Annotated in this window: 47 protein-coding genes (1 of these 47 running past the window's edge); 30 read left to right on the plus strand and 17 right to left on the minus strand. The window is 70.0% G+C overall.

What is annotated here, in order from left to right; translation table 11 throughout:
• Positions 1 to 104: 104 nt before the first annotated feature.
• Positions 105 to 1,544 (minus strand): NADP-dependent phosphogluconate dehydrogenase, encoded by a 1,440-nt coding sequence (gene gndA / locus AB0N66_RS21910; RefSeq protein ID WP_365437559.1) that lies wholly within the window; start codon positions 1,542 to 1,544, stop codon positions 105 to 107.
• 248 nt (positions 1,545 to 1,792) lie between these two features.
• Here gndA and AB0N66_RS21915 point away from each other — a divergent pair, with 248 nt between their 5' ends.
• Positions 1,793 to 3,022, plus strand: a complete 1,230-nt coding sequence (locus tag AB0N66_RS21915) for a transglycosylase family protein (RefSeq protein WP_365437562.1) — start codon at positions 1,793 to 1,795, stop codon at positions 3,020 to 3,022.
• Here AB0N66_RS21915 and AB0N66_RS21920 read toward each other — a convergent pair.
• Complete coding sequence (locus AB0N66_RS21920) at positions 3,012 to 4,190, minus strand: DMT family transporter (protein WP_365437565.1); 1,179 nt, start codon at positions 4,188 to 4,190, stop codon at positions 3,012 to 3,014. The genes AB0N66_RS21915 and AB0N66_RS21920 overlap by 11 nt on opposite strands.
• Before the next feature lie 210 nt (positions 4,191 to 4,400).
• Here AB0N66_RS21920 and AB0N66_RS21925 point away from each other — a divergent pair, with 210 nt between their 5' ends.
• From AB0N66_RS21925 to AB0N66_RS21950, 6 genes are all read left to right on the plus strand, one after another.
• Positions 4,401 to 5,135, plus strand: coding sequence for a (2Fe-2S)-binding protein (locus AB0N66_RS21925; RefSeq protein WP_365437568.1), 735 nt, complete (start codon positions 4,401 to 4,403; stop codon positions 5,133 to 5,135).
• Between the two features lie 119 nt (positions 5,136 to 5,254).
• Positions 5,255 to 6,406 carry a glycogen synthase gene (gene glgA / locus AB0N66_RS21930; protein WP_365437571.1) on the plus strand — a complete coding sequence of 384 codons (1,152 nt, stop codon included), beginning with the start codon at positions 5,255 to 5,257 and terminating at the stop codon, positions 6,404 to 6,406.
• An 80-nt stretch (positions 6,407 to 6,486) separates the two neighbouring features.
• Positions 6,487 to 7,707 carry a glucose-1-phosphate adenylyltransferase gene (gene glgC, locus AB0N66_RS21935; protein ID WP_365437574.1) on the plus strand — a complete coding sequence of 407 codons (1,221 nt, stop codon included), beginning with the start codon at positions 6,487 to 6,489 and terminating at the stop codon, positions 7,705 to 7,707.
• Between the two features lie 161 nt (positions 7,708 to 7,868).
• Entirely contained in the window at positions 7,869 to 10,469 is a 2,601-nt protein-coding gene (locus AB0N66_RS21940; protein ID WP_365437577.1) for a PA14 domain-containing protein, read from the plus strand.
• Positions 10,470 to 10,623: 154 nt separating this feature from the next.
• On the plus strand, positions 10,624 to 11,955 hold the full coding sequence (locus tag AB0N66_RS21945; protein WP_365437580.1) for a wax ester/triacylglycerol synthase family O-acyltransferase: 1,332 nt from the start codon (positions 10,624 to 10,626) through the stop codon (positions 11,953 to 11,955).
• A gap of 135 nt (positions 11,956 to 12,090) precedes the next feature.
• Positions 12,091 to 13,587 (plus strand): SDR family NAD(P)-dependent oxidoreductase, encoded by a 1,497-nt coding sequence (locus tag AB0N66_RS21950; protein WP_365437583.1) that lies wholly within the window; start codon positions 12,091 to 12,093, stop codon positions 13,585 to 13,587.
• Between the two features lie 13 nt (positions 13,588 to 13,600).
• On the opposite strand, the gene AB0N66_RS21955 is transcribed toward AB0N66_RS21950, so the two are convergent.
• From AB0N66_RS21955 to AB0N66_RS21965, 3 genes are all read right to left on the minus strand, one after another.
• Positions 13,601 to 15,202: a serine hydrolase gene (locus AB0N66_RS21955; RefSeq protein WP_365437586.1), complete on the minus strand. Its 1,602-nt coding sequence runs from the start codon at positions 15,200 to 15,202 to the stop codon at positions 13,601 to 13,603.
• Positions 15,203 to 15,268: 66 nt separating this feature from the next.
• Positions 15,269 to 16,075, minus strand: coding sequence for an SDR family oxidoreductase (locus AB0N66_RS21960; protein WP_365437589.1), 807 nt, complete (start codon positions 16,073 to 16,075; stop codon positions 15,269 to 15,271).
• Positions 16,076 to 16,184: 109 nt separating this feature from the next.
• Positions 16,185 to 16,766, minus strand: a complete 582-nt coding sequence (locus AB0N66_RS21965; RefSeq protein ID WP_365437591.1) for an HD domain-containing protein — start codon at positions 16,764 to 16,766, stop codon at positions 16,185 to 16,187.
• Positions 16,767 to 17,255: 489 nt separating this feature from the next.
• Between AB0N66_RS21965 and AB0N66_RS21970 the strand changes: the two genes are divergently transcribed.
• A complete protein-coding gene (locus AB0N66_RS21970; RefSeq protein WP_365437594.1) occupies positions 17,256 to 17,429 on the plus strand; it encodes a hypothetical protein in 174 nt (57 codons plus the stop codon).
• Positions 17,430 to 17,508: 79 nt separating this feature from the next.
• Positions 17,509 to 18,003, plus strand: a complete 495-nt coding sequence (locus AB0N66_RS21975; RefSeq protein ID WP_365437596.1) for an N-acetyltransferase — start codon at positions 17,509 to 17,511, stop codon at positions 18,001 to 18,003.
• A 1-nt stretch (position 18,004) separates the two neighbouring features.
• On the opposite strand, the gene AB0N66_RS21980 is transcribed toward AB0N66_RS21975, so the two are convergent.
• Positions 18,005 to 19,345 (minus strand): amidase family protein, encoded by a 1,341-nt coding sequence (locus tag AB0N66_RS21980; protein ID WP_365437599.1) that lies wholly within the window; start codon positions 19,343 to 19,345, stop codon positions 18,005 to 18,007.
• A 249-nt stretch (positions 19,346 to 19,594) separates the two neighbouring features.
• Here AB0N66_RS21980 and AB0N66_RS21985 point away from each other — a divergent pair, with 249 nt between their 5' ends.
• Positions 19,595 to 21,988 carry an alpha-L-fucosidase gene (locus AB0N66_RS21985; RefSeq protein WP_365437602.1) on the plus strand — a complete coding sequence of 798 codons (2,394 nt, stop codon included), beginning with the start codon at positions 19,595 to 19,597 and terminating at the stop codon, positions 21,986 to 21,988.
• Positions 21,989 to 22,025: 37 nt separating this feature from the next.
• Here AB0N66_RS21985 and AB0N66_RS21990 read toward each other — a convergent pair whose 3' ends face one another.
• A complete protein-coding gene (locus AB0N66_RS21990; protein WP_365437605.1) occupies positions 22,026 to 23,069 on the minus strand; it encodes a LacI family DNA-binding transcriptional regulator in 1,044 nt (347 codons plus the stop codon).
• A 248-nt stretch (positions 23,070 to 23,317) separates the two neighbouring features.
• Between AB0N66_RS21990 and AB0N66_RS21995 the strand changes: the two genes are divergently transcribed.
• From AB0N66_RS21995 to AB0N66_RS22020, 6 genes are read left to right on the plus strand one after another with little or no spacing between them, the layout of a single operon-like run.
• The gene (locus AB0N66_RS21995; protein WP_365437608.1) at positions 23,318 to 24,607 is read left to right on the plus strand and encodes an extracellular solute-binding protein; all 1,290 of its coding nucleotides are present in this window, start codon (positions 23,318 to 23,320) and stop codon (positions 24,605 to 24,607) included.
• Positions 24,608 to 24,613: 6 nt separating this feature from the next.
• Positions 24,614 to 25,549: a sugar ABC transporter permease gene (locus AB0N66_RS22000; RefSeq protein ID WP_365437611.1), complete on the plus strand. Its 936-nt coding sequence runs from the start codon at positions 24,614 to 24,616 to the stop codon at positions 25,547 to 25,549.
• On the plus strand, positions 25,546 to 26,457 hold the full coding sequence (locus AB0N66_RS22005; protein WP_365437613.1) for a carbohydrate ABC transporter permease: 912 nt from the start codon (positions 25,546 to 25,548) through the stop codon (positions 26,455 to 26,457). Before AB0N66_RS22000 ends, AB0N66_RS22005 begins: the two co-directional genes overlap by 4 nt.
• Positions 26,458 to 26,500: 43 nt before the next feature.
• The gene (locus AB0N66_RS22010) at positions 26,501 to 27,736 is read left to right on the plus strand and encodes a glycosyl hydrolase (protein ID WP_365437616.1); all 1,236 of its coding nucleotides are present in this window, start codon (positions 26,501 to 26,503) and stop codon (positions 27,734 to 27,736) included.
• A gap of 26 nt (positions 27,737 to 27,762) precedes the next feature.
• Positions 27,763 to 29,763: an endo-beta-N-acetylglucosaminidase gene (locus tag AB0N66_RS22015; RefSeq protein ID WP_365437619.1), complete on the plus strand. Its 2,001-nt coding sequence runs from the start codon at positions 27,763 to 27,765 to the stop codon at positions 29,761 to 29,763.
• A gap of 33 nt (positions 29,764 to 29,796) precedes the next feature.
• Positions 29,797 to 32,814: a glycoside hydrolase family 38 C-terminal domain-containing protein gene (locus AB0N66_RS22020; RefSeq protein WP_365437622.1), complete on the plus strand. Its 3,018-nt coding sequence runs from the start codon at positions 29,797 to 29,799 to the stop codon at positions 32,812 to 32,814.
• Between the two features lie 448 nt (positions 32,815 to 33,262).
• Here the strand turns inward: AB0N66_RS22020 and AB0N66_RS22025 are convergent, their stop codons facing one another.
• Positions 33,263 to 33,997, minus strand: a complete 735-nt coding sequence (locus AB0N66_RS22025) for a FadR/GntR family transcriptional regulator (protein WP_365437625.1) — start codon at positions 33,995 to 33,997, stop codon at positions 33,263 to 33,265.
• 198 nt (positions 33,998 to 34,195) lie between these two features.
• Between AB0N66_RS22025 and AB0N66_RS22030 the strand changes: the two genes are divergently transcribed.
• From AB0N66_RS22030 to AB0N66_RS22060, 7 genes are read left to right on the plus strand one after another with little or no spacing between them, the layout of a single operon-like run.
• Entirely contained in the window at positions 34,196 to 35,269 is a 1,074-nt protein-coding gene (locus tag AB0N66_RS22030; protein WP_365437628.1) for a sugar ABC transporter substrate-binding protein, read from the plus strand.
• A complete protein-coding gene (locus AB0N66_RS22035) occupies positions 35,269 to 36,762 on the plus strand; it encodes a sugar ABC transporter ATP-binding protein (RefSeq protein WP_365437631.1) in 1,494 nt (497 codons plus the stop codon). The genes AB0N66_RS22030 and AB0N66_RS22035 overlap by 1 nt, the downstream gene beginning before the upstream one ends.
• Entirely contained in the window at positions 36,755 to 37,792 is a 1,038-nt protein-coding gene (locus AB0N66_RS22040) for an ABC transporter permease (RefSeq protein ID WP_365437634.1), read from the plus strand. The genes AB0N66_RS22035 and AB0N66_RS22040 overlap by 8 nt, the downstream gene beginning before the upstream one ends.
• A gap of 56 nt (positions 37,793 to 37,848) precedes the next feature.
• Positions 37,849 to 39,204 carry an L-fuconate dehydratase gene (locus tag AB0N66_RS22045; RefSeq protein ID WP_365437637.1) on the plus strand — a complete coding sequence of 452 codons (1,356 nt, stop codon included), beginning with the start codon at positions 37,849 to 37,851 and terminating at the stop codon, positions 39,202 to 39,204.
• Positions 39,201 to 39,956, plus strand: coding sequence for an SDR family oxidoreductase (locus AB0N66_RS22050; protein WP_365437640.1), 756 nt, complete (start codon positions 39,201 to 39,203; stop codon positions 39,954 to 39,956). The genes AB0N66_RS22045 and AB0N66_RS22050 overlap by 4 nt, the downstream gene beginning before the upstream one ends.
• A complete protein-coding gene (locus tag AB0N66_RS22055; protein WP_365437643.1) occupies positions 39,953 to 40,945 on the plus strand; it encodes an aldo/keto reductase in 993 nt (330 codons plus the stop codon). Before AB0N66_RS22050 ends, AB0N66_RS22055 begins: the two co-directional genes overlap by 4 nt.
• A gap of 22 nt (positions 40,946 to 40,967) precedes the next feature.
• Complete coding sequence (locus tag AB0N66_RS22060) at positions 40,968 to 41,810, plus strand: amidohydrolase family protein (RefSeq protein ID WP_365437646.1); 843 nt, start codon at positions 40,968 to 40,970, stop codon at positions 41,808 to 41,810.
• Here AB0N66_RS22060 and AB0N66_RS22065 read toward each other — a convergent pair.
• Positions 41,798 to 43,219: a lipase maturation factor family protein gene (locus AB0N66_RS22065; RefSeq protein WP_365437649.1), complete on the minus strand. Its 1,422-nt coding sequence runs from the start codon at positions 43,217 to 43,219 to the stop codon at positions 41,798 to 41,800. The two genes, AB0N66_RS22060 and AB0N66_RS22065, sit on opposite strands and share 13 nt — an antisense overlap.
• Before the next feature lie 118 nt (positions 43,220 to 43,337).
• On the opposite strand from AB0N66_RS22065, the gene AB0N66_RS22070 reads away from it, so the two are divergent.
• From AB0N66_RS22070 to AB0N66_RS22080, 3 genes are all read left to right on the plus strand, one after another.
• The gene (locus AB0N66_RS22070) at positions 43,338 to 44,660 is read left to right on the plus strand and encodes a DUF6777 domain-containing protein (RefSeq protein WP_365437652.1); all 1,323 of its coding nucleotides are present in this window, start codon (positions 43,338 to 43,340) and stop codon (positions 44,658 to 44,660) included.
• 87 nt (positions 44,661 to 44,747) lie between these two features.
• A complete protein-coding gene (locus AB0N66_RS22075) occupies positions 44,748 to 46,823 on the plus strand; it encodes a SpoIIE family protein phosphatase (RefSeq protein WP_365437655.1) in 2,076 nt (691 codons plus the stop codon).
• 47 nt (positions 46,824 to 46,870) lie between these two features.
• The gene (locus AB0N66_RS22080; protein ID WP_365437658.1) at positions 46,871 to 47,731 is read left to right on the plus strand and encodes a DNA-formamidopyrimidine glycosylase family protein; all 861 of its coding nucleotides are present in this window, start codon (positions 46,871 to 46,873) and stop codon (positions 47,729 to 47,731) included.
• Between the two features lie 23 nt (positions 47,732 to 47,754).
• Here the strand turns inward: AB0N66_RS22080 and AB0N66_RS22085 are convergent, their stop codons facing one another.
• The 3 genes from AB0N66_RS22085 to AB0N66_RS22095 form a co-directional block, all read right to left on the minus strand.
• Positions 47,755 to 48,414: a zf-HC2 domain-containing protein gene (locus AB0N66_RS22085; protein ID WP_365437661.1), complete on the minus strand. Its 660-nt coding sequence runs from the start codon at positions 48,412 to 48,414 to the stop codon at positions 47,755 to 47,757.
• Positions 48,415 to 48,604: 190 nt separating this feature from the next.
• Complete coding sequence (locus AB0N66_RS22090) at positions 48,605 to 49,120, minus strand: hypothetical protein (protein WP_365437664.1); 516 nt, start codon at positions 49,118 to 49,120, stop codon at positions 48,605 to 48,607.
• Between the two features lie 134 nt (positions 49,121 to 49,254).
• Entirely contained in the window at positions 49,255 to 49,803 is a 549-nt protein-coding gene (locus tag AB0N66_RS22095; RefSeq protein ID WP_365437667.1) for a sigma-70 family RNA polymerase sigma factor, read from the minus strand.
• Positions 49,804 to 50,082: 279 nt separating this feature from the next.
• Between AB0N66_RS22095 and AB0N66_RS22100 the strand changes: the two genes are divergently transcribed.
• Positions 50,083 to 51,231 carry a CapA family protein gene (locus AB0N66_RS22100; protein ID WP_365437669.1) on the plus strand — a complete coding sequence of 383 codons (1,149 nt, stop codon included), beginning with the start codon at positions 50,083 to 50,085 and terminating at the stop codon, positions 51,229 to 51,231.
• A gap of 35 nt (positions 51,232 to 51,266) precedes the next feature.
• On the opposite strand, the gene AB0N66_RS22105 is transcribed toward AB0N66_RS22100, so the two are convergent.
• On the minus strand, positions 51,267 to 51,731 hold the full coding sequence (locus AB0N66_RS22105; RefSeq protein ID WP_365437672.1) for a universal stress protein: 465 nt from the start codon (positions 51,729 to 51,731) through the stop codon (positions 51,267 to 51,269).
• A 183-nt stretch (positions 51,732 to 51,914) separates the two neighbouring features.
• Here AB0N66_RS22105 and AB0N66_RS22110 point away from each other — a divergent pair, with 183 nt between their 5' ends.
• Positions 51,915 to 52,760, plus strand: a complete 846-nt coding sequence (locus AB0N66_RS22110; RefSeq protein ID WP_365437675.1) for a polysaccharide deacetylase family protein — start codon at positions 51,915 to 51,917, stop codon at positions 52,758 to 52,760.
• A 40-nt stretch (positions 52,761 to 52,800) separates the two neighbouring features.
• Here AB0N66_RS22110 and AB0N66_RS22115 read toward each other — a convergent pair whose 3' ends face one another.
• Positions 52,801 to 53,469, minus strand: coding sequence for a class F sortase (locus AB0N66_RS22115; RefSeq protein WP_365437678.1), 669 nt, complete (start codon positions 53,467 to 53,469; stop codon positions 52,801 to 52,803).
• Positions 53,470 to 53,801: 332 nt separating this feature from the next.
• On the opposite strand from AB0N66_RS22115, the gene AB0N66_RS22120 reads away from it, so the two are divergent.
• Complete coding sequence (locus AB0N66_RS22120; protein ID WP_365437681.1) at positions 53,802 to 54,290, plus strand: hypothetical protein; 489 nt, start codon at positions 53,802 to 53,804, stop codon at positions 54,288 to 54,290.
• A gap of 88 nt (positions 54,291 to 54,378) precedes the next feature.
• Here the strand turns inward: AB0N66_RS22120 and AB0N66_RS22125 are convergent, their stop codons facing one another.
• The 3 genes from AB0N66_RS22125 to AB0N66_RS22135 all read right to left on the minus strand — a co-directional run bounded on the left by AB0N66_RS22125 (position 54,379) and on the right by AB0N66_RS22135 (position 56,059).
• Positions 54,379 to 54,912, minus strand: a complete 534-nt coding sequence (locus AB0N66_RS22125; RefSeq protein ID WP_365437684.1) for a hypothetical protein — start codon at positions 54,910 to 54,912, stop codon at positions 54,379 to 54,381.
• Between the two features lie 238 nt (positions 54,913 to 55,150).
• Entirely contained in the window at positions 55,151 to 55,915 is a 765-nt protein-coding gene (locus AB0N66_RS22130; protein ID WP_365437687.1) for a hypothetical protein, read from the minus strand.
• A gap of 15 nt (positions 55,916 to 55,930) precedes the next feature.
• Positions 55,931 to 56,059 (minus strand): hypothetical protein, encoded by a 129-nt coding sequence (locus tag AB0N66_RS22135; protein WP_365437690.1) that lies wholly within the window; start codon positions 56,057 to 56,059, stop codon positions 55,931 to 55,933.
• A 740-nt stretch (positions 56,060 to 56,799) separates the two neighbouring features.
• On the opposite strand from AB0N66_RS22135, the gene AB0N66_RS22140 reads away from it, so the two are divergent.
• Positions 56,800 to 57,671, plus strand: partial view of an SCO0930 family lipoprotein gene (locus AB0N66_RS22140; protein ID WP_365437693.1) — the 5' portion only. 61 nt of this gene lie beyond the right edge of the window; the window shows 872 of its 933 coding nt (coding positions 1-872); it begins with the start codon at positions 56,800 to 56,802; the stop codon falls past the right edge of the window.

Consider the following 57,671-nt stretch of genomic DNA (forward strand, 5'->3'; position numbering starts at 1 on the left):
CCCACCCCCCGCTCTTCCTATCTCTCCCCGGGTTCGGACAACCGCCGGGGGCCCCGGTGCGGAACCTCCGCACCGGGCCACCGGTCTGTAGTACCGGACCCGGCTCAGCCGGCCACCTCGGACCGGTCCCCGCCCCACAGCGTGTGGAACGAGCCCTCACGGTCCGTGCGCCGGTAGGTGTGCGCACCGAAGAAGTCCCGCTGTCCCTGGGTGAGCGCGGCTGGCAGGCGCTCGGCGCGCAGGGCGTCGTAGTAGGCGAGAGCCGCCCCGAAGCCGGGCGTCGGCACTCCCTGGCGGGTCGCGGCGACCAGTACCTCGCGCCAGTCGTCCTGCGCCGCGGCGATCTCCTGCGCGAACGTCTCGTCGGACAGCAGGCTCGGCAGGTCGGGGCGGGTGCCGTAGGCGGCCCGGATACGGTCCAGGAAGGCCGCGCGGATGATGCAGCCGCCGCGCCAGATCGCGGAGACCGCGCCGAGGTCGATGTTCCAGTCGTACTCGTCGCTGCCCGCGGCGATCTCGTGGAAGCCCTGCGTGTACGACACGATCTTCGACGCGTACAGCGCCTGCTCCACCCGGTCCGCGAACGCCGCGGCCTCCGCCTCGCCCAGCGGGGAGGCCGTGGGCCCGGCGAGCCCGCGGGACGCGTCCCGCAGCGCCGCGTGGCCCGAGATCGAGCGGGCGAAGACCGCCTCCGCGATACCGGACACCGGAACGCCCAGGTCCAGCGCGATCTGCACGGTCCAGCGGCCGGTGCCTTTCTGCTCCGCCTGGTCCACCACCACGTCGACGAAGGGCTTGCCCGTCGCCGCGTCCACGTGCGACAGGACCTCGGCCGTGATCTCGATCAGATAGGAGTCGAGCCGTCCGGTGTTCCAGGTGCGGAAGATGTCGGCGATCTGCGCGGGGGAGTAACCGGCCACATCACGCAGCAGTTGGTACGCCTCGCCGATCAGCTGCATGTCCGCGTACTCGATGCCGTTGTGCACCATCTTCACGAAGTGCCCGGCGCCGTCAGGGCCCACGTGCGTCACACAGGGCGCCCCGTCCTTGGCCTTCGCGGAGATCTTCTCCAGCATCGGACCGAGGGAGTCGTACGACTCGACAGGACCGCCCGGCATGATGCTCGGCCCGTTCAGCGCGCCCTCCTCGCCGCCCGAGACGCCCATGCCGACGAAGTGGATGCCCTGCTCGCGCAGGTCGGCCTCCCGGCGCCGGGTGTCCGCGAAGTGGGCGTTGCCGCCGTCGATGATCATGTCGCCGGGCTCCAGGAGCGGGGCGAACTCCTGGATCACCGCGTCGGTCGGCTCGCCCGCCTTCACCATGATCACCAGGCGGCGGGGACGCTCCAGCGCCTCCACGAACTCCTTCGCGGTCTCGGCCGCCACGAAATCGCCCTCGTGACCGAACTCCTCCACCAGCGCGTTCGTCCGTGCCACGGTGCGGTTGTGCAACGCGACGGCATAGCCGTTGCGTGCGAAGTTGCGGGCGAGATTGCGCCCCATGACCGCGAGACCCGTGACGCCGATCTGGGCTGAAGTGCTCATACCGTTGACTCCCATAGCTGCTGTAAGTCGGTAGTGCCGTGCTGCCAGCCAGTATTGCGCCGCCGTGGCTGTGTCACCTGACTTGGCGGTGTTCTGTACGCAGCGGAGGCCCCACTCGCCTCAGTGGTCGCGTAACCATGGTGGATTCCGGGTCACTTGAGGCGATGGGTCGGCTGATTGCCCTCTTGTCATGGCCTGTTCGCAGCGTTTACTTTTGCCGCTCCTGAGCATGTCGAGGGGGCTCCTTCATGGCCATACGAGGCCGGCACCGCCGGTATCAGCCGAACAGGATCAACCGCGCCTCCCTCACCGTCACGGCAGGCGGCGCGGGTATCGCGCTCCCGCTCGTCGGAACCAGTGTCGCCCACGCGGCCGACGTGAGCACCTGGAACAAGGTGGCGGCCTGCGAGTCCAGCGGCGACTGGAACATCAACACCGACAATGGCTATTACGGTGGGTTGCAGTTCAGCCAGTCCACCTGGGAGGCGTACGGCGGCAACGTCTACGCACAGCGTGCGGATCAGGCCACCAAGGACCAGCAGATAGCCATCGCGGAGAAGGTGCTCAAGGGCCAGGGGCCCGGCGCCTGGCCGGTGTGCTCCGCCCGCGCCGGTCTGACCCGGGGCGGCGACACCCCCGACATCAGCCCTGCCCCGGCCACTTCCCAGAGCACCAAGAGCCCCCAGAGCGCCAAGCGCACCGTGCAGGACGTGCAGCCGCAGACCACGCCCCAGTCGCGGGCGGGCACCGCCGAGATGTACACCGTCATCCACGGCGACACACTCTCCGGTATCGCCGACTCCCGGGACGTCCAGGGCGGCTGGCAGCAGCTCTACACCGCGAACCGCACGACCGTGGGCTCCGACCCGGATCTGATCCTCCCGGGGCAGCGGCTGAGCCTGCGCGACACGGCTTCCGGAACGGGCACCGGCGGCGCCTCCGCCTCGACGTCCACCACGCCCAAGAAGCCCGCGACGAAACCGAAGTCGACAGCGACGACTCCGAAGCCGAAGACGACCCCGAAGCCCAAGACGACCTCGAAGTCCACGACGGATACGGCCGACAAGAAGACGTCCACCCTCGTCGCCCCCGTGGACGCCGCCACCGGCACGGCTTACCACGCCACCGGATCCTCCTGGTCGAAGGGCTACCACACGGGCGTCGACTTCCCCGTGCCCACCGGCACGTCCGTGAAGTCGGTCGCGGCCGGCAGTGTCGTCAGCGCCGGCTGGGGTGGCTCCTTCGGCTATCAGGTGGTCGTCCGGCACGCCGACGGCCGGTACACGCAGTACGCCCATCTGTCCGCGATCTCCGTGAAGGCCGGGCAGAGCGTGGCGGGCGGCCAGCGCATCGGGCGCTCCGGGTCCACCGGCAACAGCACGGGCCCGCATCTGCACTTCGAGGTGCGGACGGGGCCCGGCTTCGGTTCTGACGTCGACCCGGTCGCCTACCTGAGGTCGGGCGGCGTCAGGATCTGACTCGGGTGCGGTGGTGGTTGATGAACGGCAGGGGTACGTAGGGCGCGCCGTACAGAGCGGTGTAGTAGGGCAGTTGGTCCGGCGGCTCCGCGTCCTCGGGCGTGCTCTCCGACGCGGGCGCCGGTAGGGGACCCGGTACGAAAATGTCCTCGCGGGCCGCGCCGACCGGGCCGACGGGCTGCTCGGGAAGCGCCGAGAGCAGCCCCTCGACCGCCGACTCGGCATGGGACTCGCCGGCCGGTTCGGCAACCGTCAGTGCGGCGGATGGAACCGGGATCGACTCAATCGGTACAGCAGCCGAGCTGTCCGCGAGCTCGGCTGATACCGGCGCGCGCCGTGTGCCGCCGATCCGCTCTGTCGTGAGCAGGATCAGGCCACCCGCCGCGACGACCCCGCAGCCCAGTGCGAGAACGGTGCCCGTCGTGCCGTAGCGGAAGGTTTCTCCGAACATCGTGATGCCGACGGCGGCCGCCATGACGGGGTTCACGACCGTCAGCGTGGCCAGCGGCGCGGCGAGACCGGCGCCTTTGTACGAGGCCTGCGACAGCAGCATTCCGGCCGTCGCGAAGACACCGATCACGGCGAGGCTGGGGAGGTCGGCCAGCGAGACCTGGTTCGTCCAGTCCACCGCGACCGTCTTCGTGAACACCGAGGACATACCGAAGGCGATGCCCGCCGCGACCGCGAGCAGCACACTGCGCACGGCCGGATGCCGGTGCGCGGCGCGTCCCGCCACCATGAGCGCCACCACGGCGCCGCCGGTCACCACGGCCAGCACCACGCGCTGGGTGCTGCCCAGGGAGTGTGAGTCCGTGGAGCCGACCAGCGACAGCAGGCCCGCGAGGCCCACCGTGGCCATGATCGCGCCGCGCCAGGCGGTCGCCCCGGCCTTGCGGCCGACGAACAGGGCCGCCATGGGAAGGGCGAACACGATGGTCAGCGCGCCCAGCGGCTGCACCAGGCTCAGCGGGCCGTAGGCGAGCGCCACCACGTGCAGCAGCCCGCCGAGGCCGTTCAGCGCCACCGCGGCCCACCAGATCGGCCTGCGCAGCGGCGCGTACGTCTGCTCCGGGGAGGTCACCGCGACCTGCTCCTGCACGATCGCTCCGCCGGCGTACGCGACGGCGGAGACGAACGAGAGCAACACGGACAAAGCGAGGGCGCTCATGAGTCCCTCCTCTGCGTACGGCGGGGGCGCGGTGCCCGGCGCCACGAACGGTCGGCTTCCATGGTGACTACGATGCCCCGCGAAACTGTTCGCGTCGTCGTACCTGAGCAGTCATTGGGTCCTACTGCCGATGGAGTACGAATCGCCATCTGTCATACCCAAGGTGGGCGACAGAGGAGGCGGGCCCACTGGTGGGACCCCCTAGGGGACTTGGTACTACTGCTCTTCGTGGACCTCGACCCCCAGCTCGCGGCGCTCGGCCCGCTCGGCGGCTTCTTCGTACTACGCACCGGCGTACCGCCGCGCGGCCCGCTGCCCACGCTCGCGCAGGCGTACACGGCACCACGACTCGACACCGGCCACGATGTTTACGCGGATCCGATAACTTTCCGGATTCATAAGGTCGCGCAGAGTATCCAGGCGCCCGAACCGCGGATCGCCGTCTCGGTGGCGCACCAGGCCCTCGCCGCCCGCCTGTGGTCCGTCGCGCTGGGCACCGCCGCGCTGTACGGGCGGCTGCCCGACCTCGACCCCCGCCTGCTGCACTGGGATCCGGCCGGCAGTGCCCTGGACGACCTGTGGCTGTCCGAGGTGCGCCCCCTGCCCGTGGAAGCGATCGGCGAGGTCGTACGTGGCGGTCACCTCGTGCCGCTGGCGGCGGCCCTGCGCTCCCGCTGCCACATCTCCGCAGGCCTGTTGTGGGGTAACGCGGGATCGGCCCTGGCCGGCGCCGTGCGGCAACTCGACCGCTGGGCGCAGGCCAACGGCCGTGCGGAAGTGAGTGGCCGGGCCCGTACGCTCGCCGCCGAACTCTTCGCCCACTCCGACCTCTCCGGCACTCTCGACCCCGCCACGCTCCGCCGTCGCAGCTGCTGCCTCTACTACCGACTCCCCGGAGGGGGACTCTGCGGCGACTGCTGCTTCACCCGACCGCCAAAGCATTGACGGCGGCCGTGTTCATGAAACCCCTGAGCGGGAAAGCCTCGTGGGGGAAGCCGAGCTCTTCCCCATCCGCCCCAGGTGAGTGACCATGAGGGCACCAGTCGCTACGACGGGGGTTCTGAGTGCGAGTCGGACTGCTGACCAGGGAGTACCCGCCGGACGTGTACGGCGGTGCGGGCGTCCATGTCGAGTTCCTTGCCCGGGAGCTGCGGGCCCTCACCGACCTGGACGTGCACTGCTGGGGCGAAGGCGTCGCGAACGGAGTCGTACGCCACCGTCCCTGGCCCGCGCTCGACGGCGCCAACGACGCCCTGCGCACCTTCTCCGTGGACCTCTCCATGGCGGCCGCCCTCGAAGGCCGCGAACTCGTCCACTCGCACACCTGGTACGCCAACCTCGCGGGCCACTTCGCCAAGCTCCTGTACGGCATACCGCATGTCATGACCGCCCACTCGCTGGAGCCGCTGCGCCCCTGGAAGGCCGAGCAGCTCGGCGGCGGCTACGCCCTCTCCAGCTGGGCCGAGCGCACCGCCGTCGAGGCCGCGGACGCCGTCATCGCCGTCTCCGGCGCCATGCGCGAGGACATCCTCACCTGCTATCCCGCCCTGGACCCGGCCAAGGTGCGCGTCGTGCACAACGGCATCGACACCGCCCTCTACCAGCCGGACCACGGCACGGACGTCCTCGACCGCATCGGCATCGACACCGGCCGCCCGTACATCCTCTTCGTCGGCCGCATCACGCGCCAGAAGGGCGTGCCCCACCTCCTGCGCGCGGTACGGGACATCGACCCGGCCGTGCAGGTGGTGCTGTGCGCGGGCGCACCGGACACCCCGGAGATCGACCGCGAGTTCCGCGACCTCTTCCAGGAGCTGAGCGGGGTACGCGAAGGAGTGCACTGGATCCCTCAGATGCTGCCGCGCCCGGAGGTGATCCAACTCCTCACGCATGCCGCCGTTTTCGTCTGCCCTTCGGTGTACGAGCCGCTCGGCATCGTCAACCTGGAGGCGATGGCCTGTGGAACGGCCGTCGTGGCCTCGCGGGTCGGCGGGATTCCCGAGGTGGTCGAGGACGGGGTGACGGGCGTCCTGGTGCAGGTCGAGGGGGACTTCGAAGCCAATCTGGCGATCGCTCTCGACTCGGTGCTCGCCGACCCCGAGGCCGCCAGGCGGATGGGACAGGCCGGACGGGAGCGCGCGGTGCGGGAGTTCGGCTGGGACGCGGTCGCCCGGCGCACCGTCCAGTTGTACGAAGAAGTCCTCAAACCGGGGTAACCATCGGACAGGCAGTTCAGCAACAGGGGCCAGGCTCCGCGAGGAGAGTTTGGCCCGACCGTGTTCAGAGGGGCGGCGGCATGCGGCGCGGTGGACCTTCGGTGTTGGGAATCGTACTTGCGGGTGGAGAGGGCAAACGGCTCATGCCCCTCACCGCGGACCGCGCGAAACCCGCGGTCACCTTCGGAGGCACGTACCGCCTCGTGGACTTCGTCCTGTCCAACCTCGTCAACGCCGACGTCCTGCGCATCTGCGTCCTGACGCAGTACAAGTCGCACTCGCTGGACCGGCATGTGACCACGACCTGGCGGATGTCGAGCCTGCTCGGCAACTACGTCACGCCCGTCCCCGCCCAGCAGCGGCTCGGCCCGCGCTGGTACCTGGGCAGCGCGGACGCGATCCTGCAGTCCCTGAACCTGGTGCACGATGAACGGCCGGACTACATAGCGGTGTTCGGCGCCGACCACGTCTACCGGATGGACCCGCGGCAGATGCTCGCCCAGCATATCGAGGGCGGCGCGGGCGTGACCGTGGCGGGTATACGGGTGCCGCGCGCCGAGTCCTCGTCGTTCGGGGTCATCAGTCCGGGCTCGGACGGCCAGACCGTGCAGGGCTTCCTGGAGAAGCCCGCCGACCCGCCCGGCCTGCCCGACGACCCCGACAGCGTCTTCGCCTCGATGGGCAACTACATCTTCACCACCAAGGCCCTGATCGAGGCGCTCCAGCGGGACGCCGAGGACGAGCACTCGGTGCACGACATGGGCGGCTCGATCCTGCCCATGCTCACCGACCGGGGCGAGGCACAGCTGTACGACTTCAGCGACAACCACGTGCCCGGCGAGACCACCCGGGACCAGGGCTACTGGCGCGATGTCGGCACCCTCGACGCGTACTTCGACGCCCACATGGACCTGATCGCCGAACGCCCCGCCTTCAATCTCTTCAACCGCAGCTGGCCCGTCTACACCCACTCCGGGCAGTTGTCGCCGGCGAGATTCAACGCCGGTGGCATCGCCAGTGAGTCGATCATCAGCGCCGGCTGCCTGATCCGCGGGCAGGTCACCAGGTCCGTGCTCTCGCCGGGAGTCGTCGTCGACCCCGGGGCCGTCGTCCAGGGCTCGGTGCTGCACGACAACGTCCACATAGGGCGGGGTGCCGTCGTGCGCGGCGCGGTCCTCGACAAGAACGTCGAGGTGCCGCCGGGTGCGACGATCGGCGTCAACCCGGAGCGGGATTCCGAGCTCTACACGGTCTCCAAGGGCGGGGTGATCGCGCTGGGCAAGGGCCAGCGCGTTTCGTAGAAGTGTGACAAACGGCCCTGGTGGACGGACCGCTCACCAGGGCCGTTTGTCATGTTCCTGGACAGAAAACGGTGTCTGTGTTGTCATGCCAACTGCCGTTGATGACAACGTTGTACCACCTGAGCAAGAGCCGCCACACCCGTCCTCAACGAGGAGGATCCGTGCGTATCAGACGACTCAGAGACCGACTCGCGTTACTGCTCGCCGGGGCTCTCGGCCTCGCAGGACTGACCGCCGTACCCGCGGTCGCCGACGACCCCGTGGAGACCCACGGACTGAAGGGCGAGTACTACACCCAGTCCGCCCCCGGCGCCTTCGACTTCCATGAGCTCAAGGCCACCGGCTTCGACCCGAACCTCGACTTCGGCAACCTGGAATCCCGCCTGAAGTCCGCCACGGGCCAGGACAACGATGTCAGCGTCCGCTGGACCGGCAGGATCGTGCCCGCGAAGACCGGGCCCACCACGTTCTCGATCATCGGTGACAACGGCTTCCGCCTCTGGATCGACGGCAAGCTCGCCATCGACCACTGGGTCGACGACTGGGACCGCGAACAGACCGCCGCGCCAGTCGACCTGACGGCAGGTCAGGCCTACGACTTCAAACTCGAGTACTTCGAGCACTACGGCGGCTCCAACCTCCACCTGCGCTGGACCGAGCCGGGCGGCAGCAAGGTCGCCGTCCCACAGTCCGCGTTCCGCCTGCCCGACGGCTACGGCTACGACGGCGCCATCGCCACCACGGTCCTGGGCGACGGCCGCACCTTCAAGCTCGACTTCGCGCACGCCCTCGCCGCGCCCCCGGCGACCGTCACCGACCACATCGAAGCGGTGATCGGCGGCGCCAAGTGGCCGCTGGGATCAGCCGAGTTGGACTCCGCCGACCCCAAGGCCCTTCTGGTCACGCTCAAGGAACCCGTCGTCGGCAACAAGACCGGCACCGCACCCGGCATCGCCGACGTCCGCTACGACGGTCAGGGCGGACTCGGCACCGCCGACAAGGCGATCGGTGCCTTCTGGAGCAGCGGCCCCAACCACTCCACGTACGAACTGCGCACTCCGTGGGCCGACGAGGTCGGGCCGGACAACGCGCTCCCCGAATACCCGAGGCCCCAACTGACCCGTGACGCCTGGCGGAACCTCAACGGACGCTGGCAGTTCGCCGCGGCCACGGCGGGTGAGCAGCCGCCGGTCGGCAGGACTCTCGGCGAACGGATCCTCGTCCCGTACCCGGTCGAGTCCCAGCTCTCCGGCATCGAGCGGCACGAGGACCGCATGTGGTACCGCCGCACCTTCACCGTCCCCCCTGACTGGAAGGTGGGTTCCGGCAAGCGGCTCCAGCTCAACTTCGGCGCCGTCGACTGGCAGTCCGAGGTGTACGTCAACGGCGTCAAGGTCGCCGAACACCAGGGCGGCTACGACAAGTTCAGCGCCGACATCACCGACGCGCTGAAACCCGGCCGCACCCAGGAGCTCATCGTCGGCGTGTACGACCCGACCGACTCGGCCGACGGCGAGAACCCGCCCGTCGGCAAGCAGCGCCTGGACCCCAGCGGCATCTGGTACACCCCGTCCTTCGGTATCTGGCAGACGGTGTGGATGGAGCCCGTCGCGGCCGACCACATCGACTCGCTCAAGCTCACGCCCGACGTCGCGAACGGTCAACTGGCCATAGAGGCCAAGGGCGTCCGGGACGGCCTGGCGGTCACGGCGACGGCGTACGCCGGAAAGCACAAGGTCGCCACGGTCCGCGGCCGCACCGGACAGCCACTGACCCTGAAGATCACCGATCCGCGTCTCTGGTCCCCGGACGACCCCTTCCTCTACGACCTCAAGGTGACCGTCGGCCGTGATCGTGTCGGCAGCTACTTCGGTATGCGCTCGATCGCGGTGGAGCAGGTGGACGGCACCCCGCGCACCGTCCTCAACGGTGAACCCGTCTTCATGATGGCGACCCTCGACCAGGGCTTCTGGCCCGACGGTCTGCACACGGCGCCGACGGACGAGGCCCTCGCGTACGACCTCAGGACGCACAAGGAGCTGGGCTTCAACGCCGTACGCAAGCACATCAAGGTGGAGCCCGACCGCTGGTTCTACTGGGCGGACCGGCTCGGCCTGATGGTCTGGCAGGACATGCCGGCGATGACCGCCGGGGTGAACCCGGACGCGGAGTCCCGCGCCGAGTACGAGCGCGAGATGAAGCAGATGATCGACGAGCACATCAGCAGCCCGTCGGTGGTCATGTGGGTGACCTTCAATGAGGGCTGGGGGCAGTACGACGAGGCCCGCATCGCGGACCAGGCCAAGTCCTGGGATCCGACGCGGCTGGTGAACAGCATGTCCGGCCTCAACCTGGGAGCCGACGGCGGCACCGGCGACATCATGGACGAACACGGGTATCCGAGTCCCGCGCTGCCACCCGCCCCCGACGGGAGACGGGCGCTGGTCACCGGCGAGTACGGCGGCCTCGGGCTCGCGGTACCGGGCCACGCCTGGTCGGTGCAGCAGTCGTACGTCGACGTGGACCCGGCGACCTACACGGACGACTATCTGGCCCGCCTCGACGAGGTGCGTCAGCTGGCCTGCCGAGGATCCAACGGCGCCGTCTACACACAGATCTCGGATGTCGAAGGCGAGCTCAACGGGCTCCTGACCTATGACCGCAGAGTCCTGAAGCCGGATGTGCAGCGGATGAGGGCCGCGCACGAGGCGCTGATCCGTGACGCGTCCCGGGCGACCCCGGCGGGTTGCGGGACTGCCTGACCGAAATCACACGCGTCCCGCCCCTCCCAGCGGGGCGGGACGCGTGGCTGGACTTAATCTGCTGTTAACTGAGCGTAGCTTGATCGTACTTGACCGTAATCGCCTGCCCGGGTTTGACTGCTTGTTCACCCGTCGTCGACGCGAGAGCAAGCCTTTGACCTCCGACCTGCTCGCACCACTCGACCTGGCGTTCTGGAACATCGAGTCCGCCGAGCACCCCATGCACCTCGGCGCTCTGGGGGTCTTCGCGGCCCACTCACCCACCGCGGGCGCGCACGCCGCCGAGCTGCTCGCGGCCCGCGCGGCCGGAGTCCCCGGGCTCCGCATGCGGATCCGTGACGTGTGGCAGCCGCTCACCTTCCCGCCGGCCTTCGGCGGTGCGACCCGCGAGCCCACGCCCGACTTCGAGCCGCTCGACCACGTGACGCTGCACGCGCCGACCACCGACTTCCACGCCGAGGCCGGCCGGCTCATGGAGCGCCCGCTGGAGCGCGGCCGGCCGCCGTGGGAGGCGCATGTGCTGCCCGGCGAGGACGGTGTGTCCTTCGCCGTGCTGTTCAAGTTCCACCACGCGCTCGCCGATGGCCTGCGGGCGCTGATGCTCGCGGCCGCGATCATGGACCCGATGGATCTGCCGGAGCCCCGCCCGCGCCCCGCCGAGCCGCCCCGGGGGTTCTTCCCGGACATCCGCGACCTGCCTGGCCTGATCCGCGGCGCCCTCTCCGACGTGGGCCGGGCCCTCGACATCGGCACCTCCGTCGCCCGCGCGACGCTGGACGTGCGGTCCTCACCCGCCCTCACCTCACAGCCGACCGGCACCCGCCGCATCGCGGGCGTGGTTGTCGACCTCGACGATGTGCACCGGGTCCGCAAGACCGTGGGCGGCACCGTCAACGACGTCCTGATCGCCGTCGTCGCGGGCGCCCTGCGCCGCTGGCTCGACGAGCGTGGCGACGGCAGTGAGGGCGTCGCGCCGCGTGCCCTGATCCCCGTCTCCAAGCGCCGCCCGCGCACCGCCCACCCGCAGGGCAACCAGCTCTCCGGGTACCTGATACGGCTACCGGTCGACGACCCGGACCCGCTCGGACGGCTGCGTACCGTCCGCGTGGCCATGGACCGCAACAAGGACGCCGGGCCCAACCGGGGAGCGGGCGCCGTCGCGCTGCTCGCCGAGCACGTGCCGCCGCTCGGGCACCGGATCGGCGGACCCGTCCTCGGCCAGGCGGCCCGGCTGCTCTTCGACATCCTCGTCACCAGCGTGCCGCTGCCCAGCCTCGGCCTGAAGCTCGGCGGCTGCCCGCTCAACGAGGTGTTCCCGCTCGCACCGCTCGCCCGCGGCCAGGCCCTCTCCGTGGCCATCTCGACGTACCGCGGACAGGTCCACTACGGGCTCGTGGCCGACGCGGAGGCCGTGCCGGACCTCGACGTGCTGGCCCGTGCGCTCTCCGAGGAGGTGGCGGCGCTGAACGCCGCCTGCGCCCCCTGAGGACGCCGCGGCGCCCCATGAAGAGGCCGGTGATCATCGCGGGTTTGGCGCCACGCACCATTGCTCCGTAAAATTCCGCCTTCGAAAGCGAGCGCGGTTCGAGCGCGGCGCGGAACCCTAGGAACGGCAACGGCGATGACGGTGACAGAGGACAGCCCGGCGACCCCCGCCGTGGACACGGCAGAGGTCGCGGAGGCGTCATACGGGCCCGGCATCGACCCTGAGCGGCTGGCCGTCTGCCTCGGCGTGCTCGACGAGCTGGAGAAGATCGACATCGACCACCCCGACGCAATCGCCGTCCGCCGTGCCACCGCGGGCGTCTACCGCACGGTCAAGCAGCGCCGCCGCCAGGACCGCCGGGCCGCCAAGACCGCCCACGACAAGGCGGTCACGGAGTCCACGGCCACCGGCTCCGCCCAGCGCATCGACGACGAGACGGAAGGCATCCTGCCCTCGTCCGTGACCGACGCCGGTGAGATCGCCGGGATACTCCAGCGCCCGCGCTCCTGCTACATCTGCAAGAAGCGGTACGTCGAGGTCGACTACTTCTACCACCAGCTCTGCCAGGAGTGCGCGGCCGAGAACCGGGCCCGCCGCGACGCCCGCACCGACCTCAGCGGCAAGCGCGCGCTGCTCACCGGAGGCCGCGCCAAGATCGGCATGTACATCGCGCTGCGGCTGCTCCGCGACGGCGCGCACACCACGATCACCACCCGCTTTCCGAACGACGCGATCCGCCGCTTCAAGGCCATGCCCGACAGCGACGAGTGGATCGGCCGTCTGAAGATCGTCGGCATCGACCTGCGCGACCCCGCCCAGGTCGTCGCACTCGCCGAATCCGTCGCCGCCGAGGGCCCGCTCGACATCCTGATCAACAACGCGGCCCAGACCGTACGCCGCTCGCCCGGCGCCTACAGCGAGCTGCTCGCCGCCGAGTCGGGCCCGCTGCCCGCCGGTGAGCTGCCGCCCGCCGAGGTGATCGGCACCTTCGGCTCGGGCGCCGTGGCCGCGCTCCCGGTCGCCGAGGGCGGTGCGCTGACCGCGAAGGAGGTCACCGACCTGGCGCTGGTGTCCGGCTCGGCGTCCCTGGAGCGGATCGCGGCCGGTACGGCCATCGACGCGGGCGGGCTCGTCCCCGACCTGCACGACACCAACAGCTGGATCCAGGCCGTCGAGGAGGTCACGCCGGTCGAGCTCCTGGAGGTCCAGCTCTGCAACTCCACCGCGCCGTTCATCCTGATCAGCCGTCTGCGCGCGGCGATGTCCGCGGCTGACGCCGACCGCACGTACATCGTGAACGTCTCCGCCATGGAGGGCGTCTTCAACCGCGGCTACAAGGGCGCGGGACACCCGCACACCAACATGGCCAAGGCCGCCCTGAACATGCTCACGCGCACCAGCGCCCAGGAGATGTTCGAGAAGGACCGCATCCTGATGACCGCCGTCGACACCGGCTGGATCACCGACGAGCGCCCGCACCCCGACAAGATGCGTCTCGCCGACGCGGGCTTCCACGCCCCGCTCGACCTCATCGACGGCGCGGCCCGCGTGTACGACCCGATCGTCCGCGGCGAGCAGGGCGAGGACCTGTACGGCGTGTTCATGAAGGACTACGCACCGGGCAAGTGGTGACCTGACGCCCGCTTCAGGGGCGGGTGAAGGTGCCCAGACCGTTCTCGTCGAAGGCCTCGACGGTCACCTTCCCCGCCTTCGCGCCGTCCGAGCCGCCCTTGAAGGTGACTCCGGACGGGCCGGTCGCGTTCTCGCCGACCGTCTCGAAGGAGAACGTGTCGCCGTCGAAGTGCGTGAGCCGGAACGTCATCGGCTCGGGGCCGAGGCTCATCGTCAGTTCACCGTTCTGTGCGGCGGTGACGGTGAGCGGACCGTAGAAGTCGTTGTCGTACGTGCCCGTGTACGTGTCGTCGGACCGGGCGCCGGCCGCGTTCGCCGGGGGCTTGGTGTAGTCGGTGGGGGAGCGGCCCGCATCCTCCTGCTGTTGGTACACCTGGTCGACCAGCGCGAGCCAGTCGGTCGTCGGCTTGCCGTACTGGGCGGTGTCGAAGAAGTCGAGCGCGACCGAGTCGGCGAGGCCCACGGGCGCCCCGTTGGTGAGCACCGCGATGCCGAGCTGCTCGCCCGGCAGCAAGGTCACGTTGGTGTTCGCGCCGAGCTCGAAGGCGCCGGAGTGGCTGAGGCGCAGTCGGCCCTGGTCGTCGTAGCTGACGTTCCAGCCGAGGCCGTAGAAGCCGGTGCGGCCCGCCGGGGCACGCGGCGGGCTGGTGACGATCTCAGGAAGGTGGGTGCGTTCCAGCGGGTCGGCGGGGATGATCTGCTCGCCGTCGAGCTTTCCGTTCGCGAGTTGCAGCCGCATCCAGGTGGCCATGTCGCGGGCCGTGGAACTCGCACCGCCCGCGGGCGACTGGGCGTCGGCGTCACGGACGTACTTGGCCTCCCAGGAGCCGTCCGCGTCCTTCACATGCGTGGCCGCCTTGTCCTTGGCCTTGTCGTAGTCGCTGAAGCGGGAGCTGGTGGAGTTCATGCCGGCCGGGTCGTAGAGCGTGTCCTCGGCGAGCTTCTCCCAGGTGGTGTCGTTCGCGTTCGCGACAGCCTGGCCCGCGGCGGTGACTCCGAAGTTGGTGTACGCGTAACTGGCGCGGAACGGCGAGAGCGGCTCGTACTTCAGATGCTCCAGGATGTACGTCCGGTCGAAGCCGAGGTCCTCGAGGAGGTCTCCGGAGTGGTCGGGCAGTCCGCTGCGGTGCGAGAAGAGGTCGGCGACAGTGACGTGCTCGGTGGCCCAGGGGTCCTTGAGCGCGAAGCGCGGCAGCTGCCCGGCCACGGGGTCGTCCCAGCCGATGGTCTTGTCGCCGACGGCGCCCGCGACCACGGTCGAGGCCAGCGGCTTGGACAGCGACGCCAGCTCGAAGACGGTGTCCGGGTCGACGGTTCCGGACGCCCCGACCCGACGCTCGCCGAAGCCCTTCAGATAGACGACCCGGTCCTTGTATACGACGGCCACGGCGACGCCGGGAACCCCGGTCTTCCGCATGCCGTCCTGGACGACGCGGTCGAGCGTGCCGACGGCGTCGTCCACCTTCGCCTGTGTGAGCTGCGGGGGCGGCTGAGGCGGCGGATCGGCTGCCGCGGCCGAGCCGGAGGCCGCGTAGCTCGCGGAGAGCAGGGAGGCCACAGCCGCTGCGATCAGCGCCGTCCTTCTGCGGGGTCTCGCCTGTCGCCGAACACCCATGGTCACCATTCAACGCGCGGTCGCGGCCATTGTCCTGCCGAGTTCGAGCGCTCTCCAGGACAGGTCCTAAGCGCCCGGCGCCCGTTTCCTCAGCCGCTCGTGCACCCCATGGCCGGGGGAGCCGGCGTAGGCGGCCCTGACCCGTGTCCCGCCGTCGACCAGCAGATCGGCACCGGTGATCCAGCCGGCCGCGTCCGAGGCCAGCCACGTCACCGCACGGGCGATGTCCTCGGGCTGCCCGATGCGGCCCAGGGGGAGGCCGGCGCCGAGCTCGTCCTCGGCGTCCTGCCACACGAAGCGGGCCATCTCCGTACGGACGAGTCCGGGGGAGACCGAGTTGACCCGCACCTTGGGGGCCAGCTCGCCCGCGAGCTGCTGGGTGAGGTGCAGCAGGGCGGCCTTGCTGGTGCCGTACGCGCCCACGTTGGGGCCGACGTGCCCGGCGCCCTCCGTGCAGATGTTCACGACCGTGCCGCCGTGCTCGCTCATCCACGCCCGCCAGGCGCACCGCACCAGCCGCAGCGGTGCCTCCACATTGACCGTGAACGCCTCGCGCCAGCGCTCCGGGTCGGCGTCCATGAGGGGGCCGTACGGCTCATTGGTCGCCGCGTTGTTCACCACGACGTCGATCCGCCCGAACTCCCGCAGCGTCAGCTCGGTCAGCGCCCGCAGATGTGCGGGGTCGGCGACCGAACCCGCGAGCCCGACGCCGCCGAGCCGCTCGGCGGCCAGACCCACCGCGTCCGCGTTCCGAGCGGTCAGGCACACCCGCGCCCCCGCTCCGGCGAGCGCCTCGGCGACGGCCAGGCCGATCCCGCGCGAGGCTCCGGTGACGATCGCGGCCCTGCCCTCGAGCCCGTACGGCGGCATCATCCGCGTACGGTCTCATGACGGTCCGTCAGTCAACAGCCCTCAGCGGTAAGCGCCTTCAGCCGTCGGCCGGTCGACAGCCCTCAGCGGTAAGCCCTCGGCCCTCGGCCGGTCACCAGCCCCGTGCCGTCGGCCGGTTCCCGGCCCCGAGCCGTGAGTGCTGTGTCGCCACGAGCTCCAGGACCGTACGCCAGTCCTCCATGACCCCCGCGTCGAGGCCGACGACCTTGCCCGCGTCGTCCGCCTGCCGCAGTGTGACCGCGTCCTCGGCGAACGGATCCCGCTCGAACGAGGCTGCCTCAAGGGGGGTCATCGCACCACCCTGCACGGTCAGGGTCAGTGCGCTCTGGGCCGACAGCCCGCGGCCCGGCGAGGTCGTGGCCAGATAGCGCTTCGCCGCCACGTGCAGTCGTACGAGGCGGGAGACCCGTTCGCCGAGCAGTGGCTGCAGCGCGTCGGCCGCGTGGTCGGCGTGACCGGCGTCGTCGCCCGGCCTGAGCAGGTGCCCGATGTCGTGAACCAGGCCCGCCACCTGGAGTTCCTTGTCCGCGGGATGACCACGGCGCAGCAGCGCGGCGGTCTGCAGGGCGTGATCGTGCAGATCGACCGGGTCGCCACTGCGGTCCGGGGTGTCCCAGGCCCCCCGGCAGGCGTGCAGCAGATCCATCAGCTCCTCGACGCCGCGCAGCTCCATGCGTCAGTCCTCCCGCGAGAAAAGCCGTTGCGGAGCGTCAGCAGATCATGGCCTCCTTGCGAACCGGCCAACGGGATCTGAACTGCGCCCCGTGTTCCGCGATGACTGCGACGGTCCTCGGCGCCCCGCATCCATGGTCGGTATTGAGCCGAACGGGTGGCGACGAAGAGGTCTAAATATTTCAAATCGCCGCAGACCGGGGCTGGATGGACACTGAATGACGCGAGACGGTTACCTCATGTTTTCAGCCCCATAGAGCGGGCACCCGCTCATTTGGTTACTCTGTACCGGACGGGCAGCCATACTGGGTTCCACCCACACCCACGGTCCGTCCCGGGACATGCCGGTCATCACGGCCTGCTCTCGCACGAGTTACCGGCGCCACCGCGTCCCTAACTGCCTTCGACTCATACCCGAGTGGACGTCAGGTGACCGGCAGTTGACTGGCCTTTACGTCCCGAGGGTGACCCGACACATAAGGAGTGCGCGGTGACACCGGAGAAGAATCGCGAACAGCGCCCCAGTGAAGGCACGGAGCGTGCGGGCCGTCGGCCCGAGAAGAAGCTCGGCAGCCTCGACGTGTGGGCCAGGTCGGCCCCGATCCGCCTGGCGGGTTACGAGGACGACCTCGCCGAGCCGCACATCCTGCCCAGCGTCGACTGACCCTGGCAGAACCCGTCGCGATCCCCCCGGCAGGACCCATCGCGAACCCTGACAGCATGGGCGTGTCAGACTCACGCCCATGCTGATCAGAGAGATCCGGGAAGCCACAGCCGACGACTGGCCGCGGATCTGGCCTTTCTGGCACCGGATCGTCTCCGCAGGCGAGACCTACACCTGGGACCCGGACACCTCCGAGGAAGCGGCCCGTGCCCTGTGGATGGCGCCGGGCAAGCGCGTGTACGTCGCCGAGGACCCGACGACCGGAGCCATCGTCGGCTCGGCCTTCGTCACCGCCAACTACGGCGGTCCCGCCGACCGGATCGCCAACGCCGGGTTCATGGTCGACGCCGAGTACGGCGGGCGGGGCATCGGCCGCGCCCTCGCCGAGCACGTCCTCACCGCGGCGAAGGCGGACGGCTACCGGGGCATGGTGTTCAACGCCGTCGTGGAGACCAACCCGGCCGTCAGGCTGTGGACTTCGCTCGGCTTCACCATTCTGGGTACCGTGCCGGACGCTTTCGAGCACCCCCGGCACGGACGGGTGGGGCTGCACATCATGTACCGGGCGCTTTAGCTCAATCCAGTGGTGCCGTACGCCGCCACGGGCGCAGCTCCTCCAACTGCCCTGCCAGGGCGAGGAGATCGAGCTCTGAACCCGGGCGCCCGACCAGTTGTACGGCGCACGGGGCGCCGCCCGGCAGCGTGCCGAACGGCACCGACAGCGCGGGCCAGCCGGTGAGGTTCCACGGCGGAGTCAGTGGCGAGTAGTTCGTGTTGACCAGCAGATTTCGCAGCCAGCCCCGCTCGTGCCAGGCCGCGGCGGCCGGACCCCGCCGGGCCAGCGCAGGAGTGATCAGCACGTCGTGCTCGGCGAAGAACGGTTCCAGACGCCTGCGCAGCTGTTCGCGGCGGTCACTCTTGCGGACGCTGTTGAGGAAGCGGCGTCCCACCGCGGCGTGCACGCGGGTGCGCCGGGTGAGCAGGCGCGGGTCGAGCTCCGCGGCGTCCACGGCGGTGCCCGCCGTCCAGTGCGCGAGTGAGGTCGTGCTCAGCCAGAGGGGGTACGGCGGGTCGGCGGCCCTTACCCGGTGGCCCACCGTGGCCAGCAGCTCCGCCGCCTCCCGGGCCGCGGCCCGGTACGGCCGGGTGACCCTCACGCCGACCAGGGGGCTGCGTACGGAGACGGCAACCTTGCGGGCTTCCTTACCCGACGGACGTACGGCCTCGGTGCCGGCCAGCACCGCGAACATCAGGCGCGCGTCCTCGACCGTGGTCGCCAGCGGCCCGTTCTCCGACATGCCGAACCAGTCGCCGTGACCGATTCCGGCCGGGACCGTGCCATGGCCCGGCTTCAGGCCGACCAGGCCGCAGTTGGCGGCCGGGATACGCAGCGATCCCATGCCGTCGTTGCCGAGCGCGATCGGCACCATCCCGGCGGCGACCGCGGCCGCACTGCCACCCGAGGAGCCGCCCGCCGTGCGTGAGGTGTCCCACGGGTTGCGCGCGATGCCGTGCACGCCGTCGGTGGTGCCGAAGACGCAGAGCTCGGGCACGTTCGTCAGACCCACGACTACGGCGCCCGCCGCGCGGAGTCGTTGCACGGTGGCGTGGTCGTCGTCGGCGGGCTTGTCCGGGGTGGCGGCGGAGCCGAGGCGGTTGGACTCGCCGCGTACCGGGAGGTTGTCCTTGACGGCCACGGGCACGCCCGCGAGGGGGAGTCGGTCGAGATCCCGTGTCGCCAGCTCGTCGGCCTCGGCGAGTGCCGCCTCCGCCCGCAGCGTGCGGAAAGCGCCGACGCGGCTGTCGAGCAGCTCGATCCGGGCGAGGTGTTCGGCCACCACCTCACGGGGCGTGACCCGCTTCTCCCGTACGGCTGCGGCGATCTCAGCGGCGCTCCGGCCGACCCAGACGGTCACGGGGGACTCCTTTGTGTACCGGTGAGTAGTACGAGGTGCACTCTGCCCTCGGCGCGGTGTCCCGTCGAGAGCCGGGGGCCTCCGAACTCCGGGAAGGGTTCTCCCACGGCCTTGCGCGAGGGCTGTCTCATGCCCGCACAACGCGCGAGATCATCCGATCACTTACTCAACTTCCTTCGCTGCGCACTCCATTGACAGGTTCTGGTGACAGCTCGATCATCAGACATCCGATGAATGGGAGAGCCGCCCATGAGTGCGTATCCAAGACGTCAGATACTGGGAGCCGCGGCCGGAGTCGCCGTAGCCGCCACCCTTCCCCTCGCCGCCACCGCGGAAGCGCGGTCCGCGGACGGACAGGGAGACCAGGACGGACAGGGAATCCAGGATGGACAGGGGAGCCAGGACGGACAGGGGAACCAATGGGTCCCGGTCCCCGACCCGGTGCCCGTGCCGCTCGACGCCCACCTCGACAACGACGGCATCGACACCGCCGGCGCGCCGGGCGGGAGCTTCGACGGCTCGGGCTACACGTTCCCGGGCGAGGAACTCCCGGCGGGCCCGGTCGAGGTCGACGGCATCGCCTTTGTCTTCCCGTCCGCCGAGGCGGGCGCCAAGAACAACGTGGTCGCCCTCGGCCAGCGCATCGAACTGCCCAGGGGGAGCTACCTGTCGGCCCTGTTCCTCACGGCGGGCAGCTATGGCAACGCGTCCGGCAAGGCCACCGTGCACTACGCGGACGGCTCCACGACGAGCGCAGGTCTCGGCGGCTCGGACTGGTACTCGGCGGGCGGCTCACTGTCGGCGCCGTACCGCTACCGACCGGACGGCAGCAAGGACGAGCACCGTGTCGGCATCGGCACGGCGGAGGTCTGGATCGACTCGGCGCGCGAGGCGGTCGCCCTGACACTGCCGACCACCAACCCCGCCCAGGAGAACAAGCCGTCCCTGCACGTCTTCGCCCTCTCACTCCAGCCGGCCGCCCAGGGACGGGCGTTGGCCGTGCGGGACGCGCACTCCACCTTCTCTCTCCTGGAATCGAGCGGCGCCCAGAGCGTCGAGGCCACCGTCGTCAACGCCGGCACGGTCGCCGTTTTCGCCGGTGACCGGGTGTCGGTCGACGTCGATGTGCCGGGCGCCCGCACCGTCGAGCCCGCGAGCGTGATCCGCCTCGACCCCGGCGAACAGGCGCGCGTCCGCGTCGGCATCCGCAACCGCGTGGGGACGACGCCGGGGACACTGCAGGACGGCCAGGTCGTCGTCAGCGGGCGTGGCAGACAAGTCACGACCAGCAGCAGACAGTTGACCCTCGGCGTCCCCGACTATGAGCCCACCGAAGCATCGCTGACAGGCCATCAGGCGCCCTACTGGTTCCACCGTGCCAAGTTCGGCATCTTCATCCACTGGGGCGTGTACTCGGTGCCCGCCTGGTCGCCGGTCGGCAAGCAGTACGCCGAGTGGTACTGGAACCACATGGAGAGCCCGGACAACGAGGTGTACGCCTACCACCGGGAGACATACGGCGAGGACTTCGCGTACGACGACTTCATCCCGATGTTCACGGCGAAGAAGTTCAACCCGCGGGCGTGGGTGGAACTGTTCCGGGACGCGGGCGCGCAGTACCACGTCCTGACCTCGAAACACCATGAGGGCTTCGCACTGTGGGACACCAAGTTCGCCGACCGTAACTCCGTGAAGATGGGCCCGAAGCGCGATCTGATCCGCGAACTCTTCGACGCCTCCACGCAGTTCACACCCGAGCTGAAGCGCGGCCTGTACTTCTCGATGCCCGAGTGGTTCAACCCGGACAACCCGTGGATGGGCCACGCCCCGCGCAACCCGTACACCCTGGAGCCGCTCCCGTACACCGGATACACCGCGGGCAAGGACTATGTGAAGGACTATCAGGCCCCGCAGATGCTGGAACTGATCCACGGCTACGACCCGGCCCTGATCTGGTGCGACATCGGCGGCGCGAACGACAGCATCGAGGTGCTCGCCGAGTACTTCAACCACGGCAAGAACAGGCGCAAGCCGTACGAGGTGACGGTCAACGACCGTTCGGGGATCGGCTTCCACGACTTCACGACCCCCGAGTACACGACGTACGAGAACACCGTCGTCGCCAAGTGGGAGTCCAGCCGTGGTCTCGACCCGCGCAGCTACGGCTACAACCGGGCGACCCCGGACGACGCCTACATGACCACCGAGGAGGTCGTGCGGAGCCTCGTCGACATCGTCTCCAAGAACGGCAACTTCCTCCTCGACATCGGCCCGCGCGCCGACGGCACCATCCCTGAGATCATGGAGACCCGGCTGCGCGAGACCGGCCGCTGGCTGAAGACCAACGGCGAGGCGATCTACGACACGACGTACTGGTCGCGGATGGCGGAACTCGGCGCGGACCTGCGCTTCACGGTCAAGCAGAACAAGGCCTTCTACATCCACTCGCTGACCGCTCCCGGCAGCAAGCTGACCGTCGAGGCGCCGGTACCGATCCGCAGCGGGGACAAGGTCACCATGCTCGGCTACCACCGCCCGCTGACCTGGACGGTCAGCAACGGGTCGCTGGTGATCGACGTGCCGGAGGGTGCCCGTAAGGCCGGGCAGTATGTGTGGGTGTTCAAGGTGGGCTGGCAGAGCTGATGTTCGTGGGCGGACGTCCTGGGCGACGTCCGCCCCTTCATCTGCCGCGGGGCCCCGTACTGTCCCGCTCGATCAGCCGAGGCACCGGCACCTGCACCGTCCGTGCCGGACCGCCGTCAAGGAGCGCGGTCAGCTCCTGCGCGGCCGTGCGGCCGAACTCCACGGTGTCGCGGGAGAGCGCGGACAGCCACGGCCTGACCATGCGGCACAGCGCGGAGTCCTCCCAGGCCACGACCGAGACGTCACCGGGCACGGAGAAGCCCAGCTCGGTGGCGGCGGCGACCCCGGCGACGGCCATCACGTCGTTGTCGTAGACCAGCGCGGTCGGCGGGGTGCCGCCTTCCAGGACGCGGCGGGTGACGGCTGTGCTCTCGGTGTCCGAGTAGTCCGTGGGGACGGAACGGACCTCGGTCAGTCCCCGGCGCTCGGCCTCGGCGCGCAGGGTACGGATCCGGCGCTCGGTGTGGGCGAGTCCTGGCAGTCCCGCGATGTGCACTATCCGGCGGTGGCCGAGAGCGTACAACTCGTCCACGACCGCGGCCATCGCGGCCGCGTCGTCGGCCCAGACGATGGAAAGGCCGGGGTGCCGGGCGTCCGGCACGCCGCCGATGACCACGGCGGGCAGGCCCAGCTCGTCGAGGAGGTCCGGACGCGGATCGTCGACGCGCGGGTCGACGACCAGCACTCCGTCCACGCGGTGCTCGGCCCACCAGCGCCGGTAGACCGCGCATTCGGCGGCCACGTCCTCCACCACCTGGAAGAGCAGGCCGAGGTGACGCTCCGCCAGCACTTCCTGGATGCCGGAGACGAGCTGGAGGAAGAAGGAGTCCACGCCGAGCGTGTCCGCGGGCCGTGCCAGCACGAAACCGACCGTGGCCGCGCCCTCCCCGGACAGCGCGCGTGCCGCCGTACTCGGTCGCCAGCCCAGCTGTTCGGCGACCCGGCGGACCCGGTCGCGGGTGATCTCGGAGACTCCGGGCCGGTCGTTGAGCGCGAAGGAGACCGCGCTCTCGGAGACTCCTGCGCGGCGCGCGATGTCCTTCATCGTCGGCCGGCGTGCCGGAGACCGCTTGGCTGGCACCCTTGCTCCCCGTTCTTTCGAGACCTTCTTCCGGAGTCATCCGAGGCCGTGTACTAATGCGCTTGAGCTGATGCAATCTAAAGCGCATTAGTGATCGATTGCAAGAGGCTGGCCGCACGACTCTGACCTGCAATATTGCGCTACTAATGAATTTAGCTCGCACCAATCCATTGACTTCCCCCGCGAGTTGCCTGCAAGGTCTGCCCCGGCACTGTTCGCCCATCCTGCCGCAAAGGAGCCCGGTCACCGTGCGCACATCTCGCAGAGCACTCGCCGCTGCCGCCATCGCCCTCGTCCTGCCGCTGAGCGCCTGCGGCTCCGGGGACGGCGGAAGCGGCTCGACGGACGCCTCCGGCAAGGTCGAGGGCGACATCACCTTCCAGACCTGGAACCTCCAGGCCAACTTCAAGTCGTACTTCGAGGGCGTGGTCGCCGACTTCGAGAAGAAGTACCCGGACACGAACGTGAAGTGGATCGACCAGCCCGCCGAGGGCTACGCCGACAAGATCAGCGCGGACGCGGCCGGCGGCACCCTGCCCGACGTCGTGAACGTCTCCCCGGACCTCGTCGCTCCGCTCGCGAAGGCCGGCCTCGCGCTCGACCTCGACAAGGCCGCCTCGAAGTACCAGAAGGAGTACCTGGACGGCGCCTGGGCCAGCCACCAGATACCGGGCATGACCGGGACGTACGCCTTCCCCTGGTACCTCAACACCGGCCCGCTCTTCTACAACAAGTCGCTCTTCGAGGACGCCGGGCTCGACGCCTCCAAGCCTCCGACGACGTACGACGAACTCTTCAGCGACGCCCTGGAGCTGGCGGAGAAGAGTGACGGCAAGGTGGCCACCCTCGCCAACGTACCCACGATCGAGGACTTCGGCCGCTACGGCGTCGAGCTGATGAACAAGGAAGGCACCGGCTTCGCCTTCAACGACGCCAAGGGGATCGAACTCCTCACCAAGTACAAGGAGTTGTACGACGCCAAGGCGCTGGACTCGCAGGCGCTGACCGCGACCCCCGAGTCGTCCGGCAAGAAGTTCCTCACCGGGGCCGTCGCCATGAACCCGGGAAGCGCCCTGGACCTGGAGAACTTCAAGAAGCAGGCGCCGAACCTCTACAAGAACATCGGCATCACGGACCAGATCACCAGCACCGGCAAGGTGAACATGTACGTGATGGGCGTGATGGTGAACTCGCAGACCAAGCACACCGCGGCCGCGGTCGCCTTCGCACACTTCGTCACCGACGCGCAGAACCAGATGTCGTTCGCGAAGCAGGTCGCGATCTTCCCGAGCACCGCGGGATCGCTGGACGACCCGTACTTCACCAAGGAGGACGGGACCGATGTGACGCGGGTGCGGGTGGCCGCCGCCAAGTCCCTCAAGAACGCGGTGAATTACACGCCGGTCCTGTTCAGCGAGCAGATGAAGACCGAGCTGCGCAACGAGGTCGCCAAGGCGCTCCAGGGCAAGCAGAGCCCCAAGGAAGCCCTCGACAACGCTGTCAAGGCCTGTGACAAGCTGCTCGAACAGCAGGGCTGACCAGATATGGCAAGCTCCTCCACCGTTTCCGACGGAGTCCGGCGCGGCAGCCGGGTGAAGCGCCCACCGGGTGTGCGGCGCCATCTGCCCACCAGCCCCTGGCTGTTCGCCGCCCCCGGGATGCTGATCATCGGCATCTTCATCCTGTACCCGTTCGTCTCCACTCTGATCAACTCCTTCACCGACCGGCGGACGCTGATCCCCGGCGAGTTCGTGGGCCTGGCCAACTTCCGGGAGCTGCTGCACGACGACATGTTCTGGATCGGGCTGCGCAACAGCACGCTGTACGTCCTCGGGGTCGTCCCCGCGCTCGTCCTGCTGCCGCTGCTGCTCGCCCTGCTCGTCCAGAAGAACATCCCCGGCATCGCCTTCTTCCGGTCGGCCTTCTACACCCCGGTGGTCGCGTCGATCGTCGTGGTCGGGCTCATCTGGGTGTGGCTCCTGGACGAACGCGGCTTGGTGAACGCCCTGTTGGAGGCGATCGGGGTCGGCAAGGTCGGCTTCCTCAGCGACCAGTGGCTGCTTCTGCTGAGCGCCATGGCCGTCACGGTCTGGAAGGGCCTCGGCTACTACATGATCATTTACCTGGCCGCGCTCGCCAATGTGCCGCGCGAGCTGCACGAGGCCGCGTCGGTGGACGGCGCGGGCGCGGTACGCCGCTTCCTCACGGTCACCGTGCCCGCCGTCCGCTCCACGATGGTGCTGGTCGGCGCACTGTCGTCGGTGGCCGCCTTCAAGGTCTTCTCCGAGGTCTATCTGATGGCCGGTCCTGACGGCGGCCCGGCGGGCGAGGACACCACCCTCGTCATGCTCGTCCAGCGCACCGGCACCGGCCTGACCGGCCGCGTCGGCTACGCCTCCGCCATCTCGGTCGTCGTCTTCGTCGTCACCGTCGCGCTGATGCTGCTCGTGCTGCGCGCCGACCGGAAGGAGGACGCGTGAGTGTGTTGGAGAAGACCCGTCCGGTGGAGCGACCGGAAGCCCCGCACAAGCCCCGCCGTCGTATCACCGACGAGCAGGGCCGCCGCGTACGCGCCTGGGAACTCGCCCTGCGCTACCTGCTGTTGCTCGCCGTGCTAGCCCTCACCATCGGGCCCTTCGTATGGCAGCTGTCCACCTCGCTCAAGGGCCCGACCGAGGACATCTACAGCTCGCCGCCCAAGTTCCTGCCGAGCGACCCGACACTCCACAACTACGACCGCGTCGCCGAGATCATCCCCGTCTGGGACTACGCCCTCAACTCCTTGAAGGTCGCGGGCGCCAACGTCGTGACGAACTGCGTCGGTTCGGCCCTCGCTGGCTACGCCCTGGCCCGGATGCGCTACCGGGGCCGACGCGTGGCCACCCTCGTCTTCATCCTCGCGATGCTGGTCCCCACGGAGAGCATCATCATCGCCCAGTTCACCACCATGCGGGAACTCGGCCTGAACAACACCCTCATCGGGGTGATGCTGCCGGCCTGCGTCAGTTCCATGAACGTCCTGCTGATGCGCAACGCCTTCCTCAACCTCCCGTACGAGATCGAGGAGGCCGCCTTCGTCGACGGGGCGAACGCCTGGCAGCGGTTCCTGCGGATCGCGCTGCCGTCGGTGAAGGGGACCCTCGCCGTCGTCGCGATCTTCGCCTTCATGGGCGCCTGGGACGACTTCCTGTGGCCGCTCATCGTGCTCAGCGATCCGTCGAAGTTCACCCTGACCATCGGCCTCAACTATCTGCACGGCACCTTCGCCAACGACGAACGGCTCGTCGCCGCGGGCACGATCATCGCCGTGGCACCGCTGATCGCTCTCTTCGCCTGTCTCCAGCGGTACTTCTTCCGCGGGGTCGGCGAGGGCGCGGTCAAGGGCTGACCTGCCCGGACCTTTCCGTACATCCGATTCGCAAGGATCCCGCATGCCTGCTGCCGTGCGCTTCGGCGTCAACTACACCCCGAGCGTCGGGTGGTTCCACCACTGGCTCGACTTCGACCTCGACGCCGTACGCGCCGATCTGGACTCGATCGCCGCGCTCGGCCTGGACCACATCCGGGTCTTCCCGCTGTGGCCCTACTTCCAGCCCAACCGCACCCTGATCCGCCCGCGCGCCGTGGAGCAGCTCGTCGCGCTCGCCGACGCCGCCGCCGAACGCGGACTCGACGTCAACGTCGATGGTCTGCAAGGGCACTTGTCGAGTTTCGACTTCCTGCCCGCGTGGACCCAGACCTGGCACCGGCGGAACATCTTCACCGACCCGGAAGTGGTCGAGGGCGAAGCCGAGTACCTGCGGGTGCTCGCCGCCGCGCTCGCCGACCGGCCGAACTTCATCGGCATGACGATCGGCAACGAGGTCAACCAGTTCGCGGCCGGTCCGCATCCCGACCCGGACCGCATCACGCCGGACCAGGCAGCGGCGTGGCTCCAGCGGCTGCTCGCCGCCTGCGAGGAGGGCGCGCCGGGCAAGCTGCATCTGCACGCCTCGTACGACGCCGCCTGGTACCAGGACGACCAGCCGTTCACCCCCGAGCACTCGGCGCGGCTCGGCGCGGTCACCGCCGTGCACTCCTGGGTGTTCAACGGCACCGCCCAGCGCCACGGCCGTACGGGTGTCGCAACCGAACACCACGCCGCGTACCTCATCGAGCTGTCCAAGGCGTGGGCTGACAACCCGCACCGCCCGGTGTGGCTCCAGGAGGTCGGCGCGCCCGCGCCGCTGATCCCGGCCGGGCACGCGGCCGCGTTCACCGAGGCGACCGTGGCGAACGCCCTCGACTGCACCGACGTATGGGGCATCACCTGGTGGTGCTCGCACGACGTGAGCCGCGACCTCGCCGACTTCCCCGAACTCGAGTACAGCCTCGGCCTGTTGACCAACGACCGGCAGACCAAACCCGCGGGTCACGCCATCGCGCGGATCATCGAGGAGCGGCGTGTGTACGCACCCGCACCCCGGACCACGGCGCTAGTGGTAGAGACCACTCCGGATGGCCGTTCGGTCTGTGCTCCGGGTGGGCAGGTCTTCGAGGCCTTTGCCCGGCTGACCGCGGACGGGGCCCGCCCCACCACCGTTCTCGCGAGCCGCGCCGACGACAAGGAACACCTCGGGGCCCGTGGCATCACCGAAGTCGTCACACCCGATCAGGTCACCGAGTAGCCCCCCACGACCATACGGAGCACGCAGTGAACCTCAGCAGACGCACCGTTCTGCTTGCCGGAGCCGGCGCCGCCGCCGGACTCGTCCCCGGCCTCTCCGGTACGGCCGTCGCCGCCACCGGCGACCTTCAGCCGTACGCCTCCTACTGGTACCCCGACTCGCTGCCCTCCGGCACCCCGGGCACCGGTATCACCTGGCGCAGCCTCAAATCCTGGAGCGCCGCGAGCGACGCCGACCTGGCGTTCAACAGCGCGTCCGTGCCGCTCGCCGCACGGTTCACGCCGACCCCGGCGAACACGACCGCCCGCAGCGGGCAGGCCCGTATCCAGTCCCTCGTCTCCTTCGGCCCCACGGCGAGCAACCCCTCGCAGGGCGCGGCCACCGCCGACTACTACGCGCTCACCCACTGGGCGTACGTCGACGAACTCATCTTCTGGGGCGGCTCGTCGGGCGAGGGCCTGATCCTCGCCCCGAACGCACCCGTCGTCGACGCGGCCCACCGCCACGGCGTGCCCGTCCTCGGCAACGTCTTCCTGCCGCCCGTCGCCTACGGGGGACAGCTCCAGTGGACCCGCGACCTGGTGCAGAAGGACGCCACCGGGCACTACCCGCTCGCCGCCCAACTCGTCGCGGTCGCCGAGGCGTACGGCTTCGACGGCTGGTTCGTGAACGCCGAGACGAGCGGCGGCAACGCCGCGCTCGCCACCGACATGCTCGGCTTCCTGAAGGAACTCAAGGCGCTGGGCACGGCGAAGGGCCAGCGCGTCACCTGGTACGACTCGATGACCGTCGGCGGTTCGGTGAGCTGGCAGGGCGCGCTGAACAGCCAGAACCAGACGTTCTTCCAGTCCGCCGACTCCATGTTCATCGACTTCCGCTGGTCGGCGACCAGCCTGGCCTCCTCGGGGACGCTGGCGCAGCAACTCGGGCGCAACCGCTACGAGTTGTGGACGGGCGTCGATGTGGAGGCCAGTGGCACGAGCAAGTCCGTCAACTGGAACGCGATCGTGCCGACCACCGCGGCCCATGTCACCTCCATCGGCTTCTACCGGCCCGAGTGGACCCGCAACCATCTGCCCGCGAGCCGTACCCCCGGCGATTTCCACGCCTCCGACGACCTGTTCTGGACCGGCGCCACCCTCGACCCCTCCAAGCCCAACCTGACGGCCACGTGGCGCGCCCCGGCCGTCTCCGTCGCCGACCGCTCGACCGTCAGCTCCGTCCCCTTCGCGAGCGCCTTCAACACGGGCCACGGACTGAAGTGGTACGAGGACGGTGCGGCGATCTCGGACGCGGCCTGGAACCACCTCGGTCTCCAGGACCGGCTGCCGTCCCGCCGCTGGGTCGTGCGGACCACGGGCCAACGCCCCGCCGTCACCTTCGACTTCGCGGATGCCTGGCGCGGCGGCAGCAGTGTCCTTGTCGACGGCGCCCTGGATGCGCCGACCACGCTTGACCTCTACTCGACAGAGCTGTCGCTCGGCGCGGACACGGTGGTCGAGCTGACCCACCGCGCCGACTCCGGAAGCGTGCAGGTCGAGCTGGCCGTCGCCACCGCCGAGCCGGACACGGCGGGAGGGGCGCCCCCGTACACGTACTTCCCCGTGAGCACGGGTGATGGCTGGGGGACCTCGACCGTGCGGTTGACGGGACTGTCGGGGGAGATACGGGCCCTGGGCGTCCGGCTCACCGCCACCAGTGGTCCGGTGCGCTGGCGGCTGGGCGGGCTCGCTGTGCGGGACGAGGTGGTGACCCCCGCCGCGCCCACCGGCCTGGTCGTCACGGACGCCGACACGGGCAGCCTGCGCTTCGCTTGGGAGGGCGCCCCCGGCCCCGTACGCCACTACGAGCTGTACCGGACGCTCCCCGACGGCACCCGACGCTTCCTCGGCGGCACCTGCCAGCACGCGTTCTACGTCGGCGGTCTCGTCCCTGAGCAGGGGGAGAGCGCCGCAGGGTTCGAACTGCGCGCGGTTGGGGAGCTGTTCACCGTCTCGCCCGCCGCCACGACCACCCACACCTGGTAGAAGGCACCATCCCTCACCCCACGGAGCACTCTCATGCATGACGACCGCACCCTGGTCGAAGCCCGTCTCAAGCGCGTTCTCGACGAGCGCCTACGTCCCGCCGTGTACCCCGAGTCCGTACCGCTCGAGGTCACGGTGTGGCACGCGCCCGACGAGCCGGTGCCGGTGGCCGAAGGACTCGCGGCCACCACGGAGCCGATCGAGGTGGGCGCGCGCTGGGGTGTTCCGTGGGGCACCAGCTGGTTCCGCGTCACCGGGACCGTCCCGGCGGCGTGGGCCGGCCGGACCGTCGAGGCACTGTTGGACCTCGGCTTCGACGAGAACATGCCCGGCTTCCAGTGCGAGGGGCTCGTCTACCGGCCCGACGGGACTCCGGTGAAGGGTCTCAACCCGCGCAACCAGTGGGTTCGGATCGGCGCCCCTGTCGAGGGCGGCGAGGAGGTCCGGCTGCACATCGAGGCCGCCTCCAACCCGGTCATCCTCGACTACCACCCCTTCCTGCCCACGCAGTTGGGTGACAAGGAGACGGCGGGCAGTGAACCGCAGTACAAGCTGGAGCGGATGGACCTGGCCGTCTTCGACGAGACCGTGTGGCAGCTCGTCCTCGACCTGGAGGTGCTCGGTGAGCTGATGGCCGAGCTGCCGGTGGAGTCCGCGCGGCGCTGGGACATCCTGCGGGCGGTGGAGCGGGCGCTCGACGCCGTCGACCTCCAGGACGTCAACGGCACGGCGGAAGCGGCGCGTTCACTGCTGGCGGGGGTGCTGGCCGAGCCCGCCGTGCCCTCCGCGCACCGGATCAGCGCGGTCGGGCACGCGCACATCGACTCGGCGTGGCTGTGGCCGCTGCGCGAGACGGTCCGCAAGGTGGCCCGGACGACCTCCAACATGACCGCGCTCATCGAGGACGAGCCGGACTTCGTCTTCGCCATGTCGCAGGCCCAGCAGTGGGCCTGGGTGAAGGAGCACCGGCCCGAGGTGTGGGCGAAGGTGAAGAAGGCCGTGGCCGACGGGCGGTTCGTGCCCGCGGGCGGCATGTGGGTCGAGTCGGACACGAACATGCCGGGCTCGGAGGCGATGGCCCGTCAGTTCGTGCACGGGAAGCGGTTCTTCCTCGATGAGTTCGGCATCGAGAACGACGAGGCCTGGCTGCCCGACACCTTCGGCTTCGCCGCCGGACTGCCGCAGATCATCAAGGCGGCCGGCTCCAAGTGGCTGCTGACACAGAAGATCTCGTGGTCGCAGACCAACAAGTTCCCGCACCACACCTTCCAGTGGGAGGGCATCGACGGCACCCGCATCTTCACGCACTTCCCGCCCGTCGACACCTACAACTGCTCCATGAAGGGCAGCGAGATCGCCCACGCGGCGAGCAACTTCAAGGACAAGGGCGTCGCCCGGCACTCCCTCGCCCCCACCGGCTGGGGTGACGGAGGCGGCGGCACGACGCGGGAGATGATCGCGAAGGCGGCGCGGCTGAAGGACCTCGAAGGCTCCGCGACGGTGGTGTGGGAGACGCCCGGGGAGTTCTTCGAGAAGGCGGAGGCCGAGTACCCCAACGCCCCCGTGTGGGTCGGCGAGTTGTACCTCGAACTCCACCGCGCCACGCTCACCAGTCAGGCCAAGACCAAGCAGGGCAACCGGCGCAGCGAGCACCTCCTGCGCGAGGCCGAACTGTGGGCGGCGACCGCGGCCGTACGGACCGGATTCCCCTATCCGTACGAGGAGTTGGACCGCATCTGGAAGACGGTGCTGCTCCACCAGTTTCACGACATCCTGCCCGGCTCCTCCATCGCCTGGGTGCACCGGGAGGCGCGCGCCACCTACGAGCGTCTCGCCGCCGAGCTGAACGGCATCATCGACGCGGCCCAGCGCGCCCTGGCCGGCGAGGGCTCGGCGGACCTCGTCTTCAACTCGGCGCCGCACCACCGCGACGGCGTCCCCGCGGGCGGCGCGCGGACCCCGGCCATCGTCGGAAGCACCGCACTCGCGGCCCGCGTCAACGGCGGGTTCGTCCTCGACAACGGGCTGCTGCGGGTCGGTATCGACGCCCGGGGGCTCGTCGTATCGGTGTACGACATCGAAGCCGACCGGGAGACGGTCGCGCCGGGTCAGGCCGCGAACCTGCTCCAGGTGCATCCCGACTTCCCGAACATGTGGGATGCCTGGGACGTCGACGAGTTCTACCGCAACACGGTCACGGACCTGGTCGACGCCGACGAGGTCGTGCCCGGCGCGGACGGCGTGTCGGTCCGGATCGTCCGGTCCTTCGGCGTGTCGCGGGTCACCCAGGTGCTGATCCTCGCGCCGGGGGAGCGGCGCCTCGGCATCGACACCGAGGTCGACTGGCACGAGACCGAGAAGTTCCTGAAGCTCGCCTTCCCGCTCGACGTGCACGCCGAAAGGTATGCGTCGGAGACCCAGTTCGGGCACTTCTACCGGCCCACGCACACCAACACGAGCTGGGAGGCGGCCAAGTTCGAGGCGTGCAACCACCGGTTCGTGCACATCGAGGAACCGGGGTGGGGCGTCGCACTCGTCAACGACTCGACGTACGGGCACGACGTGACCCGGCACGTCCGCGACACCGACTCCGGTACGACCACCACCGTGCGCGTCTCGCTGCTCCGCGCCCCGCGCTTCCCCGACCCCGAGACGGACCAGGGCGTGCACCGCTTCCGGCACGCGCTGGTGGCGGGCGCGGGGATCGGGGACGCGGTGCGCGAGGGATGGCGGATCAACCTGCCGGAGCGGCGGGTGACCGGCTCCCAGGAGGTCGCGCCGCTGGTGACCGTCGACCAGGACGCCGTCGTCGTGACGGCGCTCAAGCTGGCCGACGACGGCAGCGGTGACGTCATCGTCCGCTTCCACGAATCACGCGGCGCTCGTACGCGCGCCACGCTGACGACAGGCTTCGAGGCGGCCGGCGTCACGGTGACCGACCTGCTGGAACGGCCACTGGCGGACGTCGCCGTGCCTGAGCTGGACGGCGATCGGATCACCTTGCGTCTGCGCGCCTTCGAGCTGGTGACGCTACGGCTGACGCGAGCCTGAGGAGCTCCCGGCGTCCGGGGCGGGCCGTGGTGATCGCGGATTGGCCCGGTGAGGCCGCGGTGGTCGCGGTTCAGCCGGCGTGGCGGTGGTGGTCGGGGTTCGCCTGGTGTGGGCCGCGGTGGTCGCGGTTCGGCCGGGCGTGGGCGGTGGTGATCGTGGTTCGCCCGGTGTGGGGCGTGGTGATCGCGTCGTCCGGTGTGGGCCGTGGTGTGGGTGGCTCAGTCGGTGTGGGCCGCGGTGGTCGGGGTTCGCCTGCTGTGGGCCGCGGTGGTCGCGGTTCGGCCGGGCGTGGGCGGTGGTGATCGCGGTTCGCCCGGTGTGGGGCGTGGTGATCGCGGTTCGTCCGGTGTGGGCCGTGGTGTGGGTGGCTCAGTCGGTGTGGGCGCGTCGATCGCGGCTCGCTCCGAGCGGGCCGTGCTGAGCGCGGTTCAGCCGATGTGGCCCGTGCTCATCGCGACTCGCCCGACGTGGGCGGTTCCGGCTCTGACGTGAGCTGGGACCGCAGCCACTGTTCGACCTCACCCACGTGTGCGGCGGCGGCCGCCCTGGCCGCCTCCGGGTCGTGCGCGACGAGGGCCCGGTGAATCGCCGCGTGCTCGCGCCGGGTGCGCTCGAAGGCGCCCTCCTCCTGGTAGCCGCGCCAGACCCGGGCGCGGAAGGTGCGGGAGGAGAGGCCCTCCAGGATGGCCGCCATCGTCTCGTTCCCGGCCGCGCCGGCGATGGCGCGGTGGAAGGCGAGGTCGTGCGAGAGGATCTCCTCCGGGTCGTCCGTCGCGTTCATCGCCGCGAGGTGTTTCTCCACGTCGGCGAGCTGGTCCGTGGTGATCCGCGCGGCGGCCAGCGCGGTCGCCGTCGACTCCAGGATCCGGCGGATCTCCAGCAGCTCGACCAGGCGCGGGCCGCGCGACAGATCGGCCACGACCCCGAAGGTCTCCAGGAGATCCCCGGCCTCCAGCTGCGTGACGTAGATGCCCGATCCGTGCCGTGCCTCCAGCACCCCGAGGACGGTGAGCGCGCGGATCGCCTCGCGCATCGAGCTGCGGGACATCCCCAGCTGGGCGGCCAGATCGCGCTCGGTCGGCAGTCGCTCTCCCGGCTCCAGCCGGCCCTCGCCGATCATCGCCTTGATCCGCTCGATGGCGCGCTGCGTCACGGTGCCCTTCTGCGGGGCGGGCTCGTCCACGCGTCTACCTCCTGTTGCCGGGTGCGCCGCAGTCTAACCAGGCAAGTGGTCGGACCACTACGGCCGAAAACAAGGAAAATTTGACTCCAAGGGGTGTTGTGACCCCGAAGTGGTCTGATAAATATTCGTCGCGGCGGCCGGAAGAGGGACTCTCCGGCCACGCGTCCTGCTCGATCTCGCTCAATGAGGAGCCGTCAGATGGCCGGCAGTACTGTGCGGAACAGGCGAATATCGTCGCGAGCGGTGCGTGTGGCGGCTGCGGCCGCGTGCGCCACCCTCGTGCTCGCGGCTTGCGGAAGCACCAAGGACGATGTCGCCTCCGGCGACGGAGGAGGCGACGGCACCGGCAAGGTCGGGGTGATCCTGCCCCTGCTGACCTCGCCGTTCTGGCAGTCGTACAACGACTACGTGCCGAAGATGGCGAAGTCCGAGGGCGTGGACGCGCTCAAGACCGTCAACTCCAACAGCGACCCGTCGCAGCAGATCACCGACATCAACAACCAGCTCAACCAGGGCGTGAAGGGCATCGTCGTGGCCCCCCTGGACAGCGCCGCGATCGCCGCGGGCCTGGACCAGGCGGAGCGCAAGGGCGTCCCTGTGGTCGCCGTCGACGTGGCGCCCGAGAAGGGCAAGGTCGCCATGGTCGTACGCGCCAACAACGTGGCGTACGGCGAGAAGGCCTGCGAGTACCTCGGGGAGCAGGTCAAGTCCGGCAAGGTCGTGCAGATCATGGGCGACCTGGCGTCGGTCAACGGGCGTGATCGCTCGGAGGCCTTCCGCGCCTGTGTGAAGGAGAAGTACCCGAAGCTTTCGGTCCTGGAGATCCCGGCGAAGTGGGAGTCCGACACCGCGGCCTCCCAGCTGGACACCCTGCTGAACGCCAACCCCGACATCAAGGGCATCTACATGCAGGCGGGCGGCGTCTACCTCGCGCCCACCCTGCAGACCCTCAAGTCCAAGGGACTGCTGAAGACGGTCGGCCAGGCGGGCCACATCACCATCGTCTCGAACGATGGCATCCCGCAGGAGTACGACGCCATCCGCAAGGGCGAGATAGACGCCACCGTCTCGCAGCCCGCCGACCTGTACGCCAAGTACGGCATGTACTACATCAAGGCGGCGATGCAGGGGAAGACGTTCAAGCCGGGCCCGACGGACCACGACTCCACGATCGTCAAGCTGCCCAGCGGCATCCTTGAGGACCAGCTGCCCGCGCCGCTGGTGACCAAGGACAACGTGGACGACGCCTCGCTCTGGGGCAACACGGTCTGATGAGTACACCACTGGTGGAGGCACGGGGGGTGGCCAAGAGGTACGGCCCCACCGTCGCCCTCCAAGACGGCCAACTCACCGTGCTCCCCGGTGAGTCGCATGCCCTCGTCGGCCGCAACGGCGCGGGCAAGTCGACCCTCGTCACCATCCTCACCGGCCTCCAGGCTCCCGACGAGGGCACGGTCCGCTTCGACGGCGAACCGGCGCCCCCGCTCACCGACCGCGACGCCTGGCGCCGCAAGGTGGCCTGCGTCTACCAGAAGCCCACCGTCGTACCGGAGTTGACGGTCGCCGAGAACCTCTTCATCAACCGGCAGCCGACCGGGCGCGGCGGCCTCATCAACTGGCGCAGGCTGAAGTCCGAGGCCGCGGAGGTCCTGGAGACCTGGGACGTGCACGTCGACCCGGACGTGCGGACCGCCGACCTCAAGGTCGAGGACCGCCAAATGGTGGAGATCGCACGGGCGTTGAGCTTCGGCGCCCGCTTCATCGTCCTGGACGAACCGACCGCGCAGCTCGACAACCGGGAGATCGAGCGGCTCTTCACCCGCATGCGCGCACTCCAGGACTCCGGCGTCACCTTCCTGTTCATCTCGCACCACCTCCAGGAGGTGTACGAGGTGTGCCAGACGGTCACGGTGCTGCGCGACGCCCGCTGGATCATCACCGCGCCGGTCGCGGAACTGCCGCGCGCGGCGCTGGTGGAGGCCATGGCGGGGGAGTCGATCGCCGAACAGGCCGTGGAGATCAGGGAAGTGGACCACGAGGCGCCGGTCGTTCTCGACGCCAAGGCACTCACCTCGGACTCGTACGAGAACGTCGATCTGACCGTCCGCCGTGGCGAGGTCGTCGGCCTCGCCGGCTCCAGCGGCAGCGGCAAGATCGAGCTGGCCGAGTCGTTCGCCGGACTGCACACGCCGACCGGCGGCACCGTTCAACTCGACGGCGAGCGGCTTCCGTTCGGTGATGTACAGGCCACGCTCAAGGCGGGCGTCGGCTTCGTCCCGCGCGACCGGCACGACCAGGGCCTCGTCTCCGGGATGACCATCGGCGACAACGCCACCATGACCGTCCTGAACCGCCTCGGCCGCTACGGGTTCATCGGCACCGACCGCAAACGCGGCTTCGCCACCGAGCTGATCGAACGCCTCGACATCCACACCGAGGGCCCCGAGCAGCCCGTCTCCGACCTCTCCGGAGGCAACGCGCAGAAGGTCGTCATGGCCCGCGCCCTCGCCTCCGACCCCCGCCTTCTCGTTCTCGTCAACCCGACCGCGGGCGTCGACGTGAAGTCCAAGGAGTCCCTGCTGTCCCGTATGGACAGCGCCCGCGAGGACGGCACCGCCGTGCTCGTCGTCTCCGACGAACTCGACGACCTGAGGCGCTGCGACCGCGTCCTCGTCCTCTTCCACGGCCGCGTCGTCGCCGAGCATCCGGCGGGCTGGCACGACCACGAGCTGATCGCCTCCATAGAAGGAGTGGACCATGGCTGACACGAAGGCCCCGTCGGCCTCGACACCCACCTCCGTACGAGCCCCCCGCCCGCGCGCCACCACCAAGACCGTGCTGCTCCGACGGGCACGTGAACTCGCCCTCGTACCAGCCTTGTTGGTGCTTCTGGTGCTCGGCGCGATCGTCAACGACTCGTTCCTCACCGAGCGGAACCTGATCTCCATCCTGGGCGCCTCGGCGGCACTCGCGATGGTCGTCCTCGCCGAGGCACTGGTGCTGATCACCGGAAAGATCGATCTGTCCTTGGAGTCGGTGGTCGGCATCGCGCCCGCCGTCGGCGCGCTCCTTGTCCTGCCCGCCGCGGCGTCCGGCTGGGGCACGGAATGGCCGGCCGCGGTCGGCCTCCTCGCGGTCCTCGTCGCGGGCGGCGTCATCGGCGCCTTCAACGGCATTCTCGTGGTGAAGTTCAAGCTCAACGCCTTCATCGTCACCCTCGCGATGCTGATCGTGCTGCGCGGACTGCTGGTCGGCGCCACCAAGGGCAAGACCCTGTTCGGCATGCCCGACGCGTTCTTCTCGCTGGCCACCACCACCTTCCTGCGCGTCCCGCTGTCGGTGTGGCTGGCCGCGGTCGCCTTCGGCATCGCCGGGCTGGTCCTCAAGTACCACCGGATCGGCCGCGCCCTGTACGCGATCGGCGGCAACGCGGAGGCGGCCCGCGCGGCCGGGATCCGCGTCGACCGGGTGGTCCTCGGGGTGTCCGTCGTCGCGGGTGTCCTCGCCTCCGTCGGCGGCATCATGCAGACCGGCTACGTCGGCGCGATCAGCGCCAACCAGGGCAACAACATGATCTTCACGGTGATGGCGGCCGCGGTCATCGGCGGCATCAGCCTCGACGGCGGCAAGGGCACCATGTTCGGTGCTCTGACCGGCGTCCTGCTCCTCGGCGTTGTACAGAATTTGCTCACGCTCGCGCAGGTGCCGTCCTTCTGGATCCAGGCCATCTACGGCGGAATCATCCTGGTCGCCCTGATGATCGCCCGCGTGACCACCGGCCGCGCCCAGGACTGACGCCTCGGCCCCCCACGGTCACCGAGGACCCCCTGCCACCGATCGAAAGGCCTTCCGTGTCCCCGATCCCCGCCCGCGTCACCGCGGTCGACACCTACGACATCCGCTTCCCCACCTCGCGCGAGCTCGACGGCTCCGACGCGATGAACCCGGACCCCGACTACTCGGCGGCGTACATCGTCCTGCGCACCGACGCGGCCGACGGCATCGAGGGGCACGGTTTCACCTTCACCATCGGGCGGGGCAACGATGTCCAGGTCGCCGCGATCGACGCGCTGCGAGGGCATGTGGTCGGACGGTCCGTCGACGAGCTGTGCGCCGACCCGGGCTCGCTGGGCCGCGACCTGATCGGCGACAGCCAGCTGCGCTGGCTCGGTCCCGAGAAGGGCGTGATGCACATGGCGATCGGCGCCGTCGTCAACGCCGTATGGGATCTGGTGGCCAAACGCGCGGGCAAGCCGCTGTGGCAACTGCTCGCCGACGCCGAGCCCGAGTGGCTGGTACGGCAGGTCGACTTCCGCTACATCACGGACGCGCTCACCCCCGACGAGGCGCTCGACCTGCTGCGGCGCGGCAGGCAAGGCGCCAAGGACCGCCAGGCCCGGCTCGTCGAACGCGGCTTCCCCGCCTACACCACCTCACCCGGCTGGCTCGGCTACAGCGACGAGAAGCTCACCCGTCTCGCCGCCCAGGCCGTCGCCGACGGCTTCACCCAGATCAAGCTGAAGGTCGGCGCCGACCTGGCGGACGACATACGCCGCTGCCGAGTCGCCCGTTCCGTGGTCGGCCCGGACATCCGCATCGCGGTCGACGCCAACCAGCGCTGGAACGTCGACGAGGCCATCGCCTGGACGAAGGCCCTCACCGAGTTCGAGCCCTATTGGATCGAGGAGCCCACCAGCCCCGACGACGTCCTCGGCCACGCCGCCATCCGCAAGGCGGTGGCACCGGTCAAGGTCGCCACCGGCGAGCACGTCCAGAACCGCATCATCTTCAAGCAGCTCCTGCAGGCCGGCGCCATCGACGTCCTCCAGATCGACGCGGCCCGCGTGGGCGGTGTCAACGAGAACCTCGCCATCCTGCTGCTCGCCGCCAAGTTCGGCGTACCGGTCTGCCCGCACGCGGGCGGCGTCGGCCTGTGCGAACTCGTCCAGCACCTCTCGATGTTCGACTTCGTGGCCCTCTCCGGCACCACCGAGGACCGGGTCATCGAGTACGTCGACCATCTGCACGATCACTTCCTCGACCCGGTGGTGATACGCGAGGGTCACTACGTGGCACCCGCCGCACCCGGCTTCTCGGCCACCATGCGGCCCGAGTCCATCGCGGAGTTCACCTTCCCTGACGGCACCTTCTGGGCCGCCGATCTCGCCGAGCAGTCACTCACCGACCCGAAGGGAGCAGCGGCATGACCGACTTCGAAGGCCTCAAGGCACTGGTCACAGGCGGCGCCTCCGGAATCGGCCGGGCCGCCGCCGACCTCCTCGCCGCCCGTGGCGCCCAGGTCGCCGTCCTCGACCTGGACCCGTCGTCCGTAGAGAAGCCGCTCCTCGGCTACCGCGCCGACGTCTCCGTCGACGCGTCCGTACGCGAGGCCGTGGCCGCCGCCGTCGCCGAGCTGGGCGGACTCGACATACTGATCAACAACGCGGGCATCGGCGCCGCGGGCACCGTCGAGGACAACGACGACGAGCAGTGGCACCGGGTCCTGGACGTCAACGTCGTCGGCATCGTCCGTACGACCCGCGCGGCCCTGCCCCACCTGCGGGCCTCCGAGCACGCGGCGATCGTGAACACCTGCTCCATCGCCGCCACCGCGGGACTCCCACAGCGCGCCCTGTACTCCGCCACCAAGGGCGCCGTCCTCTCCCTCACCCTCGCGATGGCCGCCGACCACCTCCGCGAAGGCGTCCGCGTCAACTGCGTCAACCCCGGTACGGCGGACACCCCGTGGGTCGGCCGCCTCCTCGACGCGGCCCCCGACCCCGCCGCCGAACGCGCCGCTCTGGAGGCCCGCCAGCCCTCCGGCCGCCTCGTCTCGGCAGCCGAAGTCGCGGGCGCCATCGCCTACTTGGCGAGCCCGCTGTCCGGCGCCACCACCGGCACGTCACTCGCCGTTGACGGCGGTATGCAGGGACTGCGGCTGCGCCCGGCGGCCCAGTGAGCACGCTCGGCAGGAGCGGCGTCGAGGTCAGCCCCCTGGCCTTCGGCGCCGCCGCCATCGGCAACCTGTTCACCGCCGTGAGCGACGAGCAGGCGCAGGAGGCCGTGGACGCCGCCTGGGCGGGTGGCATCCGCTACTTCGACACGGCCCCGCACTACGGCATCGGCCTCGCCGAGCGACGCCTCGGCGCGGCCCTGCGTGACCGGCCGCGCTCCGAGTACACCGTCTCCACCAAAGTGGGCCGCCGCCTGGAGCCCACGGACGCGGACGCGGGCGGCGACGACCTGGACAACGGGTTCGCCGTGCCCGCCACGCACCATCGCGTCTGGGACTTCAGCGCGGACGGCGTACGGCGGAGCCTGGACGCCAGCCTCGAACGGCTCGGCCTCGACCACGTGGACGCCGTCTATCTCCACGACCCGGACGACCACGCCGAGCAGGCCTTCCGCGAGGCCTACCCGGCCCTGGAGAAGCTGCGCGCGGAAGGTGTGTTGGGCGCGATCGGCGCCGGCATGAACCAGACCGAGATGCTGACCCGCTTCGTACGCGACACGGATGTCGACGTGGTCCTGTGCGCCGGCCGGTACACCCTGCTCGACCACCGGGCGCTCACCGACCTGCTGCCTGCCGCCCAGGAGCGCGGCACGTCGGTCGTCATCGGCGGCGCCTTCAACTCCGGCCTGCTCGCCGACCCGAAACCGGGAGCGACGTACAACTACGCCACCGCTCCGGCCGAGTTGCTGGACCGCGCCCTGCGGCTGAAGACGATCGCCGCACGGCACGGCACGACCCTGCGCGCCGCGGCCCTGGCCTTCCCGGCCGCCCACCCGGCGGTGGCGAGTGTCCTCGTCGGCGCCCGCTCAGCGCACGAAGTGCGGGACTGCGTCGAACAGTTCGCGACTCCGGTGCCCGCGGACTTCTGGCAGGAACTGCGCGCCGAGATCCTGCTTCCCTCCGACGCCCCCGTACCCGTACAGGAGCCGTCATGAGAGCCGCACCGAGGGAGCTGCCGTGACCGTCGTCGACGCCCACCACCACGTCTGGGACCTCTCCGTACGGGACCAGGACTGGATCACCGGACCCGAACTCCAGCCCCTGCGCCGGAACTTCACCATCGCGGACCTCGAACCGGAGGCGCGGGCCGCCGGGGTCGACCGCACGGTCCTCGTGCAGACGATCACCGTGGCGGCCGAGACCCCGGAGTTCCTCGCCCTGGCGGCGGAGAACGAGTTGATCGGGGGAGTGGTCGGATGGACCGACCTGACCGCGCCCGAGGTCGCCGACGAGCTCGCGCGGCTGCGGGAGTTGCCGGGCGGCCGGTATCTCAAGGGCATTCGCCATCAGGTCCAGGGTGAGCTGGACCCCCAGTGGCTGCTGCGTCCGGACGTACGGCGGGGACTGGCCGCCGTCGCGGAGGCGGGGCTCGTCTACGACCTGATCGTCCAGCCCCACCAGCTGCCCTCTTGTGCCGAGGTGGCGGCGGCGCTGCCCGAACTCACCTTCGTACTGGACCATGTGGGCAAGCCGCCCATTGCCGCCGGTGCGCTCGAACCGTGGGCATCCGATGTGCGTGCTCTCGCCGCACGGCCCAACACGGTGTGCAAGCTCTCGGGCATGGTGACGGAGGCGGACCCCGCGAAATGGACGTCCGAGGACCTGCGCCCGTACGCGGACACCGTGCTGGACGCTTTCGGCCCCCGCCGCCTGATGTTCGGCTCCGACTGGCCGGTGTGCATCCTGGCGGCAACCTACGGCCAAGTGGCCGAGGCTGCACAGGAGTTGACCGCTGGCCTTGGTGATGACGAGCGTGAGCAGGTCTTCGCGGGAACCGCCACCCGCGTCTACCGTCTCTGAGCCACCGAATCGAGCCGCGTCGGGGGCAGAAACTCCCGCACGTACGTCCGGTGCCAGCACGCGCCCGACTCCCGCAGCTCGCGCCAGGTGGTGTAGCGGTAACGGTAGAGGCTCGCGCGGACATAGCGGGGCGGGGAGTCGGCGGGGAACGGAGAGCGGCGCAACAGTCGTAGTGTGTCCCGGTCGTTCTCCAGGAGCCGCTCCACGAGACCCGCGAACCAGGACTCGGCATACGCGGGGGAGAGCGCCGCGAACCACATCATCCAGTCGAGCCGCAGATGGTACGGCGCGAACTGGCGCGGCCAGTGGCGCGGATCGCCCGGCTTGCCCCTGAACTCGTACTCTCGCCAGTCCGAGTCCTCCCGCGGCAGCTCGTCCGCCGTGCCCTCGACGATCACCTCGTGGCGCACTCTGCTGACACTGCCGAACGCTCCATAGCTGTTGACCAGATGGAGCGGGTCGAAGGAGCGGTTCATGACCTGGCGCCGGGAGAGCATGTTGCGGACGGGATGGTAGCTGAGTGCCAGCAGCGCCGCGGCCACGGCGAGGACCACGACCTCGTACCAGCGGGGTGCCCCGGACACCTCCGGTGCGGTGGTGGGGAACTCGACCGCCGGCAGGGCCAGCACGATCGTGATCCAGTTCAGCCAGGAGAAGTTGCCGGAGAGGATCAGCCACAGCTGCGTGAGGATCATCAGTGAGGCGGCGGCCGTGGCGATCGGCTGCGGGGTGAACAGCAGCACGGGGACGGCCAGTTGGGTGACGTGGTTGGCGGCCACCTCGACCCGGTGGAAGGGCTTGGGAAGGTGGTGGAAGAACCAGCTCAGCGGGCCCGGCATCGGCTGGGTCTCGTGGTGGTATTCGAGGCAGGTCAGCTTCCGCCAGCAAGCGTCGCCTCGCATCTTGATCAGCCCGGCGCCGAACTCGACGCGGAACAGCACCCAGCGCAGCAGGAAGAGGACGACGATCGGCGGAGCCACCTCGTCGTTGCCGAGAAAGACAGCGAGGAAGCCCACCTCCAGGAGCAGCGACTCCCAGCCGAACGCGTACCAGGTCTGACCGACGTTGACGATGGACAGGTACATCACCCACGGGACGAACCACAGCAACATGCCGCCCCAGAGCGGCAGTTGCGAGTCCAGGCCCGCGATCAGTGCCACCGACACCGCGCAGCCCGTCCAGGACCAGGCCGCGAAGAAACGGTCCGAGTAGCGCAGTTGGAACACGCTCGGCGCCCGGCGGAACGGCATCCGGGCCACGAAGCGGGGCACCGGCAGCATCCCGCGCTCCCCGATGAGCGCGCGGAACTGCAACGCCGCGCCCAGGAACGCGACGAGGTACAGCACGGCGAGCGCCCGCTGGAAGACCAGCCGGCTCAGCCAGTACTCGGGTGCGACGAACCACTCCACGACGCGCGAGCTCCTCTCCCTGCCAGTGTGACGCTGGGTGACCGCCTCCGCTTGCGTGGCCCAAGTGGGTGACGCAGACAATGGTGGACGAACTGCCCGGGATGGACGGGAGAACGTGGTGCGCATACCCACCAGAACCCTCGTCACGGCCTGCGCGCTCTCGGCGGCGTTCCTCGTCGCCGGGTGCGGCGGCGACAGCGACGGGGACCAGGCGTCCGGCGGATCCGGCGGTGAGCTGTTCCTGGAGCCGGTCGCGGCCCAGGGGGACGCTCCCTTCACGGACTCCACCGCCGGTTCCCCCACGCCCCCGCCCCCCGTCACCCGAACGCCGCAACCGGCCCCCACCAAAAACGCCTCCGCCACCCGGAGCGCACGCTCCCTCTCGGGGTCCACGCCTGGCCTCTACGGCGGCGTCCACTCCGTCGGCAGCTGCGACGTGGAGCGGCAGATCGCCCTCCTCACCGCCGACCGCACCAAGGCTCGCGCCTTCGCGCAGGTCACCGGCGTCTCCCAGGTTTCCCTCCCGAGCTATCTGCGGGGTCTGACCTCGGTCGTGCTGCGGGCGGACACGCGGGTCACGAACCATGGGTTCAGCGGTGAGCGGGCGACCGGTCGCCAGTCGGTCCTTCAGGCGGGTACCGCCGTGCTCGTCGACAACCGGGGGGTGCCGCGCGTCCGCTGTGCCTGCGGAAACCCGCTGAAGCCGCCTGTCGACTCCGAGCGGTCCCCGGGCACCCACGGACAGGCCTGGTCCGGGTACCGGACCGCCGACGTTGTCGTCGTGGCCCCGGCGTCCACAGCCATCACCAACATCACGATCATCAACATCGTCGACAACACCTGGATCGAGCGACGGATCGGCGACGACGGTCGCCACGACCACGCCGTACCGCGACCGGACGACTGGACACGGTCCCCGGATCCCGAGGACTCGTCCTCGGGCGGTCACCCGAGGGAGGACGGCGCCCGGCCGGAGGAGTCGGCGTCCGACTGCGTGACTCCGATCGTGACGGTGACACCGGGGGAGACCGAGAGCGCTCCGGCCGACCCGTCCGACCGCACTCCGGCCGAACCCGCGGACTGCGCCACGGCCAGCGTCACCGCCCCGCCCACGACGGATCCCGGAAGCACCCTGACCCCCTCGGACGAGAGCACCTCTCCGGAGACGCGGACGGAGACGGGAACGGAGACGGAGACGATCACTCCCGACCGGTCCACGCCCGAGGATCCCTCGACCACCGAAGACCTCACCACGCCGGACGAGCCCGGCACCCCCGACGAGCAGTCCGCCCCGCTGGACTCGACGACATCGAGCGAGGAGGTCGGCCCCGACACCGTCCCGGACAGTCCCGATGTGCCGGACGGCGGCGGGATGATTCCCGACGAGCCGACCACCTCGGACAGCGTTTTCGACGCCGCGACCGACGTGTCCGGCGGTTGAGCGTCGGCTCGGCGAGGGTGCCCGGCGCCGGGCACCCCGTAACTCACCGCGGTCGAATAATCCGGCAAATCCTGACAAAGTGGCCACATGGTTGATCGGGGAGCGAGCGCCCTGTCACTCCCGGACGACTGGCCTGCCCACCCGGATCCGATCCTGGCGCTCAACCGCATGGGCAGCTTCGACTGGGACCTGGACGCCGGTCTGTTCCAGATGGACGCCCAGGCCCACGAGGTCTTCGACCTGCTTCCCGAGGAATATGACGGGAACCCGGAGACCCTGGCCATACGTGTGCCTCCGGTGGAGGGCATCCGCCTGGACACCCTGGTCTCCCAGGCACTCAAGGACGGCAGCGAGAACTACGGCGCCTACTTCCGCATCCGCACCCGGGACGGCTCCCTGCGCTGGACCCACACCCAGGGCTACATCCGCCGCGACGAGACCGGCAGACCCCGCCGGATCATCGGCATCCTCCGGGACGCCACACAGGAGCTGAGCGAGCGCGCGGCGCGCCGTGAGCAGGCCGCCCAGGACCAGGTCCGCCGCCAGCAGACGAGCGTCGTACAGATCACCACGGCGGCACTGGCCCACGCCCGCACCGTCCAGGACGTCATCGACGCCCTGGACGACACCCACGGCATCACCCACCTCGGGGCGACGAGCCTGGTCATGGGCCTGGTGGAGGCGGGGCGCATCAACATGGTCGCCGCGGGCCCCGAGGACAGCTACGTGCCAGGCACCCGGATCACGCGCATCGACGCGCAGTACCCGATGAACGAGGTCGTACGGACCCTCGTACCGCACTTCATCGAGTCACCGGAGGAGTTCGCCGAGTCGTACCCGCTCCTGTGGCCGCACATCACCGACCTGAAGATCACCTCGGCCGCGTATCTGCCGCTCATCGTGCAGGCCCGGCCCATCGGCGCGATCGGCCTGCTCTACGACGACCGGCACGGCTTCTCGGAGGAGGACCGCAATGTCCTCCTCGCGCTCGGCAGCAGCATCGCGCAGAGCCTCCAGCGGGCCATGTTCTACGAGCAGGAGAAGGACCTCGCCCAGGGCCTCCAGCAGGCCATGCTGCCGCGCTCCATCCCCAGCGTGCCCGGCGCCGAAATCGCCGTCCGCTACCGCTCCGCCTCCCTCGGCCGGGACATCGGCGGCGACTGGTACGACGTGATCCCGCTGCCCGGCGGTCGCGTCGGCGCCGTCATCGGCGACGTCCAGGGCCATGACACGCACGCGGCCGCCGTCATGGGCCAGCTGCGCATCGTGCTGCGCGCCTACGCCGCCGAGGGCCACACCCCGGCCACCGTGATGGCCCGCGCCTCGGTCTTTCTGAAGGAACTCGACACCCAGCGCTTCGCCACCTGCCTGTACGCGGAGGCCGACATGTCCACCGGTGTCGTCCAGCTGGTCCGGGCCGGCCACATCGACCCGCTGGTCCGGCGGACCGACGGCAGCTGCTACCGGCTGCCCGTGGAAGGAGGACTGCCGCTCGGCCTGTCCGCCGAGTTCGGGCGCCTCGAATACCCGGTCGGCACCTTCGAGCTGGACCCCGGCCAGACCCTGCTGATGTACACCGACGGCCTGGTCGAACAGCCGGGCATCGACCTCGACGAAGGCATGCGCACCCTCCAGGCGCTCGTTCGCACGGGCCCTGACGACGTCCATGACCTCGCCGACCGGCTGATCGACGTGGCCGAGGACCGCGGCGGCGACGACGACGTCGCGCTGCTGCTCCTGCGCCGCCGCACCCTCACCGCCCAGCAGACCGGCGGACGCCTCCAGCAGCATGTCGCCGCCGGTGACCCGGAGGCGCTCACCGCGGCCCGGCACATGATCCGGGCCGCCGTCACCGCCTGGGGCGCGGCGGAGCGCGCCGACGAGATCGAGCTGGTCGCCGACGAGGTGATCACCAACGCCCTGATGCACACCGAGGGCCCCGCGATCGTCACCCTGCGGGTCCTGACGGGCACCGACCGCCGGCTGCGCGTCGAGGTCGAGGACTCCTCCAGCGCCCTGCCACGCCGCCGCGAGGCCGGTGAGTCCGGCGTCTCGGGCCGCGGCCTCCTCCTCGTCGACCGGCTCACCGACGTCTGGGGCGTGGAGGCCCGCGGCGGCGGCAAGTGCGTATGGTGCGAGTTCATCGTTCCGGAACGGGACTGACCACCGGTCCACATCGTGATGTAGGTGCCGAGTGGCACTCTGGACGTATGCCGGAACTGCCCGAGGTCGAAGCGCTGAAGGACTTCCTGGCCGACCACCTCGTCGGCCGTGAGGTCGTGCGGGTGCTGCCCGTCGCCATCAGCGTCCTGAAGACGTACGACCCTCCCGTCAGCGCCTTCGAGGGCCGCGAGGTCACGGCCGTGCACCGGCACGGCAAGTTCCTCGACATCGAGGCCGACGGGCTGCACTTCGTGACGCACCTGGCCCGCGCGGGCTGGCTGCACTGGAAGGACACCCTGCCCGACGGGCCGCCCCGCCCCGGCAAAGGCCCTCTCGCGCTGCGCGTCGCCCTGGAGACCGGCGAGGGCTTCGACCTCACCGAGGCCGGCACCCAGAAGAAGCTCGCCGTGTATGTCGTACGGGACCCGGCGGAGATCCCCGGCGTCGCACGCCTGGGCCCCGACCCGCTCGCCGACGATTTCGACGAGGCGCGGTTCGCCAAGCTGCTGGCAGGCGAGCGGCGCCAGCTGAAGGGCGCGCTGCGCGACCAGAGCCTGATCGCGGGCGTGGGGAACGCGTACAGCGACGAGATCCTGCACGCCGCCAAAATGTCGCCCTTCAAGCTCGCCGCCACGCTGAACCCCGAGGAGACCGGCCGCCTGTACGCGGCGCTGCGCTCCACGCTCACCGAAGCCGTGGAGCGCTCCCACGGACTGGCCGCCGGGCGTCTGAAGAAGGAGAAGAAGAGCGGACTGCGGGTGCACGGCAGAGCGGGGGAGCCCTGCCCGGTGTGCGGCGACACCATCCGCGAGGTGTCCTTCAGTGACTCCTCGCTCCAGTACTGCCCGACCTGCCAGACGGGCGGGAAGCCGCTCGCGGACCGCCGGATGTCAAGGCTCCTCAAGTAGCCCCGCACCGGCTGGTCCTGACGTCAGCTGCCGGTGCCCGCGTCGAGCGTCACCAGGTGCTCGCCGTCCGTCGTGCGCACCTCGAACCGGCTGATCTCCTTGGACTGCAACGCGGCGCCGCCCTGCATGCTGGTGGCCTTGCCGCTGTCGCCCTGCGCCATCCAGCTCGTCACCGTCTGCTCGGAACCGTCCTTGCCGATCGCGATGAGCTGACAGGAGCGCGGTCCCGCCGCGTCCTTGACCTGCACATCGACCTGGCTGCCCCAGACCCGGTCCTCGGACGTGACCTGGGCCCACACACCGGTCTGCGCGTCCGTCGCGGCGACCTGCGTGGTCGGGGAACCGTCCGCCGTGACGATCGCGATCGCGGGCCCGCCCGCCGCGAACACCACGGAGGCGGCAACGGCGTACAGCCACCGTCGGCGCCCGGCCTTGTGCCGGTTCGCCACCTCACCGAGCAGCCGGTCGAGCAGCCGGGGCCCCGGGGCGGCGAAGGGGTGCACCGAGCGCGGGGTTGACCGGCGGTACAGCATCAACTGCCGTGCCGCGGGCCGGAATTCACTCACATGGGCGGCGCACTGAGGGCACTCCATGAGGTGATCCTCGAAGCGGAAGGCGTCCGCTTCATTCAGCACGCCGAGCGCGTATGCGCCGACGTCGCGATGCCGTTCCAGGGACCTCATACCGATACCGAATCCTCGTGGCGATTGGGGGTGATGGTGCGGGGTGGGGGTGGTGTTGCTGTTGCCCACCGGTACGCACCAGACCGCCGAATCACTCAAGACTCGTTCGGAATGACGACCAGGACGTTCGGAGCGAGAGGGCCCGCGGATTGGTGCGGGCACAGAAAAGTTTGGCGTGCGGTGCGGACGGTCAGAAGAGATGGATCGCCAGATGCCCCAGCGGCAGCCCCAGTCGCCAGGCCGGCGTCCACACCTTCGGACCGTCGTCCTCGCCCGGGACGGGCCCGCCACCAGGCACGGCGTCCAGGTCGGGGGCGAGCAGTTCGGTCTCCTCCAGCCAGCGCCAGGCCGCCGAGGCCAGCTCCAGGTCCGGGTCCGGTGCACCCGAGTCGACGGCCTGCGCCGCGAGCCGCGCCATGTGCTCTCGCACCCAGTCCCGCCAAGGCTGGTCGTACGCCGTCAGCGAAAGCCAGGTCTCCAGCTGAGTGATGACCCTGATGCCGGAGAGCTCACCGCCCGCGTCGGACAGGAAGATGGTCAGCGCCAGGGCATCCCGCCCCGCGCGGAACTCGAAGGATGTGGGCGGCATCAGGTCGCCGGTCCGCAGCAGTTCGTCGGCGATGTACTCGGCGTACAACCACGCCATGGGGACGGTGAGTTCTCCGCCTCCGGTGCCGTCCGTGCTCTCTTGACCTCTGTGCAGCATCCCTTCCTGCCTTCCTCCGGTGCGTGCGCGTAGCCCGACCCCCGGCCCCGGTCCGGAACATGGATGAAGACAGCAGATTGCTCAACCATGGTCCTCGGCAGGCGATTTACCGAAATTTGACTCGACCTTTGGTTTCACCGCAGGTCGGCCGCGTATCCCGGAAGTACCCGGCGCAGGGCGCGGAGCGCGTAATAGGCGCGGGACTTCACCGTACCGGGCGGAATCCCGAGCGCCGCCGCGGCCTCCGCCACACTCGCCCCTTGGAAGTACACCAGCACCAGGACTTCACGGTGCTCGGGAGTGAGTGTCTTCACAGCCTCCCGCACATCGAGCGTCGCCGCGGACCTTTCGGCGTGATCGGCGCAGACGCGCGCGCTTTCCAGCACCGCGTCCCCGACCTCCGCAGGGCGCGCCTGGCGGGCCCGCCGCGCGTCGATCGCCAGCCGCCTGGCGACGGTGAGCAGCCAGGGGCGTACGGAGTCGAAGGCGTCGGCACGCAGCGCCTCGGGGTTCTGCCAGGCCCGTACGAAGGTCTCCTGCACCAGATCCTCGGCGCGCTGCCGGTCGCCGTCGGAGAGCCGCAGGAGCAGCGCGAAGAGGGGCCGGCCGTGCTCGCGCTGGAGTTCGGCCAGCTCGTGCTCGGCGGTCGTTCCGCGGGTGATGGTGGTGGTTCCGGCCGTCATGGCGTGTATGCCAGCCGGTGCCGCTCCGTCAGGACAGGGGCGGCGCACGGTTCTGCGGTGGGCGGTCGAAGCAGTCGGTGAACGGTGCGGTGAGCGGTTCATCGGGGCTGTGGCTGCTGCTCGTTGCCGGGGACTGTGCCCCCGGACACTCTTCGTCCGAAGGGCTCGTCCTCGGACGCCGGACGGGCTGAAGGTGTGCGTTGCTCCTTGACTCCTGGCTGCCCGTGTACGTGGATGCGTGTCACTTCATACGTAAATATGACTGCATCGGGGCTGGGTATGACCACACGCAGGCGACAGACCACCCTGGCCATCGCGGCCGTACTCGTCGTGACGGGCTGTCAGGCCGCCCAGGACCCGCCGGCCCGGCGGAGCGGGCAGCCCGCGGCACCCGCCGACCCTCGCGGATTCACCCTCGTCGCCTCCGGTGACGTACTGCCGCACACCTCGATCATCGAGAGGGCGCAGGCGGACGCGGGCGGCAACGGATACGACTTCCGGCCGATGTTCGCCGGCGTCCAGCCCGTCGTGTCCGGCGCCGGTCTGGCGATCTGTCACATGGAGACCGTGTACGGCGCGGACGGCGACTACACGGGCTACCCGACCTTCAAGTCCCCGCCGCAGGTGGCCGAGGGGCTCGCCGCGACCGGCTACGACGCCTGCTCCACGGCCTCCAACCACACCCTGGACGACGGAGCCGAGGGGATCCGGCGCACCCTGGACGCGCTCGACCGCGCGGGTGTGCGGCACGCCGGCTCGGCGCGCACGGAGGCCGAGAGCGGTGCCACCGTGATGCGGGCGGGCAGCGCCAAGGTCGCGCATCTCGCCTACACCTACGACACGAACGGCTTTCCGCTTCCGCAGGGGCAGCCCTGGGCCGTCAACCTCATCGACCCCGACAGGATCGTCGCGGACGCCCGGGCAGCGCGGCAGGCGGGCGCCGACGTGGTCGTCGTATCCCTGCACTGGGGCACCGAATGGCAGGACGAGCCGGACGAGCGGCAACTGTCGCTCAGCAGGCAGCTGACCGCCTCCCGGACGGACGGGCGGCCCGACATCGACCTCATCCTCGGCACGCACGCCCATGTCCCGCAGGCGTACGAGAAGGTCAACGGCACCTGGGTCATCTACGGCATGGGTGACCAGATCGCCGGCGAGATGTCCAACTACCAAGGCGTCCTGGATCCGCGGGGCAACGAAGGCACCATCGGCCGCTTCACCTTCGCCCCGCCCACGCGCCAGGGCGGCCGGTGGGAGGTGAAGAAGGCCGAGTTCATCCCGCAGGCCTTCGACCTCGACGCCGGCCGCGTGGTCGACCTCAACGCCGCTCTCGCACAGGGGGCCGACGTCGCCGGCGTACGCGACCGGATCCGGTCCGTCGTCCTCAGCCGCGGCGCGGCCCAGGACGGCCTGGTGATGGGGGAGTAGCCGCACCGTTCCGGCCTCCGGTGTCCGGCGCTCCGCTACGGCACGACAGTGACCGGCCAGCGTCCCGCCTTCACCAGCCGGATCGCCACGGACCCCACGATCCGGTGACCCGCCTGCTCGGAGGCGCCGACCACCACGGCGTCCGCTTTGAGCTGGTCCGCCGCGGTCACCAGGCCGTTGTACGGGTCGCCGCGGAAGGTGTGGAACTCCCAGCGCACCTCGAATATGCCCTTGACCCGCTCGGCGGACTCCCGGATCTGAGCGATCAGATCCTCGGCGATCTCGTCCGTCGTCTCGGCGATCGGCACCCCCATCGCCGCGCCCGCCGCCATCACGGGCTGGACATAGACGACGGCGAGCAACGCGCGCTGACGCCGGGCCAGGCCTCCCGCGTAAGCCATCGCGCGGAGCGAGGAGTCGGAGCCGTCCACTCCGACGACAATGACCTTGGGACCGTCCGTGCCCCGCTCGAACCCCTGCGAGTGCTGCTGTTCCGTCACGGCTGCGAGGTTATCGGAACCTCCAGGTCCGGGAGCCACACAGGCGGGCACCCGCGGCCCGGGTGACCCGAATTCGCGGGGCCATTGGTGCGCCGCCGCCGAAATGGTCCCATCGGGTGCTTTCGTGGGCCCGTACCGGTGTTGCTGAACCGCGCCGCCCGTCGACTGGGTGACTGATGAGTCATGAAAAAGGATCAGCTGCTTACCCGGCGCCGGGCGTTGATCGCCGGTGCCGCCGTCCTGGGGGCGGCCGGTGCGGCGGGCGCGGCCCAGCTCCTCACCGGCGAACCGGCCACACCCCCGGTACGCAGTGCCCCGCCCGTCTCGGGCCCGCAGGCACGCCGTGCTCTCAAGCCCTCCGCCTACCGCCTCCAGCCCATGACCGGCTACGGCCCGGCGCGCGCCAGGCCCGCGCGGGCCCTCGTCCGTCACGAACCGTTCCTGCGCATGTCCGGGCGCGGCCGCAGCATGGTGCTGACCTTCGACGACGGCCCCGATCCGCGCTACACCCCGGACATCCTCAGGACCCTGCGCGACTACGACGTGCGCGCGATGTTCTTCGTGTGCGGGGAGATGGCCGTCGACAACAAGGACCTGCTGCGCGAGATGGCCGACGACGGACACATCGTGGGCAACCACACCTGGTCCCATCCGCTGCTGACCAAGCTCTCGCGCTCGGCGATCCACTCCGAGATGGAGCGCACCTGCGAGGTCATCGACGACGCCTACGGTGAACCGCCCACCTGGTTCCGCGCGCCGTACGGGGCCTGGAACCGGCCGGCCTTCCAGCTCGGCGCGGAACTGGGGATGGAGCCGCTGGCCTGGACGGTCGACACACTCGACTGGACGTCCCCGGGCACCCGCACCATCGTCAACCGGGTCGAGGGCGGTGCCGCCCCGGGCGTCGTGGTGCTCTCGCACGACGCGGGCGGCGACCGCTCGCAGAGCGTACGGGCGCTGCGCGGCTATCTGCCGCAGCTGCTGGATTCCGGCTATCACATCACCGTGCCGCGACGGCAGTACGCCTAGGCCGCCGCCACGGGCTTTCGCCCGCCCGGTCGGGGAACGCTCAGCGAACCTCGGCCAGGCGGGCGAACACGACGACGTTTCCGTCGTAGCCGTGCTGCTTGGAGAAACCGCCCCCACAGGTGATGACCCGCAATTCGGGGGCGCCCTTGCTGCCGTACACCCGGTCGCCGGGGAAGTTGCTCTTCTCGAAGACCTCGATGCCGTAGATCTCGAATACGGCGGTCTTCCCGTCCTTGCGCTGCACCTCGATCCGATTTCCCTTTTTGAGCGCCCCGAGCCCGTAGAAAACGGCGGGCCCGCGCATGTTGTCCACATGGCCGTCGATCACGGCCGTGCCCTTCTCGCCGGGTGAGACAGCGCCGGTGAACCAGCCCGCGAGGTTCGGGTCGTCGGGCGGTGGCGCGTCGACCCACCCGTCCAGGTCCAGGCCCACCGGCAGGACCGGCGCGTCGACCCGGATCGCCGGGATCCTGACCCGGTCGACCACGGAGTACGGCAGCGGGGTCGGCAGATTCGAGAAGGTGCCGCCCGGGGAGCGGTTGCTGTCCGCTGCCGCCGCCGAAGCGGGCTGCGGGGGGCCCACGTCGAACTCACCGGAACCATTGCGAATCAGAGCGAGGCCGGTCAGCAGAACAAGCGCTATCACGCCCCACGGGGCGCGCTTCTTCTGCCGCTGCTCCTCCTCTTCGACCAGCTCGGACGCAGACATTTGCAATCCCCTCTCGACGCGGCCGTCGCCGCGTCCGTCGCGCATATGAGAACGCTAAGCCCAGCACGCCCGGCGGGCGACGGGGCAAAGGCGAACGGGTGGTGGAGTACGCCCTTCGTGAGCCATCCGAGTTGCCAGGGCCAGGAATTTTCTGACGGTCCGTGACCTGCGGCAATATCCGATTGTGTGGATTTCTCTCGGCGTGTCTTCTCACCAGTACGGACCATTCTCGAAATGCGGCTCTGTGCACGGCATCTGAGGGTCTGTCTGGGAGGCGCTTTCTCGCCGATCGACCGGGGACGGTTCCCGGGGCGTCTTCCGCGGAGGATCACATGCGTACTACTCGTGCCCTGGCGGTCAGTGCCGCCGCGGTCGCCGCGGTGGGGCTCGCCGCTCCGATGGCCGCTGCGTGGAACAACCCGAGCAACATCGTCGCGATGCCCAGTGTCATCGCCAGCGGCGGTCAGCTGACCGTGACCGTCGACGGGTGCCCCAGAGGCGGCACCATGACCTCGCCCGCGTTCCGGCAGGCGACCCTCTCCTCGATCAACGGCAGCAACGAGACGTCGAGCGGAACGGCGACCATCGACCGGAACGCGCGCCCCGGCTCGTACGACATCTCGGTCAACTGCAGCGGGACGGGCACGCTGACCCGTCCTGCCGCCTTCACCGTCATCGGTGGTGTCCGCGGTGGTCTCGGCGGCAGCACGTCCAGCGGTGCCACGCCCACCGACATGGCGATCGGTGGCGGGCTCGTGGCCGCTGCCGCCGCCGGCGGCGCGGTGTTCTGGATGCGGCGCAGGTCAGAGAAGAGGATCTGACCCGGCCTCCGCTTCGGAAACCGCACGTGACAGCCCTTCGCCCCGGACCCTCTCTGAAGGGTCCGGGGCGAAGGGCTGCGCTGTGCCGTCAGGAGTCGTCGGACGCGGTGCGGCGCCGCGACATGTACCACGCCGCGCCGACGGAACCCACGATGAGCGCGGCTCCCAGGCCGATCTCCTTCGCGTCGAAGCCGCCGACGGTGCCGCCGACACCGGCCCTGACGCCCCGTTGCACGGGGACGGGGTAGTGGGTCGAGTCGCCCTGACGGCCGGTGGCGATGGTGAGATCCGTGTGACCGCTCGCGCCCTCACACGTGAACGTGACCTCGTACACGGCGCCCGGTTTGGCGTCCCAGTCGACCGTGGCCGTGGCCGAGGACTGACCCTGCTGGATGGTGACGGTGTCGAAGACACCCGAGGTGACCGTGGCGCGTCCCCGGCAGCCCCCGTCTCTCTTCAGCAGCAGTGAGACCTGGCCGCCGGCGGCGATGGTCGAGGGCTGCACGCTGAAGCCGAACGGGGTGATGTTGTTGTTCTCGTCGCCGGCGACGGCGGCGGGTGCGGTGAAGGTCAGGGCGGTGACGCCCAGCAGTGCGGCCGAAGCGACGCGTATCGCGCGCATGGTGAGTCTCCAGGTCCCCGAGGAGCCTTGCTGCGGACCTTTTCCGCTTGCGCCAGAAATGCACCTCGATGATCGAAACGCTAGGAAAGGCTGGGCCTGGGCGCGATCGCTGTCGCGCGAATGGGGCAACCCTGTGGGCCGCACAGGGGACGGCGTGCGTGCAGTAGGGGGACGGACGCGGCGTGGCATCCGTCCCCCGGCCGGGTAACCCTGCCGCGGAGCCCCTGTTGAGGGTCCGTCAACCGGGAAGGTTCGGGAACAGCGCCATGAACGGCTCCGCGGAGGCCGTGATCCCCCTGCTGTAGGGCGCGTCGAAGTCCCAGATCAGGAAGAGCAGGAAGGCGATCAGCGAGGAGAAGAGCCCGGCGAGGATCAGCTCCCGTAGGGTGCGCCGGATCTGCAGCGCGAAGACCATCCCCACGGTGACCACGCCGCCGGTGGTCAGACCGAACCACACCACGCCCGGCATGGTCGCCCCCGTCGAGTCGGCGCGGGAGTTCCGTGCGGCGTCGGCCACGGTGACCTGGTCGACGAGGGGCTGGTACGCCTGGGCCTCGAAGTCCGTCTTCGGCTCGTAGTCGGTGACGTCCGCACGGATGCGATCGAAGAGCCGGCCGCCCTTGACGGTCACCCGGCCCTGGTCCGCCATGGTCTTCCACTCGGTGGTGACGACGTAGCCGACATACGCGTCGACGTCTCCGCGGATCTGGTCACGCACGTCGGGCGGGTAGACGCGGACCCGCTGCGAGATCTCGTGCAGGGCCTGGGCCTCCGTCTGCACATGGTCCTGGGCGACGCCACGGGCCTCCCAGACACCGGCGATGGCCAGGCCGAGAACGATGGCGTAGACCACGCCGATCATCATCGTCATGTACTCGATGACGTCCGGGGTCTCGGACGGATCCTCGTCCTCGCGGGCCGTGCGATGGCGTACGAGGGCCACGATGAGGACGACGACGCATGCGGCGCCCATCGCGAGGGCGAGAACAAGCCATTCCGACAAGGATGCCTCCAGAAATCAGCGCGGGCGCAGCGCCGCGACGGCGAGCACCGCGGGCGCGGTGATCAGCAGGGTGAGCGAGACCAGGGACGGTCCGCCGCGGGGCGGGTGCCGCCTCGCCTGGGCGTGGTACGCCGGATAACTCACCGGGGACGGCGACGGCTTGGGGCGGGCGCTCGGAGTGGGTGTTGGTTTCGGCGTGGACGGCTGCGTCGGTGGGGGTGTGGGCGCCGGTACCGGCTTCGGCGCGACAGGCCGTGGCGCAGGCGCTGGAGGGGGCGGTGGGGGTGGAGGCGGTTCGGGCGCCGGTGTGGGTGGGGGCGTAGGTGTGGGTTTGGGGGGAGGCGGCGGCTTGGGGGGTGGCGGGGGTTCGGGGGTCGGTGTCGGTGTCGGTGTCGGGGTGGGGCACGGCGGGGGAGGCGTCGGGCTCGGGCAGGTGGCGTTACCGGCGACCGCCACCGCGCCGGTGCCGTCCGGACCGACGGAGGCGTACGCGCAGGAGTCGGCGACCGCCGGGCTCCCCGCGGTTCCGCTGAGGATCCAGGCCAGCGTCAGCAACGCCAATGCCCGTATGACGAGGGCGGACCAAGTCCGCTTGGGTCCATGCACGACGGCGATCATCGGTCGTTCCGGGTCCGCGTAGGAGCTGGCCGAGAAGGGTTACCCCGAACGGAGGATGTCCGCGGCCGGGCGGTTTGACGGGCTGAGCGGGAAACGCCGAAGGAGGGGAACGGGCGTGCGATCCGTGGTGCGGGACCGCCGGGACACAGGGTTCGGAAAGAAATTTGAGAGGTGGTTGAACATTCCCGCCACTCCCGCCCGTACCTATGGCCATGCGCGGTGCCGCAGGGCGCCGCAACATCTATTGCGACAGCGGGAGTTACCAAATGAAGACCTCCTGGCGGAGCGCCTCGCTCGTAGCGACAGCTGCGGCCATGCTGGCGCTCACGACGGCGTGCGGTCAGGAACAGGGCACCCAGTCGACCGTGGGCCAGAACGTCGGCGCCACCGCGGCCGCGGGCGACTACGGACTGTCGAGCCCGAGCCCGGCCGGAGTTGGCGCTGCCGCTACCCAGGCGAAGTCCGCGGGTGCGCTCTCCATTGCGAAGAACGCGACGCTCGGCGAGGTCATCACCGACAGCGCCGGGCTCACCCTTTACCGCTTCGACAAGGACACGGCCGAGCCGCCGAAGACGACCTGTGAGGGCGACTGCGCCACCGCTTGGCCGCCGGTTCCGGCGGACGGTGCCACGGCCGCCACCGGTGTGGACGCCGCGCTTCTCGGCGAGGTCACCCGGCCTGACGGCACCAAGCAGCTGACCGTCGGCGGCTGGCCGATGTACCGGTACGCGAAGGACACGAAGGCCGGTGACACCCTCGGCCAGGCCGTGGGCGGTACGTGGTTCGCGTCGGCCCCCACCGGCAAGAAGGCGACCCTGGCCGACCTGCCCGGCCTGTCGACCCGCAAGGACGCGAAGCTCGGCGAGATCGTCGTCGACAAGAACGGCCTGACGGTCTACCGCTTCACCAAGGACACGGCATGGCCCGACTCGATCTCCGCGTGCACCGGCGCCTGCCTGGAGAAGTGGCCGGCGGTCGCGCCGGTCGAGGAGGCCGACACCAAGGGCATCAACATCGACTCGGACGGCCTGATGCCCTTCACCCGGTCGGACGGCATCAAGCAGATGGCTCTCGACTGCTGGCCGATCTACACCTTCTCCGGTGACGAGGCTCCCGGGGACACCAACGGCCAGGGCGT

This window comes from Streptomyces sp. NPDC093544, from assembly GCF_040683495.1.
Classification (GTDB): Bacteria; Actinomycetota; Actinomycetes; order Streptomycetales; family Streptomycetaceae; genus Streptomyces.

Excerpts from the sequence above, each read along its gene's own strand:
- AB0N66_RS22100 (WP_365437669.1), top strand. The coding sequence starts at position 50,083 with ATGACCACACGCAGGCGACAGACCACCCTGGCCATCGCGGCCGTACTC.
- AB0N66_RS22010 (WP_365437616.1), top strand. The coding sequence starts at position 26,501 with ATGCCTGCTGCCGTGCGCTTCGGCGTCAACTACACCCCGAGCGTCGGG.
- AB0N66_RS22095 (WP_365437667.1), bottom strand. The coding sequence starts at position 49,803 with ATGACGGCCGGAACCACCACCATCACCCGCGGAACGACCGCCGAGCAC.
- AB0N66_RS21985 (WP_365437602.1), top strand. The coding sequence starts at position 19,595 with ATGAGTGCGTATCCAAGACGTCAGATACTGGGAGCCGCGGCCGGAGTC.
- AB0N66_RS21965 (WP_365437591.1), bottom strand. The coding sequence starts at position 16,766 with ATGGAGCTGCGCGGCGTCGAGGAGCTGATGGATCTGCTGCACGCCTGC.
- AB0N66_RS22090 (WP_365437664.1), bottom strand. The coding sequence starts at position 49,120 with ATGCTGCACAGAGGTCAAGAGAGCACGGACGGCACCGGAGGCGGAGAA.
- AB0N66_RS22075 (WP_365437655.1), top strand. The coding sequence starts at position 44,748 with ATGGTTGATCGGGGAGCGAGCGCCCTGTCACTCCCGGACGACTGGCCT.
- AB0N66_RS22085 (WP_365437661.1), bottom strand. The coding sequence starts at position 48,414 with ATGAGGTCCCTGGAACGGCATCGCGACGTCGGCGCATACGCGCTCGGC.
- AB0N66_RS22035 (WP_365437631.1), top strand. The coding sequence starts at position 35,269 with ATGAGTACACCACTGGTGGAGGCACGGGGGGTGGCCAAGAGGTACGGC.
- AB0N66_RS21975 (WP_365437596.1), top strand. The coding sequence starts at position 17,509 with ATGCTGATCAGAGAGATCCGGGAAGCCACAGCCGACGACTGGCCGCGG.
- AB0N66_RS22050 (WP_365437640.1), top strand. The coding sequence starts at position 39,201 with ATGACCGACTTCGAAGGCCTCAAGGCACTGGTCACAGGCGGCGCCTCC.
- AB0N66_RS22020 (WP_365437622.1), top strand. The coding sequence starts at position 29,797 with ATGCATGACGACCGCACCCTGGTCGAAGCCCGTCTCAAGCGCGTTCTC.
- AB0N66_RS22040 (WP_365437634.1), top strand. The coding sequence starts at position 36,755 with ATGGCTGACACGAAGGCCCCGTCGGCCTCGACACCCACCTCCGTACGA.
- AB0N66_RS22000 (WP_365437611.1), top strand. The coding sequence starts at position 24,614 with ATGGCAAGCTCCTCCACCGTTTCCGACGGAGTCCGGCGCGGCAGCCGG.
- AB0N66_RS22125 (WP_365437684.1), bottom strand. The coding sequence starts at position 54,912 with ATGCGCGCGATACGCGTCGCTTCGGCCGCACTGCTGGGCGTCACCGCC.
- AB0N66_RS21920 (WP_365437565.1), bottom strand. The coding sequence starts at position 4,190 with ATGAGCGCCCTCGCTTTGTCCGTGTTGCTCTCGTTCGTCTCCGCCGTC.
- gndA (WP_365437559.1), bottom strand. The coding sequence starts at position 1,544 with ATGAGCACTTCAGCCCAGATCGGCGTCACGGGTCTCGCGGTCATGGGG.
- AB0N66_RS22115 (WP_365437678.1), bottom strand. The coding sequence starts at position 53,469 with ATGTCTGCGTCCGAGCTGGTCGAAGAGGAGGAGCAGCGGCAGAAGAAG.
- AB0N66_RS22120 (WP_365437681.1), top strand. The coding sequence starts at position 53,802 with ATGCGTACTACTCGTGCCCTGGCGGTCAGTGCCGCCGCGGTCGCCGCG.
- AB0N66_RS22110 (WP_365437675.1), top strand. The coding sequence starts at position 51,915 with ATGAAAAAGGATCAGCTGCTTACCCGGCGCCGGGCGTTGATCGCCGGT.
- AB0N66_RS22080 (WP_365437658.1), top strand. The coding sequence starts at position 46,871 with ATGCCGGAACTGCCCGAGGTCGAAGCGCTGAAGGACTTCCTGGCCGAC.
- AB0N66_RS21915 (WP_365437562.1), top strand. The coding sequence starts at position 1,793 with ATGGCCATACGAGGCCGGCACCGCCGGTATCAGCCGAACAGGATCAAC.
- AB0N66_RS21955 (WP_365437586.1), bottom strand. The coding sequence starts at position 15,202 with ATGGGTGTTCGGCGACAGGCGAGACCCCGCAGAAGGACGGCGCTGATC.
- AB0N66_RS21950 (WP_365437583.1), top strand. The coding sequence starts at position 12,091 with ATGACGGTGACAGAGGACAGCCCGGCGACCCCCGCCGTGGACACGGCA.
- AB0N66_RS21960 (WP_365437589.1), bottom strand. The coding sequence starts at position 16,075 with ATGATGCCGCCGTACGGGCTCGAGGGCAGGGCCGCGATCGTCACCGGA.
- glgC (WP_365437574.1), top strand. The coding sequence starts at position 6,487 with ATGCGGCGCGGTGGACCTTCGGTGTTGGGAATCGTACTTGCGGGTGGA.
- AB0N66_RS22030 (WP_365437628.1), top strand. The coding sequence starts at position 34,196 with ATGGCCGGCAGTACTGTGCGGAACAGGCGAATATCGTCGCGAGCGGTG.